Source organism: Amycolatopsis dongchuanensis, from assembly GCF_039542405.1.
GTDB lineage: Bacteria > Actinomycetota > Actinomycetes > Mycobacteriales > Pseudonocardiaceae > Amycolatopsis_E > Amycolatopsis_E sacchari.
This window is the reverse complement of record NZ_BAABIB010000128.1, coordinates 1-54,221: the sequence shown is the minus strand read 5'-3', so window position 1 is coordinate 54,221 and position 54,221 is coordinate 1. Positions and strand designations below refer to the sequence as shown.

Annotated in this window: 63 protein-coding genes and 1 tRNA gene; 21 read left to right on the top strand and 43 right to left on the bottom strand. The window is 72.0% G+C overall.

Annotation, left to right across the window (positions count from 1 at the left end; genetic code table 11):
* Positions 1-51 precede the first annotated feature (51 nt).
* Positions 52-318: a hypothetical protein gene (locus ABFX51_RS32375; RefSeq protein WP_143249931.1), complete on the bottom strand. Its 267-nt coding sequence runs from the start codon at positions 316-318 to the stop codon at positions 52-54.
* A gap of 170 nt (positions 319-488) precedes the next feature.
* Positions 489-932, bottom strand: a complete 444-nt coding sequence (locus tag ABFX51_RS32370) for an ATP-binding protein (protein WP_091511466.1) — start codon at positions 930-932, stop codon at positions 489-491.
* Positions 933-1,257: 325 nt separating this feature from the next.
* Here ABFX51_RS32370 and ABFX51_RS32365 point away from each other — a divergent pair, with 325 nt between their 5' ends.
* Together ABFX51_RS32365 and ABFX51_RS32360 are read left to right on the top strand one after the other, a co-directional pair.
* Complete coding sequence (locus ABFX51_RS32365; protein ID WP_091511468.1) at positions 1,258-1,623, top strand: STAS domain-containing protein; 366 nt, start codon at positions 1,258-1,260, stop codon at positions 1,621-1,623.
* A gap of 126 nt (positions 1,624-1,749) precedes the next feature.
* Entirely contained in the window at positions 1,750-1,947 is a 198-nt protein-coding gene (locus tag ABFX51_RS32360; RefSeq protein ID WP_091511470.1) for a hypothetical protein, read from the top strand.
* Positions 1,948-1,983: 36 nt separating this feature from the next.
* Here the strand turns inward: ABFX51_RS32360 and ABFX51_RS32355 are convergent, their stop codons facing one another.
* Positions 1,984-2,943, bottom strand: coding sequence for an anti-sigma factor RsbA family regulatory protein (locus ABFX51_RS32355; protein ID WP_091511472.1), 960 nt, complete (start codon positions 2,941-2,943; stop codon positions 1,984-1,986).
* Positions 2,940-3,743 (bottom strand): MEDS domain-containing protein, encoded by an 804-nt coding sequence (locus tag ABFX51_RS32350; protein WP_091511474.1) that lies wholly within the window; start codon positions 3,741-3,743, stop codon positions 2,940-2,942. The genes ABFX51_RS32355 and ABFX51_RS32350 overlap by 4 nt, the downstream gene beginning before the upstream one ends.
* Positions 3,744-3,795: 52 nt before the next feature.
* On the opposite strand from ABFX51_RS32350, the gene ABFX51_RS32345 reads away from it, so the two are divergent.
* On the top strand, positions 3,796-4,581 hold the full coding sequence (locus ABFX51_RS32345) for a DUF1295 domain-containing protein (RefSeq protein WP_091511476.1): 786 nt from the start codon (positions 3,796-3,798) through the stop codon (positions 4,579-4,581).
* Here ABFX51_RS32345 and ABFX51_RS32340 read toward each other — a convergent pair.
* The 5 genes from ABFX51_RS32340 to ABFX51_RS32320 are packed head-to-tail and all read right to left on the bottom strand — an operon-like array spanning position 4,566 to position 10,827.
* The gene (locus tag ABFX51_RS32340) at positions 4,566-6,164 is read right to left on the bottom strand and encodes an amidohydrolase (protein ID WP_091511477.1); all 1,599 of its coding nucleotides are present in this window, start codon (positions 6,162-6,164) and stop codon (positions 4,566-4,568) included. The two genes, ABFX51_RS32345 and ABFX51_RS32340, sit on opposite strands and share 16 nt — an antisense overlap.
* Before the next feature lie 17 nt (positions 6,165-6,181).
* Positions 6,182-7,000 carry an ABC transporter permease gene (locus ABFX51_RS32335; RefSeq protein WP_218153538.1) on the bottom strand — a complete coding sequence of 273 codons (819 nt, stop codon included), beginning with the start codon at positions 6,998-7,000 and terminating at the stop codon, positions 6,182-6,184.
* Positions 6,993-7,919 carry an ABC transporter permease gene (locus ABFX51_RS32330; protein WP_091511480.1) on the bottom strand — a complete coding sequence of 309 codons (927 nt, stop codon included), beginning with the start codon at positions 7,917-7,919 and terminating at the stop codon, positions 6,993-6,995. The genes ABFX51_RS32335 and ABFX51_RS32330 overlap by 8 nt, the downstream gene beginning before the upstream one ends.
* Entirely contained in the window at positions 7,916-9,259 is a 1,344-nt protein-coding gene (locus tag ABFX51_RS32325; RefSeq protein ID WP_177228841.1) for a M14 family zinc carboxypeptidase, read from the bottom strand. Before ABFX51_RS32325 ends, ABFX51_RS32330 begins: the two co-directional genes overlap by 4 nt.
* A 17-nt stretch (positions 9,260-9,276) precedes the next feature.
* Positions 9,277-10,827, bottom strand: coding sequence for a peptide ABC transporter substrate-binding protein (locus tag ABFX51_RS32320; RefSeq protein ID WP_346055963.1), 1,551 nt, complete (start codon positions 10,825-10,827; stop codon positions 9,277-9,279).
* Positions 10,828-10,978: 151 nt separating this feature from the next.
* Here ABFX51_RS32320 and ABFX51_RS32315 point away from each other — a divergent pair, with 151 nt between their 5' ends.
* Complete coding sequence (locus ABFX51_RS32315) at positions 10,979-11,488, top strand: GbsR/MarR family transcriptional regulator (RefSeq protein WP_346055961.1); 510 nt, start codon at positions 10,979-10,981, stop codon at positions 11,486-11,488.
* A 32-nt stretch (positions 11,489-11,520) separates the two neighbouring features.
* On the opposite strand, the gene ABFX51_RS32310 is transcribed toward ABFX51_RS32315, so the two are convergent.
* Positions 11,521-12,249 (bottom strand): TetR family transcriptional regulator, encoded by a 729-nt coding sequence (locus ABFX51_RS32310; protein ID WP_346055960.1) that lies wholly within the window; start codon positions 12,247-12,249, stop codon positions 11,521-11,523.
* Positions 12,250-12,339: 90 nt separating this feature from the next.
* On the opposite strand from ABFX51_RS32310, the gene ABFX51_RS32305 reads away from it, so the two are divergent.
* Genes ABFX51_RS32305 through ABFX51_RS32295 form a run of 3 tightly spaced genes read left to right on the top strand, consistent with a single transcriptional unit; the run spans position 12,340 to position 14,013 of the window.
* Positions 12,340-12,795 (top strand): hypothetical protein, encoded by a 456-nt coding sequence (locus tag ABFX51_RS32305; protein WP_091511491.1) that lies wholly within the window; start codon positions 12,340-12,342, stop codon positions 12,793-12,795.
* A gap of 22 nt (positions 12,796-12,817) precedes the next feature.
* Entirely contained in the window at positions 12,818-13,600 is a 783-nt protein-coding gene (locus ABFX51_RS32300) for a class I SAM-dependent methyltransferase (RefSeq protein WP_091511493.1), read from the top strand.
* Between the two features lie 53 nt (positions 13,601-13,653).
* Positions 13,654-14,013, top strand: a complete 360-nt coding sequence (locus ABFX51_RS32295) for a winged helix-turn-helix transcriptional regulator (protein WP_091511495.1) — start codon at positions 13,654-13,656, stop codon at positions 14,011-14,013.
* Between the two features lie 389 nt (positions 14,014-14,402).
* On the opposite strand, the gene ABFX51_RS32290 is transcribed toward ABFX51_RS32295, so the two are convergent.
* On the bottom strand, positions 14,403-14,549 hold the full coding sequence (locus ABFX51_RS32290) for a hypothetical protein (protein ID WP_177228842.1): 147 nt from the start codon (positions 14,547-14,549) through the stop codon (positions 14,403-14,405).
* Between the two features lie 150 nt (positions 14,550-14,699).
* Here ABFX51_RS32290 and ABFX51_RS32285 point away from each other — a divergent pair, with 150 nt between their 5' ends.
* Entirely contained in the window at positions 14,700-15,113 is a 414-nt protein-coding gene (locus tag ABFX51_RS32285) for a hypothetical protein (RefSeq protein WP_091511500.1), read from the top strand.
* A gap of 23 nt (positions 15,114-15,136) precedes the next feature.
* Positions 15,137-16,009 carry an NAD-dependent protein deacetylase gene (locus ABFX51_RS32280; protein ID WP_091511503.1) on the top strand — a complete coding sequence of 291 codons (873 nt, stop codon included), beginning with the start codon at positions 15,137-15,139 and terminating at the stop codon, positions 16,007-16,009.
* A gap of 221 nt (positions 16,010-16,230) precedes the next feature.
* Here the strand turns inward: ABFX51_RS32280 and ABFX51_RS32275 are convergent, their stop codons facing one another.
* Both ABFX51_RS32275 and ABFX51_RS32270 read right to left on the bottom strand, forming a co-directional pair.
* On the bottom strand, positions 16,231-17,232 hold the full coding sequence (locus ABFX51_RS32275; protein WP_346055959.1) for a zinc-binding alcohol dehydrogenase family protein: 1,002 nt from the start codon (positions 17,230-17,232) through the stop codon (positions 16,231-16,233).
* A gap of 71 nt (positions 17,233-17,303) precedes the next feature.
* Positions 17,304-17,930, bottom strand: coding sequence for a TetR/AcrR family transcriptional regulator (locus ABFX51_RS32270; RefSeq protein ID WP_346055958.1), 627 nt, complete (start codon positions 17,928-17,930; stop codon positions 17,304-17,306).
* A gap of 50 nt (positions 17,931-17,980) precedes the next feature.
* On the opposite strand from ABFX51_RS32270, the gene ABFX51_RS32265 reads away from it, so the two are divergent.
* The gene (locus ABFX51_RS32265) at positions 17,981-18,487 is read left to right on the top strand and encodes a 2'-5' RNA ligase family protein (protein ID WP_346055957.1); all 507 of its coding nucleotides are present in this window, start codon (positions 17,981-17,983) and stop codon (positions 18,485-18,487) included.
* 6 nt (positions 18,488-18,493) lie between these two features.
* The gene (locus ABFX51_RS32260; protein WP_346055956.1) at positions 18,494-18,913 is read left to right on the top strand and encodes an SRPBCC family protein; all 420 of its coding nucleotides are present in this window, start codon (positions 18,494-18,496) and stop codon (positions 18,911-18,913) included.
* On the opposite strand, the gene ABFX51_RS32255 is transcribed toward ABFX51_RS32260, so the two are convergent.
* From ABFX51_RS32255 to ABFX51_RS32230, 6 genes are all read right to left on the bottom strand, one after another.
* Positions 18,910-19,659 (bottom strand): enoyl-CoA hydratase-related protein, encoded by a 750-nt coding sequence (locus tag ABFX51_RS32255; RefSeq protein WP_346055955.1) that lies wholly within the window; start codon positions 19,657-19,659, stop codon positions 18,910-18,912. The two genes, ABFX51_RS32260 and ABFX51_RS32255, sit on opposite strands and share 4 nt — an antisense overlap.
* A 2-nt stretch (positions 19,660-19,661) precedes the next feature.
* A complete protein-coding gene (locus ABFX51_RS32250) occupies positions 19,662-20,666 on the bottom strand; it encodes a DUF2235 domain-containing protein (protein WP_346055954.1) in 1,005 nt (334 codons plus the stop codon).
* Positions 20,667-21,773: a Gfo/Idh/MocA family protein gene (locus tag ABFX51_RS32245; protein ID WP_346055953.1), complete on the bottom strand. Its 1,107-nt coding sequence runs from the start codon at positions 21,771-21,773 to the stop codon at positions 20,667-20,669.
* Positions 21,774-22,781 carry a zinc-dependent alcohol dehydrogenase gene (locus tag ABFX51_RS32240; protein WP_346055952.1) on the bottom strand — a complete coding sequence of 336 codons (1,008 nt, stop codon included), beginning with the start codon at positions 22,779-22,781 and terminating at the stop codon, positions 21,774-21,776. It lies immediately after the preceding gene.
* Entirely contained in the window at positions 22,778-23,746 is a 969-nt protein-coding gene (locus ABFX51_RS32235) for a Gfo/Idh/MocA family protein (RefSeq protein ID WP_346055951.1), read from the bottom strand. The genes ABFX51_RS32240 and ABFX51_RS32235 overlap by 4 nt, the downstream gene beginning before the upstream one ends.
* Positions 23,747-23,943: 197 nt before the next feature.
* The gene (locus tag ABFX51_RS32230; RefSeq protein WP_346055950.1) at positions 23,944-25,119 is read right to left on the bottom strand and encodes a 4-hydroxybenzoate 3-monooxygenase; all 1,176 of its coding nucleotides are present in this window, start codon (positions 25,117-25,119) and stop codon (positions 23,944-23,946) included.
* Positions 25,120-25,249: 130 nt separating this feature from the next.
* Between ABFX51_RS32230 and ABFX51_RS32225 the strand changes: the two genes are divergently transcribed.
* Positions 25,250-26,179, top strand: coding sequence for a TAXI family TRAP transporter solute-binding subunit (locus tag ABFX51_RS32225; RefSeq protein ID WP_346055949.1), 930 nt, complete (start codon positions 25,250-25,252; stop codon positions 26,177-26,179).
* Here ABFX51_RS32225 and ABFX51_RS32220 read toward each other — a convergent pair.
* Positions 26,167-27,555: a sensor histidine kinase gene (locus ABFX51_RS32220; protein ID WP_346055948.1), complete on the bottom strand. Its 1,389-nt coding sequence runs from the start codon at positions 27,553-27,555 to the stop codon at positions 26,167-26,169. The genes ABFX51_RS32225 and ABFX51_RS32220 overlap by 13 nt on opposite strands.
* Before the next feature lie 3 nt (positions 27,556-27,558).
* Positions 27,559-28,230 (bottom strand): response regulator transcription factor, encoded by a 672-nt coding sequence (locus ABFX51_RS32215; RefSeq protein WP_091511531.1) that lies wholly within the window; start codon positions 28,228-28,230, stop codon positions 27,559-27,561.
* Positions 28,231-28,354: 124 nt separating this feature from the next.
* Here ABFX51_RS32215 and ABFX51_RS32210 point away from each other — a divergent pair, with 124 nt between their 5' ends.
* Entirely contained in the window at positions 28,355-29,764 is a 1,410-nt protein-coding gene (locus ABFX51_RS32210) for an amino acid permease (protein ID WP_346055946.1), read from the top strand.
* Between the two features lie 4 nt (positions 29,765-29,768).
* On the opposite strand, the gene ABFX51_RS32205 is transcribed toward ABFX51_RS32210, so the two are convergent.
* Positions 29,769-30,326 (bottom strand): TetR/AcrR family transcriptional regulator, encoded by a 558-nt coding sequence (locus tag ABFX51_RS32205; protein ID WP_346055945.1) that lies wholly within the window; start codon positions 30,324-30,326, stop codon positions 29,769-29,771.
* A gap of 61 nt (positions 30,327-30,387) precedes the next feature.
* Here ABFX51_RS32205 and ABFX51_RS32200 point away from each other — a divergent pair, with 61 nt between their 5' ends.
* Entirely contained in the window at positions 30,388-31,287 is a 900-nt protein-coding gene (locus tag ABFX51_RS32200) for an NADP-dependent oxidoreductase (protein ID WP_346055944.1), read from the top strand.
* Here ABFX51_RS32200 and ABFX51_RS32195 read toward each other — a convergent pair.
* From ABFX51_RS32195 to ABFX51_RS32180, 4 genes are all read right to left on the bottom strand, one after another.
* Positions 31,284-32,114 (bottom strand): class I SAM-dependent methyltransferase, encoded by an 831-nt coding sequence (locus ABFX51_RS32195; protein ID WP_346055943.1) that lies wholly within the window; start codon positions 32,112-32,114, stop codon positions 31,284-31,286. The two genes, ABFX51_RS32200 and ABFX51_RS32195, sit on opposite strands and share 4 nt — an antisense overlap.
* A gap of 1 nt (position 32,115) precedes the next feature.
* Positions 32,116-32,448: a VOC family protein gene (locus ABFX51_RS32190; protein WP_091511543.1), complete on the bottom strand. Its 333-nt coding sequence runs from the start codon at positions 32,446-32,448 to the stop codon at positions 32,116-32,118.
* A gap of 1 nt (position 32,449) precedes the next feature.
* Positions 32,450-32,623, bottom strand: coding sequence for a ribbon-helix-helix domain-containing protein (locus tag ABFX51_RS32185; protein WP_091511545.1), 174 nt, complete (start codon positions 32,621-32,623; stop codon positions 32,450-32,452).
* Between the two features lie 265 nt (positions 32,624-32,888).
* On the bottom strand, positions 32,889-33,128 hold the full coding sequence (locus ABFX51_RS32180) for a hypothetical protein (RefSeq protein WP_091511547.1): 240 nt from the start codon (positions 33,126-33,128) through the stop codon (positions 32,889-32,891).
* Between the two features lie 148 nt (positions 33,129-33,276).
* On the opposite strand from ABFX51_RS32180, the gene ABFX51_RS32175 reads away from it, so the two are divergent.
* Positions 33,277-33,349, top strand: a tRNA-Asn gene (locus ABFX51_RS32175).
* An 81-nt stretch (positions 33,350-33,430) separates the two neighbouring features.
* On the opposite strand, the gene ABFX51_RS32170 is transcribed toward ABFX51_RS32175, so the two are convergent.
* Positions 33,431-33,736, bottom strand: a complete 306-nt coding sequence (locus ABFX51_RS32170; RefSeq protein ID WP_346055942.1) for a hypothetical protein — start codon at positions 33,734-33,736, stop codon at positions 33,431-33,433.
* Between the two features lie 67 nt (positions 33,737-33,803).
* Between ABFX51_RS32170 and ABFX51_RS32165 the strand changes: the two genes are divergently transcribed.
* Positions 33,804-34,340 (top strand): barstar family protein, encoded by a 537-nt coding sequence (locus tag ABFX51_RS32165; protein ID WP_091511551.1) that lies wholly within the window; start codon positions 33,804-33,806, stop codon positions 34,338-34,340.
* A 115-nt stretch (positions 34,341-34,455) separates the two neighbouring features.
* Positions 34,456-35,261 (top strand): IS5 family transposase gene (locus tag ABFX51_RS32160; protein WP_346055941.1). Its coding sequence is split into 2 segments (ribosomal slippage): positions 34,456-34,795 and positions 34,795-35,261, totalling 807 coding nucleotides; the frame shifts between segments, so codons are not numbered across the junction.
* 8 nt (positions 35,262-35,269) lie between these two features.
* Here ABFX51_RS32160 and ABFX51_RS32155 read toward each other — a convergent pair.
* The 3 genes from ABFX51_RS32155 to dnaG are packed head-to-tail and all read right to left on the bottom strand — an operon-like array spanning position 35,270 to position 38,426.
* On the bottom strand, positions 35,270-36,010 hold the full coding sequence (locus tag ABFX51_RS32155) for a trans-aconitate 2-methyltransferase (RefSeq protein ID WP_091511553.1): 741 nt from the start codon (positions 36,008-36,010) through the stop codon (positions 35,270-35,272).
* Positions 36,011-36,025: 15 nt separating this feature from the next.
* The gene (locus ABFX51_RS32150) at positions 36,026-36,541 is read right to left on the bottom strand and encodes a hypothetical protein (protein ID WP_346055939.1); all 516 of its coding nucleotides are present in this window, start codon (positions 36,539-36,541) and stop codon (positions 36,026-36,028) included.
* A gap of 1 nt (position 36,542) precedes the next feature.
* Positions 36,543-38,426, bottom strand: coding sequence for a DNA primase (gene dnaG / locus ABFX51_RS32145; protein WP_346055938.1), 1,884 nt, complete (start codon positions 38,424-38,426; stop codon positions 36,543-36,545).
* 23 nt (positions 38,427-38,449) lie between these two features.
* Between dnaG and ABFX51_RS32140 the strand changes: the two genes are divergently transcribed.
* A complete protein-coding gene (locus ABFX51_RS32140) occupies positions 38,450-39,385 on the top strand; it encodes a sigma-70 family RNA polymerase sigma factor (RefSeq protein ID WP_346055937.1) in 936 nt (311 codons plus the stop codon).
* Here ABFX51_RS32140 and ABFX51_RS32135 read toward each other — a convergent pair.
* Complete coding sequence (locus ABFX51_RS32135; protein ID WP_346055935.1) at positions 39,339-39,914, bottom strand: carboxymuconolactone decarboxylase family protein; 576 nt, start codon at positions 39,912-39,914, stop codon at positions 39,339-39,341. The genes ABFX51_RS32140 and ABFX51_RS32135 overlap by 47 nt on opposite strands.
* A 44-nt stretch (positions 39,915-39,958) precedes the next feature.
* Between ABFX51_RS32135 and ABFX51_RS32130 the strand changes: the two genes are divergently transcribed.
* Positions 39,959-40,705: an alpha/beta fold hydrolase gene (locus ABFX51_RS32130; RefSeq protein WP_346055934.1), complete on the top strand. Its 747-nt coding sequence runs from the start codon at positions 39,959-39,961 to the stop codon at positions 40,703-40,705.
* On the opposite strand, the gene ABFX51_RS32125 is transcribed toward ABFX51_RS32130, so the two are convergent.
* The 9 genes from ABFX51_RS32125 to ABFX51_RS32085 all read right to left on the bottom strand — a co-directional run bounded on the left by ABFX51_RS32125 (position 40,692) and on the right by ABFX51_RS32085 (position 50,408).
* Entirely contained in the window at positions 40,692-42,476 is a 1,785-nt protein-coding gene (locus ABFX51_RS32125) for a glycosyl transferase (protein WP_346055933.1), read from the bottom strand. The genes ABFX51_RS32130 and ABFX51_RS32125 overlap by 14 nt on opposite strands.
* Before the next feature lie 8 nt (positions 42,477-42,484).
* A complete protein-coding gene (locus ABFX51_RS32120; protein ID WP_346055932.1) occupies positions 42,485-43,594 on the bottom strand; it encodes a serpin family protein in 1,110 nt (369 codons plus the stop codon).
* Between the two features lie 21 nt (positions 43,595-43,615).
* On the bottom strand, positions 43,616-44,863 hold the full coding sequence (locus ABFX51_RS32115) for a deoxyguanosinetriphosphate triphosphohydrolase (RefSeq protein WP_346055931.1): 1,248 nt from the start codon (positions 44,861-44,863) through the stop codon (positions 43,616-43,618).
* A 31-nt stretch (positions 44,864-44,894) separates the two neighbouring features.
* Positions 44,895-45,527, bottom strand: a complete 633-nt coding sequence (locus tag ABFX51_RS32110; RefSeq protein ID WP_091511571.1) for a YdcF family protein — start codon at positions 45,525-45,527, stop codon at positions 44,895-44,897.
* Positions 45,528-45,537: 10 nt separating this feature from the next.
* A complete protein-coding gene (locus tag ABFX51_RS32105; RefSeq protein WP_091511573.1) occupies positions 45,538-46,143 on the bottom strand; it encodes a response regulator transcription factor in 606 nt (201 codons plus the stop codon).
* Positions 46,140-47,279: a sensor histidine kinase gene (locus ABFX51_RS32100; RefSeq protein WP_091511575.1), complete on the bottom strand. Its 1,140-nt coding sequence runs from the start codon at positions 47,277-47,279 to the stop codon at positions 46,140-46,142. Before ABFX51_RS32100 ends, ABFX51_RS32105 begins: the two co-directional genes overlap by 4 nt.
* Positions 47,279-48,007, bottom strand: coding sequence for an ABC transporter permease (locus tag ABFX51_RS32095; protein WP_091511578.1), 729 nt, complete (start codon positions 48,005-48,007; stop codon positions 47,279-47,281). Before ABFX51_RS32095 ends, ABFX51_RS32100 begins: the two co-directional genes overlap by 1 nt.
* Complete coding sequence (locus tag ABFX51_RS32090; protein WP_091511580.1) at positions 48,004-48,939, bottom strand: ABC transporter ATP-binding protein; 936 nt, start codon at positions 48,937-48,939, stop codon at positions 48,004-48,006. Before ABFX51_RS32090 ends, ABFX51_RS32095 begins: the two co-directional genes overlap by 4 nt.
* Before the next feature lie 80 nt (positions 48,940-49,019).
* Complete coding sequence (locus tag ABFX51_RS32085) at positions 49,020-50,408, bottom strand: glycine--tRNA ligase (protein WP_091511583.1); 1,389 nt, start codon at positions 50,406-50,408, stop codon at positions 49,020-49,022.
* Positions 50,409-50,557: 149 nt separating this feature from the next.
* Here ABFX51_RS32085 and ABFX51_RS32080 point away from each other — a divergent pair, with 149 nt between their 5' ends.
* Together ABFX51_RS32080 and ABFX51_RS32075 are read left to right on the top strand one after the other, a co-directional pair.
* On the top strand, positions 50,558-50,914 hold the full coding sequence (locus tag ABFX51_RS32080; RefSeq protein ID WP_091511585.1) for an ArsR/SmtB family transcription factor: 357 nt from the start codon (positions 50,558-50,560) through the stop codon (positions 50,912-50,914).
* Positions 50,915-50,960: 46 nt separating this feature from the next.
* Positions 50,961-51,380 (top strand): Fur family transcriptional regulator, encoded by a 420-nt coding sequence (locus tag ABFX51_RS32075; protein WP_091511588.1) that lies wholly within the window; start codon positions 50,961-50,963, stop codon positions 51,378-51,380.
* A 639-nt stretch (positions 51,381-52,019) separates the two neighbouring features.
* On the opposite strand, the gene ABFX51_RS32070 is transcribed toward ABFX51_RS32075, so the two are convergent.
* The 3 genes from ABFX51_RS32070 to ABFX51_RS32060 are packed head-to-tail and all read right to left on the bottom strand — an operon-like array spanning position 52,020 to position 54,072.
* Positions 52,020-52,715 (bottom strand): TIGR03943 family putative permease subunit, encoded by a 696-nt coding sequence (locus ABFX51_RS32070; protein ID WP_091511676.1) that lies wholly within the window; start codon positions 52,713-52,715, stop codon positions 52,020-52,022.
* A complete protein-coding gene (locus ABFX51_RS32065) occupies positions 52,715-53,059 on the bottom strand; it encodes a hypothetical protein (RefSeq protein ID WP_091511589.1) in 345 nt (114 codons plus the stop codon). The genes ABFX51_RS32070 and ABFX51_RS32065 overlap by 1 nt, the downstream gene beginning before the upstream one ends.
* A complete protein-coding gene (locus ABFX51_RS32060) occupies positions 53,056-54,072 on the bottom strand; it encodes a permease (protein ID WP_177228844.1) in 1,017 nt (338 codons plus the stop codon). The genes ABFX51_RS32065 and ABFX51_RS32060 overlap by 4 nt, the downstream gene beginning before the upstream one ends.
* Positions 54,073-54,221 lie beyond the last annotated feature (149 nt).

Sequence of the window (54,221 nt, the reverse complement as noted above, 5' to 3'; positions counted from 1 at the left end):
CAGCAGTCACAACTCCACGCGCCGCACCAGCCGAAGCCCGCGCCCCGGCGGTCACAACTCCGTCGGCCGCACGAAGCGGATGTCGGCCGCGAGGTCGGTCGCCCGGACGGCCGCGGTGTCCCCTGCCGAGGGCGATTTGGGCGTCAGTTCCGTGATCAGGTCCCGCAGCGCCGCGCCGAGACGTTCGACCGCCGCGCCGACCCCCCGTCGGCACGGCGCGTAGTCCAGTGGCGCGTCGTCGGGCCGCAGTGCCGCGGCCACGGCGGCGGCGAGTTCGTCCGCCGCGGTGGCCGCAAGACACGGGCGATCCGCTGTCATGCTCATGGTCTCCCTCCCCACCTTCCGGAAATTCGCGATGTTCTTCAGCTGCCCGGAAACGGGAACGGTGAAACCTTTGCCCCCCATCGCCACGAGATACGGTGACGCAGCCGCTACTCACAGGCACAGCAACGCTGCGCGGACCGTCCTATCGGGACAGTCGCATCGGTTCAGCGGACGGGCAGCCGCTGCTCGGGGAACCCGTCGCGCTCGGCGTCCTGCCACGCGGCGGCGCTCGGCAGCGCGACGCAAGCCCACAGGGTCATGCCGCCCTCCTCCGCGCCGATGCCCCAGGCGGCCGTGCACGCCTCCAGCACGTGCCTGCTGGTGCGCGCCCGGCTCGGGGACATCGGCAGCGCGAGGTGCGGGGCGGAAACCGAGATCCGCAGGGACGGGCGCTGGTAGGACCGCGCCACCCGGACCGTCGCGGGGAGGTCGCCGTACTCACAGGCGAGGGTGCCCAGTTCGTCGGCCACCAGGACGGCGTCGATCACGTCGTCCTGCCCGCAGTCGAACAACAGGGCGCGGACCAGTTCCCGCATCCCGCCCAGCTCCGCGAGCCCGTTCAGGGTGAGCTGTTCGAGCCGCTCGCCGTACTGCCGCGCCACGGACATGGGGCCACCACCTCCGCTGACCTCGCCCGTCCTCCTGCGCTCCGGATACCCGCGGTCGCGACGCGGAAACGCGCGGCGACCTGGGGACGGCCCGCCGACAGGCCCGGAATCCGGGAGGTTAATGTAGGCCCGTCGTGGAAGTGCGAGCGCGTTTGCCGATCGCAAGATCACGACTGCACGGTTGAGCCCACAGCCGTCTTCGCACGCCTTCCCCGCACGGGAAGGCGTGTCAGGGGTGTGGGTTCGGCGCTGTCGTTCCCCTGCCTCGACCCGGTCCGCACATCCGATCCGCGCCGTCGAGGCGCCGGCACAGGGAGGTCTCCGCGTGACGCAGCCGCCCGTTCCCCACCCCGGCTCGCTGAGCCTGTCGACCCGCCGGGCCGACCCCGGCGTCGTGGTGCTCTCGGTGGCCGGAGACCTGGACATGCTCACCTCCCCGCAGCTGGCGGACTCCCTGCGGGAACTGCTGGACCAGCACCCGCGCACCGTCGTGGTCGACCTCAGCAAGGTGGACTTCCTCGGTTCGGCGGGTCTGGCGGCACTGGTCGGCGCCCACGAGCAGGCCGGGTCGCAGGGCAGCCTGCGCATCGTCGCCTCCGCGCGGGAGACCCAGCGCGCGTTCCGCATGACCGGACTCGACGAGCTGCTCGCGATCTACCCCACGGCCGAGGAAGCGCTCGCCGCGGACTGAAGGACGTAACGGCCGGGGTCCTGTGCCGATAACCGTGCAAGGACCCCGCCGGTGGCCCGGGCTCACCGGCCCGCCTCGCCGCGGTGGGGGTGCCCCTGCCCCAGACCCTGGCCGAGGTGATGCGTCGTGCACGTCCATTCCGGCGCCGCCGGTGCGCGGAACCGCCGCTGGTGGTGGCTGCTGTGCGCGCTGATCTTCGCCGCCACCGCCGGGATGCAGTTCTACCTGGCCGTCAGCATGGCGGCGTGGTGGGCCTGGACCGCGGCGGTGTCCTTCGTGGTGATCGCGGCCGCTTGTTTGTACGCCGCACAACGGCGGGTTTAGCGCCCGCTCCCGCTTCTCCGCGCGTGCCTAGGCGTCTCAGCCCGGGAGCCGCCCGGCGGTGAGCCGGACGACGAACTCCCCGTCCCGGCCGCGGCCGAACGTGACGTGGTCGCACAGCTGGTGCGCCAGCCACAACCCGAGCCCACCGTGGGGCGCCTTCGCCGCGGGCAGCAGGCCCGCGAACGGGTCCTCCGGCCCGTGGCCGCCGTCGGCCACCGTCACCACGCAGCGTTCGCGGGTGGACCAGCACCGCAGGCGCACCGGCGGCAGCCCGTGTTCGAGCGAGTTCGTGACGACCTCGCTCACGGCGACCAGGAAGTCCTCCAGGTCGTCGGCGCTCAGGTCGGTGCGGTTCGCCGCGAGCAGCGCGCGCCGCGCCTCGGCGGGCATCGGATCGCGCAGGTCGACGACCGGCGCCCCCGCCTCCAGCGGATCGGCTTCGACGAGGCGCGCCTCGCGCAGGAACGCCTCCGCCCCCGCGTAGGCGGGGCTGGGCCGGTGGGTGCCGCCGGGTTCCGCGCTGCGCGGGTGCGTCCTCGCGACGTCGGCGAGCACCGGCGCCGGCGTGCTCCGCGTGTCGTAGGCGCACATGCTCCACAGTGGATAGTCGTCGTAGGCCACGTTGATCGCGGCCTCGTACCGCGCCCACCAGTCCCACGTCGCGCCGAGGCCCTCGGGCGGGATCTCACCGATGATCCGGATCTGGCCGGCGCCCTGCGCCACGTAGTCGCGCAGCAACCGCTGGTACGACCGGATCGCCGCCGCCGGGCGCGCGTACACCGCGCCGCCGGACTGGTACACGATCCCGTCCACGTCTCCCAGCGCCTCCCGCAGCAGCCCGGCGTTGCGCGCGCCGAGCGAGACCACCGTCGGCTCCCCCGCCTCGACCCCGCCGAGCAGGAACGGGACCACGACGGCGAGCAGTTCCTCGTCGGAGGAGTAGTACACCGCCTCGTGGTAGTAGCCCTCGTACCCGGCCGCCGCTCCTGTCCTCATCGGGCCACCTCGACGCGGATGCCCTCGAGGCCGAGCAGCTCGACCAGCCTGGCGGGGCAACGCGACCGGCTGCGCAGCACGACCTCCGCGAACCCGCGCTCGCGCGCGTGCTCGGCGAGCGCGACGAGCGCCCGGTGGTCGACGAACTCGACCGCGCGGGCTTCGACGTACAGGCAGCGGCGCTCCGGCCGCAGGTCGGCGTGGGTGAGCGCGAGGGGCAGCAGCGCCCGTCCGGTCAGGTCCAGTTCCCCGGCGAGCGCGACCCCGTCGGACCCGGACGCGTACAGCCGGAACGGTGGCTCGGAGTTGCTCAGCGGGTGCAGTGCCGCGAGCTGGGTGAGGACGTCGTCCGGCACCGCGCCGCGGTCGTAGCCGCACAGCCCGGTGAACGGCCGCGCGGAGATCATCCGGTCGACGAGGTGCTCGTACCGGGCGAAGGCCGCGAAACCCTCGGGGGTGCGCACCAGCTCCGTCACGTCCGCCGCCACGCGGAACCCGGTGTAGCCGTCCCGCAGCGCCGCGTCGGCCGCGGCCGCGTAGCCCCGGACCTGCACGGCGGGATCGAGCACACGGGCGGCGTCATAGCTCTCGTGCACGAGCGAGACCTGGACCCCTTCCAAACCCCGGGTGAAGTCGTCGTGTTCGGTCGTCACGTACTGGACCCGCTGCCCCGCCGCGAGCCCGTCCGCGAGGAACTCCCGCACGACCGACCGGAACCCGGCGCGGTCGGAGTAGGACCAGCAGACGTGGTCGTGTGCCGCCAGGCCCCGCGCGGAGGTGACCGCGCCGACTCGTCTCACCGGAAGAGGGTAACCGGACGGCCGGGCGGGCGCACGTCAGTAGAGTGACGACGTGCTGGTCTGCGTGGGAATCTTCGCCGGGGTCGTGCTCGTGACCTGGCTGCTCTCGCTCGTGACGCGGGAACACTCCTGGGTGGACCGGATCTGGTCGCTGGTGCCGATCGTCTACGTCGCGGTGTTCGCGGGCCAGGCCGGGTTCGCCGACGCGCGGCTGGACGTCATGCTCGCGCTCGTCGCGCTGTGGGGCGCGAGGCTGACGTTCAACTTCGCGCGCAAGGGCGGGTACGCGCCGGGCGGGGAGGACTACCGGTGGGCGTTCCTGCGTGAGCGGATGAAGCCGTGGCAGTTCCAGCTGTTCAACTTCTTCTTCATTTCGCTGTACCAGAACGTGATCCTGCTGCTGATCACGCTGCCCGCGTACACGGCGCTTCAGCACCGCACACCGTTCGGCGCGTGGGACGCCGTCGTGGCCGTGCTGTTCCTGGCCTTCCTCGCCGGGGAAACGATCGCCGACCAGCAGCAGTGGAACTTCCAGCAGCGCAAGCGGGCGGGCCGTGAGCGGCGGCGGTTCGTGCAGACCGGGCTGTTCCGCTACTCGCGGCACCCCAACTTCTTCTTCGAGCAGGCGCAGTGGTGGGCGGTGTTCGCGTTCGGCGCGCTGGCCGCGGGCTCGCCCTGGCAGTGGACGGTCATCGGGGCCGTGCTGCTCACCTTGCTGTTCCTCGGGTCCACCCGGTTCACCGAGAGCATCAGCCGCAGCCGGTACCCGGAGTACGCCGAGTACCAGCGCACCACGTCCGCGCAGATCCCCTGGCGGCCGCGTCACAGCTCGCCGTAGACCGCCTCCCCGCCCAGCACCGTCGCCCGCACGCCGGCCCCCGCCAGCTCCCCGGGGGGCACGTCGAGCGGATTCCGTTCCAGCACGGTGAAATCAGCGAGCTTGCCCGGTTCCACGCTGCCGCACAGGTGCTCCCGGCGGCACGCACGCGCCGCGCCGATCGTCGCCGCCGCGAGGGCCTCGGCGACCGTCAGCTCCTCCCCCGGCCCGACGACGCGCCCGGTGTTCGAGCGCCGTTCCACCATGAACTGGATCGCCCGCAACGGCGCGCCCGCCACCACCGGGCGGTCCGAACTGGACGCGATCGCGACCCCGGCGTCGAGCAGCGCGCTGCCCCGGTACAGCCAGCCCGCGCGGTCCGGCCCGAGCACGTCGGAGTAGTCGTCCCCGTTGTCCCACAGGAACTCCGGCTGCAGGACGGCGGTCAGGCCGAGTTCGGCGAGGCGGGGCAGCTGGTCGTCGCGGACGAGCCCGCAGTGCTCGATGCGGTGCCGCGCGTCCGGTCGCGGCACCTTCGCCTGCGCCTCGGCGATCGCGTCGAGCGCGAGGTCCAGCGCGCGGTCGCCGATCGCGTGCACGGCGAGCTGCCAGCCCGCGGTGTGCCCGTCGAGGATCACCTGCCGCAGCGCGGCCGGGTCCTCCTGCAGCTGGCCGGCGTCGGTGCTGCCCACGTACGGTGCGGTGAGCGCGGCTGTGCGGGCCATGATCCCGCCGTCCAGCCACAGTTTGAGCGCGCCGATGCCCAGCGTCTCGTCGCCGAACCCGGTCCGCAGGCCGAGGTCGATTCCGCGCGTGATGCCGTCGTCCGCGTGCGCGGCCAGCTCACGCAGCCCGTCGGACGCGACCATCAGCTGCATCCGGACCGGCAGCCGCCCGGTCTCCCGTGCGGTCTGGTACGCCGCCACCTCCACCGGCGGCGTCGCGATGAGCCCGCCGCCGATCCCGGCCTCCGCGCAGGTGGTGATGCCCTGCGCCAGGCACGCCCGCCCGGCGCGTTCGATGGCCCCGACCAGTTCGCTCACCCGGTACGGCAGGCGCGCGCGGCGCACCGCGATCTGCGCGCGTTCGAGCATCAGCCCGTTGGGCTCGCCGTCGTCGTAGCCGACGTCCGCGCCCAACGGCCCCAGGTCGATGCCGTCCAGCACCACGCTGTTGACCACTCCCGCGTGCCCGGACGTGTGCTGCAGCCACAGCCGCCGCCCGTCCGCGACCGCGTCGAGTTCCGCGCGCGTCAAGTGCCCGCCGATGGGCCGCTGGTCGTAGCCGGTCACCTCCACCCAGTCCCCCGGCGCGGCCTGCGCGCACGCGCGCCTCAGCACCTCCAGCACCTCTCCGCGGTCACGCAGGCCCGTGATGTCGGTGCCACCCAGGCTCATCCCGGACCACACCATGTGGGTGTGCGCGTCGACGAACCCGGGCAGCACGGTCGCGCCGCCGAGCCGCACGGTGCGGCGCGCGGACAGGCCGGCCACGTCGTCGTCCAGCCCGAGGATCCGCCCGCGCCACACGCCGATCCGCGACGCCACCGGCCGCGCGGGGTCCATCGTGAGCACGTTCGCGTCCTCGATGAGCAGGTCGAGCACGAGGAAGGTCCTTTCCGTCAGGTCCGCCGGTCCAGCACGTCCCGCACCGCGTCGCCGAGCAGCATGAAGCCCAGCACCGCGACGCTCAGGAACGCCGACGGGAACAGCAGCAGGTGGGGTGCGGCCGCGAAGTCGTTGCGGGCCGCGGAAAGCTGGAGCCCCCACGAGATCGCGGGCGAGGTCAGCCCGATCCCGAGGTAGGTCAGCGAGGCTTCCGCGGCGATCACGCCTCCGACTGTAGTGGTCGCGAGGACGAGCACGGGCCCGATCGCGTTCGGCACCACGTGCTTCCGCATCAGGTCCAGGTCCCGCGCCCCGAGCGCCCGCGCGGCGTCGACGTACTCGAGGTCCCGCACCGCGAGCACGGTGGACCGCGTGACCCGCGTCAGCGTGGGCCAGCCGAAGACGATCAACACCAGCGAGACCGTCCACACGGAACGGTCGCGCAGCACGCCGAGCAGCACGAGCGCGCCCAGCAGCAGCGGCACGCCGAGGAACACCTCGGACAGCCGCGAGATCACGGCGTCGGCGAACCCGCCGTAGTACCCGGCGAGCGTGCCCAGCACGAGCGCGAGCACGAGGCAGCCGAGCGTGACCAGGACACCGACCGTGATCGACGCGCGGGCACCGTAGATGACGTTGGCGTAGACGTCGCAGCCCTGCTTGTCGAAGCCGAACGGGTGCCCGGCGCTCGGCCCGAGGTTGCTGACCGCGAGGTCGCACACCCGCGGGTCACCGTGCCCGAACCAGCCCGCGAACAACCCCGGGAACGCGGCGATCGCCGCCATCAGCACCACGATGACGGCGGCCACCACCAGCCGCGGCCGCCTAAGCACGGCGGATCCTCGGGTCGAGCACGCCGTACAGCAGGTCCACGACGAGGTTGAGCAGCAGGAACACCAGCACGAGCGCGGTCGCGACGCCGACCACGACGGCCCCCTGCCTGGCCCCGATCGACTGGAACAGCAGCTGCCCCACCCCCGGCAGGTTGAAGATGCTCTCGATGATCACCGTGCCGCCCAGCAGGAAACCGAGGTCCACGGCCAGGTACGTGACGGCGGCGGGCAGCGAGTTGCGCAGCACGTGCCGGGTCACGACACGCCGCCACGGCAGTCCTTTCGCGACGGCCGTGCGGACGTGGTCGGCGCCCAGGTTCTCCAGCACACCGGCCCGCACGAGCCGCGTCACCGACGCCGACGCGATCACCGCCAGCACCAGCGCGGGCAGCAGGTACCCCATCGGCCAGCCGTGCCCGGTCCCGGCGACGGGGAACAACCCGAGCCGCACGCCGAACACCAGCTGCGCGGTGTAGCCGAGCACGAACACCGGCACCGAGATCGCCAGCACCGACAGCAGCAGGATCACGCGGTCCAGCGTCCGGCCGCGATGCAGCGCCGCGAAGGTCCCGGCGACCAGGCCCAGCACCACCTCCAGCGCCCACGCGGTGAGCGCGAGCGTCGCCGTCACCGGCCAGCGCTGCGCCATCAGCGTCGCGACCGGCCGCCCGGTGAAGTCCGTGCCGAGGTCACCGGTGAGCAGTCCGCCGAGGTACCGGAAGTACCGCAGGAACACCGGGTCGTCGAGGTGGTAGCGGGCGCGCAGGGTGTGCACCACGCTGTCCGGCAGCGGCCGGTCCCCCGCCATCGCGCGGATCGGGTCGCCGGGCAGCACGTACACGGCGAGGTAGATGAGCAGCGTCACGCCGAAGAACACGAGCACCAGCTGGGCCAGGCGCGACGCGACGTACCGGGTCATCCGCTCAGCGCCACGGTCGTGGACAGGATCGCGCCGAGCTGCACCCCGACCAGCTTCGCGAGCGGGATCGGTTGCGGCATCTCGGCTTCCGCGAGCCAGCCGCGGTAGATCTCGTCGAGCCGGGCGAAGCCGCCGCGGATCGCCGGCGTGCCGTTGCCGATGCCGATCTCCGCGGCGAGCGCCCGCAGCAGCATGCCCCCGAACCGGATCCGCGCGGACTGCAGCCCCGACGTGGAGGCGAACTGCTCGGCGACGACGGCGGGCCGGTCGTTCTCCGGCAGCCGCGCCCGCGCGAGCTCGGATTCGGCGGCGTCCGCGAGGTAGGGCACGAAGGCCTCGGTCGCCCGCAGGAACGGCGAGCGCACGGTGAGGTCCGGTCGCACCGACTCCAGGACGCCCGACAACAGTTTCGCGGTCTCCTCCGTCCGCTTCCCCCGCTCGGCGAGCAGGGCGGCGTAGGAGATGTCCAACGGCGTGTGGTCGTCGGCCCTGGCGTCCGCCCAGTACGGCACTTCCGTTGCCAGATAAGCGGTTCCGTACCGGGCGGCGTAGGCACCGCTGGACGCGCCGCCCGTTCTCCGCGACGGGTCGAGGCCCAGTTCGAGCATGAAGTCGCACTCCTCCTCGGCGGTGAAGCCGCGGAAGACGCCGGGCGCGATCTGCTCGATGAACCCCGCCTCGCCCTCGCCGGTGTGCAACGGCAGGCCGAGGCTTTCCGGCAGCGCGGCGAGCTGCCGGTTGAGCTCGTCGGTCGTGTCGCTCAGGTAGTAGAACACCCCGCCGTACTCGCCGTTGTGCAGCGCGCACAACAACATCGGCTTGGTCTCGTCGAGAAGGCGCATCAACGCGACCGTCTCCGGCATCACCTTGTCGAAGAAGTTCCCCTTGTACGCGAAGGGGAACGTCCACTCGACCTGCTCGTCGGGCGCGGGCCGGTAGAACGCGCGGCCGTAGGAGTCGAACGTCAGCGGCGGGGCGAACCACGGTTCGTTGAGCCGCGTGCCGTCGGGGTCCACGCACGGCACGATGTGCCACGTGCACCCCAGGTCCGCACGCAGCGCGTCGTCCTCGGTGAGCAGCTTCGCCAGGTGCACCGACGTCAGCCCGCCGACCGGTTCGTTGGGGTGCACCGCGGCGACCACCACGACGTGCTCCGGTCCACCGTGGACGGTCAGGCACCACAGCGGTTCGCCCAGCCGCGAGCTGCCGATGCGGCGCAGCTCGGTGTGCTCAGGGTGGTCGCGCGCGATCTCCTCGATCGCGGTGCGCAACGCGTCGGCCCCGGCGAACCCGGCGATGGGCGGCACCTCGGCGGCGAGCCGGGAAATGCGGTCGAACAAGGGTTTCGCGTCCTTCCTCAGGAGACGGTGATGCCGGTGAGGTCGAGCTCGGCCGAGCCGACCTTGACGCCGGAGACCCGCGGGCCGTACGCGTACACGTAGGCGTCGCTGAACAGCGGGATCACCGGGAAGTCCCGCATGATCCGCGCCTCGGCCTGGTGGTAGATCGCGGCCGCGGCCTCGGGCGTCGCAGCGTTGCCCTGTTCGATGAGCGCGCTCACCTCGGGGTTGGAGTAGTAGGACGCGGAGTACCCGACACCGGTCTCGGTGAACACGGAGGTGAGCACGTTCTGCGCGCTCGGGTACAGCGAACCCCAGTGCGCGCGGTACGGCCCGGTGATCGTGTGGTTGTCCAGCGCCGCGAGGAACTGCGCGAAGTCCGGCTGGGTGCGCACCGCGACCTGCAGCCCCAGGTTCTGCCGCAGCTGGTTGGCGATGGCCTCGAAGGTCTGCTCGTAGCCCACCCCCGCGGGCAGCCACAGCTCCAGCGTGCCGGAGAAGCCCCCGGCCTCGGTGAGCAGCTGCTTCGCCGCCGCCGGGTCGAAGGTGCAGTAACGCCCGCACGAGTCGGTGCCGCCGCCGATCGTGGTGTCCGGCAGCAGCGAGTCCAATGGCCGGTACATGCCCGCGAAGATCGCCTTGTTGATCGCGTCGCGGTCGATCGCCATGGACAGCGCCTGCCGCACGCGGATGTCGGCGAACCGCCGGTCCTGCGGGGGCAGCCCGAGGAAGTCGATCGCGACGGCGTCGTAGGTCACCACGCGGTCCGGGAAGTCGGCGCGCACCTGCTGGTACTTGTCCTGCGGGACCATGAACACGTCGACGTTGCCCGCCTGCGCGTCGGTGTAGGCGGTCGCGGTGTCGCTGTAGATCACGAAGGTGACGCCGGCGGACTTGGGTTTCTCACCCTGGTAGGCGTCGTAGCGGGTGGTGGTGATGCGCCCGCCGGTCTCCCACTTGCCCTCCATCTTGAAGGGACCGTCGCCGACGGGCGCCCGGTCGAAGGCCCCGGGATCGGTGAACGCGGCCTTCGGCAGCGGGTAGAAGCCCAGCATCGCGGGCGTGAGCTGGTACGGGAACTGGCTGTCCGGTTTGGACAGCGTGACGGTGAAGGTGAGGTCGTCGACCACCTTGAGCCCGGAGAGCTCCTTCGTGGCGGGCTGCGCGGTGTTGAGTTCGGCGTACCCGGCGATGCCGGCGAGCTGGCCGTTGTTGGCCCAGCCGTTGGGCCCGTAGGCCGTGGCGTTCCAGGCGTCGACGTAGCTGTGCGCGGTGACGGGCTCGCCGTTGTGGAACGTCCAGCCTGGACGGAGCTTGATCGTCCAGGTGGTGTTGTCCTGGCTGGTCACCGATTCGGCCTGGACGTAACGGAGCGAGCCGTCGTCGCCGAGGTCGGTCAGCGGGGCGAACAACGCCTCCACGATGTCCAGCCCGCCCGAGGCCCGGCCGGGCGTCAGGTGGTCGGGCTCGATCACGGCGACCGAGAACGTGCCGTCACCGGTGGCGGCGGTGCCGCCTCCGGCGCACGCGCTCGCTCCCAGAGCGACCGCCGTCAGTGCCGCTGCCATCCAACGCCAAGAAGGCCGCATGCCTTCCTCCTCCGTGCCGGGAGTGGTGGGGAATGGGAAGCAGTTCACACGAGCTTCAGCGACTGGTCAACACTGAACTGTGTTAACGTTCAGATACATTTGAACGTTCAGCTGGACTATCCTGTCCCGCATGCCTTCCGAAGACACCCTGGGCGAGGACCGCCGGCTGGCCTTCGTCGAGGAGATGGGCCTGCTGTGGGAGGCCGAGGCGCTGTCCCCGATGCAGGGCCGGGTGCTGGCCTACCTCATGCTGAGCAACGAGCCGTACTGCTCCTCCGCCGAACTCGCCGAGGCGTTGCGCGCCAGCAAAGGCTCCATCTCGACCGCGACGCGCGTGCTGGCCGACGCCGGTCTCATCCGCCGCGTGCCCGTGCCGGGTCAGCGCGGCCACTTCTTCCGCACCGAGGACGACGTCTGGGGCGCCTTCCTCGCCGGCGAACGGCTGCACCTGCGGCGCCAGCGCGCCTACGCCGAGGCCGTGATCGCCGAGCTGGGCGAGTCCGACGTGCGCCCCCGGCGGCGGCTGATCAACATGCGGGACTACATGCGCTGGCTGGAGGAGCAGCACCACCGCACGATGCGCGAGTGGCAGGAGTACAAGCGCAAGCGGGACGAGGGCGGCGAGGGCACCGAGAGCTAAGGGCACTCAGTGCCACTCGGTTTCAGTCGGTGTCAGTCGGTAGGGCGGAGCGCCGCCGAGATCTGCCGCACGACCTCCGACACCGGCGCCGAGGCCTCCAGCACCGCGACCACCGTCTGCCCGCCGGGCTTGACCGGCGGCGAGAACGCGTCCACCACGAGCTGGAAGGCCTCCTTCGCGGCGGCGTGCACGTCGTCCTTCCCGCCGCTGCGCAGCCACCGGCGCAGGACGTGGTTGTTCGCGGCGGCGACGGCGGCTGCCGCGACCGAGGCCCGCAGGTCCGCGGCCGGGTCGCCGGCGGACTGGAAGCGCTCGCGCAGGTAGCGGGCGAACACGCGCTGGTACCGGTCGACGGTGGCGACCTCGCGGTCCCGCAGTGACGGTACGGATCTGGTGAGGGCGAAGCGTTTCAGCGACACGTCGGGGTCGGCGAGGTAGTGCTCCAGCACCAGCCCGACCGCCGTGCACGCGACCGCCACCGGGTCCTGGGTGGGCAGTGCCGTGGCCAGCGAGCGCTCGATGTCGCGGAGGACCTCCTCGTGGTCGGGGAAGATCGCGTCCTCCTTCGAGCGGAAGTACCGGAAGAAGGTGCGGCGGCCCACGCCCGCGGCGGCGGCGATCTCGTCGACCGTGGTGGCGTCGTAGCCCTGCGCGAGGAACAGGTCGATGGCCGCGACGGTCAGCGCGTGCCGGAGGCGGCGGCGGCCTGCCGTGGTGCGGCCGGCACGGGTGCGCGGCGGCTGCCGGGACTCGACGGACATGCCCCGAAGCTAGCAGGCGTAGTTGCTAAGGGCACTCAGTGCCGTTACGATGAGGACCAGTCCAGCGTCGGGGCACCGGGAGGTAGGCACATGAGCGTTCAGCAGGATCTCGCTTCCCCTCCGGGTTCCGGTGACGAGTACCGGCGCGTGTTCGGCTGGCCCGTGCGCCTGCACGACAACGGCCTCGAACTCGTGACGGGCTCGGGCATCGCGGCGGTCGTCGTCCCCCGGGCGCTGTCGGACCGCGTGCTCGCGGCGGTGGCGCGCCAGGGGTGTGAAGGCCCGGCGGTGTGCGTCCCGACGAAGCGCGGCGCCGTCGTGGTGCTGCTCGCGGAAGCCGACATGCTCGCCCCCTCCGGTGACGCGCTGCCGGAGGGCGTCCGCGTGCTGACGGCGGGCACGCCGGTCCGGCTGCCGTCCGGCCAGGGCCACGACCTGACGCACTGGCTCGTCGCGCCGGATCCGCGGCAGCGGTGGCTGCCGAGCCTGAACGCGGTGCTGGCGAGCATCCGCTCGGTCGCGCCGGTACGCCTGCCGCAGCCCTGAGGCACGCCACTACGGTGGCGGCGTGGGCGAGGACATCTGGGCCGGGCTGGCCGAGCAGTTCGTCGACGGGGCTTACGCCTCGGTGAAGGGCAGGGTGCGCACGTACGTGCTGCACCGGCACCTGCTGGACCACCTGCCGCCCCCGCCGGCCGCGGTCCTCGACGTCGGCGGCGGCGCCGGTCACCAGTCCTTCCCGTTGGCGCGGGCCGGTTACGACGTCACCTTGCTCGACTCCTCACCGGCGATGCTGGACCGTGCCAAGGAGCGGCTCCCGGAGGAAGCCCGGCAGCGGGTGACGTTCGTGCAGGCCGACGGTGAGCACGCCGACGAAGCGGTGGAGGGCAGGCGTTTCGACGCCGTGTTGTGCCACGGCGTGCTCGGCTACCTCGACCGGCCGGAACCGGTGGTCGAGCAGCTGTGCCGGTGCGCCGCCGAAGGTGGCATCGTCTCGATCATGACGGGCAACGCCGCCGCGACGGCCGTGCAGCCCGCGTTGGAGCGGCGGTGGGAGGACGCACTGGCCGCGTTCGACACGAGGACCGGCACCGGGGTGCTGGGCGTGCGGGCCCGGGCCGACACGGTCGACGAAGTGAGCGCGTTGTTGCGAGGTCACGGCGTCGAGCCGGTGCGCTGGTACGGGGTGTGGCTGTTCGTCGACTGGCTCGAATTCAGCGGGGTCGAGCCGGATCCCGCTGAGGCGGAGCGGATCGCGGCGGTCGAACTCGAGGCCAGCAGGCGGGACCCGTACCGGCAGCTGAGCCGCGTCTTCCACCTCGTCGGCCGCAAGGGCGCCGTACAACGCTGAGGGGCGGCTACTATCGATCGGGAAGTACTGGCCCCACGGAAAGGACCGCGGCGATGCAGACGTGCCCGACCGCCCGGCACGACCACCACGACGTCTACTCCGCGCAGTGCCCGTGCCGCGAGGTGCTGGACCTGCTGGCGAACAAGTGGTCCGCCCTCGCGATCGGCGCGCTGGAGGAGGGGCCGCTCCGGTTCGGGGAGCTGCAGCGCAGGCTGCAGGGCGTGAGCCCGAAGGTGCTCACGCAGACGCTGCGCCGCCTCGAGGAGCACGGGTTCGTGGAGCGGACGGTCTATCCGGCGGTGCCGCTGCACGTCGAGTACTCGCTGACCGAGCCGGGCCAGAGCGTCGCCGAACCCCTCGCCGCGCTGCGCTCGTGGGTGGAGTCGAACCTCGACAAGCTGCGCACGGCCTGAGGCGCGGGGGCATCGGGGCGCACCTCACCGACAAGCGGCGCCTCCGCCAGCACCGCCGGAACGCGCCCGCAACTCGCGCGCACCCACCGGCGCCCCTGATCACGGGCGGCCACCGCCGGAAATCCGCGCAACGCCAGCCGCCCCCGGCGAACCAGACCACCGCCCGGCACCGCCCTGCGCCCGCCACCGCCGTGCACGTCGCCACCCGCCCGGCACCGCCGTGCGCCACCGCCCGCGCTCGCCGCTCGGCACCACCGCTCGGCACCGCCGTGCGCCGTGCGCCATCCGCCCGCCCCCACAGCGCGCAGCCGGCCGCCGTGCCGCGCAGCCCGCCGCCGTGCCGCGCAGCCCGCCGCCGTGCCGTGCCGCCAGGCCGCAGCCCCGAGGCGTCAGACCGCGGCGGCCATCTCGGCCTGTCCCGCGGCTTCCCCCTCGTTCCCGGGCCGCTCCTGCGCCTCGGCGGCCGCCTGCACGCTCGCCAGCACCGCGTCGAAGACGGGCGTCGGCTCCTGCGCTGACCTCTCCCCTACTGCCATACCCCGGATTGTGACCTCCCCGGCTCTCCCGCGCACGGCGAACAAGATCCACAGTGGACGCCGGGTGACGGGACTCACCGCCGGGTTTCACCGGTACGGGTAGCGGGTAGCCGCTGCTGTCCTACGTTGAGCAGCCAGCGGAGGTGTTCCATGGTCGCGCGCATTTCCCGCCCACCGGAAGAGATCAGGTTCGTACTGGACGGGCCGGCCGCGCTGGCGGTGTTGCGCAGACGAGTCCGGGACCTGCTGTCCGGCGTCGCCGAAAAGGACCTGATCGACGCGCTGCTCGTGGTGAACGAGGTGGCGACACTGGCCTGGATTTCGGCAGGCGGCCCCTGTGCCGTGCGGGTGCTGAAGCTGCGTGACGGGACGGCGCGCACCGAGGTGGCGTGCCCGGCCGAAGCCGCGTGGACGGACAGTGCCCGCCTCCTCCTCGACGGTCTCGCCGCCCGCTGGGGCATCGACGGCACCACGCTGTGGGCGGAGGTCGTCCTGGCCCCGCCCTGGCCGCGTGCCGCGCTCGAGGGTGACTTCCCCGCCGTGCCCGAACCGGATCCGAGCTGATCGCCGCGGCCTAAGCTGGTCGCGTGCGCACGAAACCGACGCTGACCTGGATCCCGACCGGCGAGCCCGCACCGAGGACCACGGACCTGACCGAGGTCGTGCGCGTCGTCGGGGACGGCGGCGTCGTGGTGCTCAGCGGCGCCGGCCTGTCCACGGAATCGGGCATTCCCGACTACCGGGGCGCCGAGGGCACCCTCCGGCGGCACACGCCGATGACGTACCAGGAGTTCGTCGCGAGCGAGGACGGCAGGCGCCGCTACTGGGCGCGCAGTCACGCGGGCTGGCGGACGATCGCCGGTGCCCGGCCCAACGCCGGGCACCACGCGGTCGCCGACCTGCTCGGACGCGGTTACCTGGCTGGGATCATCACGCAGAACGTCGACGGGCTGCACCAGGCGGCGGGCGCGAGGGACGTCGTCGAGCTGCACGGCAGCCTCGACCGCGTGGTGTGCCTCGGCTGCCGCCGCACCAGCTCGCGCGAGGCCCTCGACCGGCGCCTCGTCGAAGCGAACCCGTCGTTCCGGGCCGACGTCACGCGCGTGAACCCGGACGGCGACGCCGACCTCCCCGACGACGTCGTCCGCGGGTTCCGGCTCGTCTCGTGCGTCGCGTGCGAAGGCGTGCTCAAGCCCGACGTGGTGTTCTTCGGCGAGAACGTGCCGCGCGCCCGCGTGGACGAGTGCTACCGCCTGGTCGACGAAGCGAACGCCTTGCTGGTCCTGGGTTCCTCGCTGACGGTCATGTCGGGCCTGCGGTTCGTCCGGCACGCGGCGAAGGCGGGCAAACCCGTGCTGATCGTCAACCGCGGCCGCACCCGCGGCGACGAGCACGCCGCGGTCCGCGTGGACCTGCCGCTGGGACAGGCCCTCACGACGCTCGCGGAACGCCTGGCCTAGGTTTTCGCAAGGCGCGGAGCCGCTTCCACCACCCGAGCAGCTGGCACCGCCGCGGGCTCGGCTCAGCCGCGCGAAGCGCGCCCGCTGTCAGTCGGCGATCCCGGAGCGAAGGCCCGCCTTGAATCGGCTCACCCGCGCGGAGCGCGCCCGTTGAGGGGGTGGCGGGAGACGGGTGGGGCCGCTACCCGCACCGGCCCGCAAGCCCGTCCCAATCCCCTGACCTACCGCTCGATCACGACCTTGCCGATCATGCTTCCCCGCTCCACCATCCGGTGCGCCTCCCGCACGTTCTCCGCCGTCAGCCCGCTCAGGCGGGTCGTCAGCGTCGTGCGCAGCTCTCCGGCGTCGACGAGCCGCGCGACCTCGTCCAGGAGCTCCCGCTGCGCCGTGCTCTCCGGCTCGTACAGCGGCCGCGTGAACATCAGCTCCCAGTGCCACGTCAGGCTCTTCGACTTGAGCGGCAACAGGTCCATCCCTTCGGGCTCGTCGATGGCCACGACCTCGCCCCGCGGCGTCAGCAGCTCGGCGTAGGCCTCGACGTTCTGCCCGGAGACCGGCGAGAAGACGTACTGGACACCGCCCGGCGCCACCTTGCGGACCTCACGCACGAGGTCGTGGTGGTCGGCGATGTGGTGGGCGCCCAGTTCCCGCGCCCACTCGGCGGACTCCGGCCGCGACGCGGTGCCCACGATCTCCAGCCGGGTCAGCTTGCGCGCCAGCTGGAGGACCATCGAGCCGACCCCGCCCGCCGCCGAGACGACGAGCAGCGTGCCCGTGGCGTCCCGCCCGAGGCGGAACCGGTCGAACAGGCCCTCCCACGCGGTGATCGTGGTCAGCGGCAACGCGGCGGCCTCGGCGAAGTCGAGGCTCGCGGGCTTGTGCCCGGCGATGCGCGAGTCGACGAGCTGCAGCCCCGCGTTGCTGCCCGTGCGGTTGATCGAACCGGCGTAGTACACCTCGTCGCCGGGCGCGAACGCGCGCACCTCGGTCCCGACCGCGCGCACCACCCCGGCGGCGTCGAAACCGAGGACCTTCGGCTCGTCCGCGCTGCCGAACCCGGCCCGCACCTTGACGTCGACGGGGTTCACCGACACGGCGCGGACTTCGACCAGCAGGTCGTGCGGTCCCGGCTCGCCGACCTCGATCTCGACGTCGACGAGCGCGTCCGGGTCGTCCACCGGGAGGCTGCGGAAGGAACCCACAGCGGAAGTACGTGTGCTCATGGCCCCGACGCTACGTCCGCACCGGTGGTTACCCGCAAGGCCAGCTGGTTACCGCGGGGAAAGCATGCAGGTCAGCGCGGCGCCGTCGCGCGCACGAACGTGGTCACGAGCTCCGCCGCGTACGCGTCGAGGTCCAGAGACTCCTCCGCCGCGTACGCCTCGGCCGCGCCGTCGATCGCGCTGGTGATCGTCCTGGCCATCACCGCGGGGGCGAACTCGCCGAACGCGCCCTCCCGCTGCCCCTGCCGCAGGAGCCGTTCGAACTGCCCGGTCTGGAAGTCCCTGAGCATCGGCCCGGCCATCCGCCAGCCGTCCGGGTCGTCGGCGTTGGCCACGACCTCGCGCAGCACCCGCACGCATTCCGGGAAGTCACGCAGGAACGCGACCTCGGTCTCGATGTGCGCGCGCAGCATTTCGGCCCTGTCGGTGGTCCCGCCCGCCTTCTCCTGGAGGAACTTCTCCTTCATGCCCAGCACGGTGGTGACGACGGCCTGCATCAGCCCGGCCTTGTTGCCGAAGTGGTAGCCGATGATCCGGGTGCTGCTCAGCCCGGCGCGTTCCTTGATGCGCGCGAAGGTGGTCTTCCGGTACCCGAGGCCGGCGATCGCCGAGATGGTGGCCGACACCAGCTGCGCGCGCCGGGCCGCTTCGGTGACGCTGAGCCCGAGTTCGGGCTGGAGGTCCACTTCTACTTGCATGAGTACAAATTAACTTAGCTGAGTAACTCTGGCAAACCGATACTGATCTGGTGCCGCCTCTCGTGCTCACCCTCGCCGTCGACGATCCGACCCAGGCGGCGTGGGACGCGCTGCGGGAACGCTGGTGCCGCCCGGGGCGGCTCGTCGTCGGGGCACACCTGGTCCTGTTCGGCGCCGTGCCCGGCGAGCACGGGGAAACCGTGCTGGCGGACCTGCGCAAGGCGGCGGCCATCCCGCCGTTTTCGCTGCGGGTGGACGGGGTGCGCCCGCTGAGCACGGGTGTCGCACTGCGGATCCGCGCGCCCCGGCTCGACCGGCTGCACGAGCGGTTGCGGCAGCGGTGGCGCCCGTGGCTCAGCGCCGAGGAAGACCGCCCGCTGCGACCGCACGTACGCATCCTCGACGACGGCTCCCCCGAGGAAGCGCGGCACGCGCTGGCCGTGCTGACGGAGCTCTTCGAGCCGTGGGACGCGATCGGCACCGGGGTGGACGTGTGGGAGTGCGCGGGCGGGCCGTGGTCGTTCCGCACCGCAATCCCGTTCCGGCCGCTGGCGTGACCGGGCATGCGGATCCTCGACACGGCGATCACGATCGGTGCACCACCGGAAGCCATCTGGGCGGTGCTCACCGACTTCGCCCGCTACGAGGAGTGGAACCCGTTCATCCGGCGAGGTGAGGGAGAGGCGGTCAACGGCAGCACGCTCACGCTGGACATCGAGCCGCCCGGTGAGCTCCGGCGCACGCACCGCCCGGTCGTGCTGGCCGCCGAACCGGGACGGCGCCTGGTGTGGCTCGGCCGGATCCCGGTCCTGCTCGCGGGACGGCACGAGTTCGTGCTGGAGCCGGACGGCGCGGGCACGCGGCTGCGCCAGCGGGAGGAGATGCGCGGTCTGCTGGTGCCGTTCCTGCGCCGGGTGCTGGACCACACCGAGGACGGTTTCGTCGCGATGAACCACGCCCTGAAACGGCGCGTCGAGGGTTAGCGCCCCGACCACCGGGGCGGGCGCCGCTCGAAGAACGCGGCGATGCCCTCCTGCCGGTCCGCCGAGCCACGGATCGACTCGACCGCGCGCTCGGTTTCCGCCCAGCCGCGGCGGTCCTCGTCCGCCAGCTGGGCGGCCACCGCGCCGAGCACCGCCCGCACGGCCACGGGCGACGACGCGCAGATCTCCTCGGCGACGGCGAGTGCGCCCTCCAGCGCGTGCCCGGGTTCGGTGAGGCGGTTGACGAGCCCGAAGTGGTGCGCCCGCTTCCCGCTCAGCTCCGTACCCGTGATCAACAGCTCCTTCGCCACGTGCGGCGGCAGCGCCCGGATGGCCCGGAACAGCGCACCACTCGTCGGCACCAGACCACGCAGGGTTTCCGGCAGCGCGAAGCGGGCCGCAGTCGACGCGACGACGACGTCACAGGCGAGCGCGATCTCGAACCCACCGCCGAACGCGATGCCCTCGACCGCGGCCACGAGCGGTTTCTCCCGCTGCCGCCGGATCACGCCGTACTCGCCGCCACGCTCGGTGCGGAAGTCCAGGCCCGCCTTGAGATCCGTGCCCGCCGAGAACACCGTCCGCGTGCCGGTGAGCACGCCGACCCACAGTTCCGGCTCGTCGTCGAGGCGGTTGAGCGCTTCGTCGATGCCGACCGCGGTGTCCACGTCTATCGCGTTGCGTTTCTCCTCGCGTTCGATGTGCACGACCAGGACCCGGCCGCGCACCTCCTGCCGCACCGCCACGCTCAGTCCCTCCGCCGCAGGAAGTCCACCAGGTTCTCCGGCCGGTACGCGGGGTCGGATTCCATCCGCACCACCGCCTCCGCCGCCACGTCCTCCTTCGCCGGGTCGGTCACGCCGAGCTGCCGCACGTAGGGCCGCAGCAGTTTGTAGAAGAACGTCCGCGAGTCGTGCGCGGGGGCTTCCCGCGCCTCGGGCCGCGTGGGGATCGCGCCTGGCGTGAAGACCAGCCCGCAGCTCTCCGCGCGCTCGACCATCCACAGTAGACTCAACTGCGCGAGGCACGGCTCCGGGTAGCCACCGCCGACGTCGGAATGGCAGCCCGGGAACCACGTCTGCTCCCGCCGCTGCCGCGGCGCCCCGTCCGGTGCCCAGATCGCCGGGCGGAACGGGCCGCGCCGCTCGTCGATCGCCAGTGCCTGGAACGCGGCCGCGACGGTGCTCGTCAGCTTCGTGTCGTGGAACTGCCAGCGCCGGTTGACGAGGTTGACCAGCCGGAACCCGCTGATCGGGATGCCCAGCGCGCCGACGGTGTCCCAGACGCCGATGAAGCGCACGGGTGTCACGTCCTCGCACGCGTAGGCCCGCCGGAACTCCCTCGCCTGGTCACCCGCCGGGTGGGTGCTCGGACTCCGGTCCCGGTAGAGCCGGTACGCCTCGTCGATGCGGCCGATCTCCTCGCGGCGCAGGATGCCGCAGTTGCGCACGAACCCCACGGTGCTGCGGGCGGTGTACGCACCGCGGCTGAACCCGAAGAAGAACAGCTCGTCGCCCGGCTCGTAGTGCTCGACGAGGAACCGGTACGCCGCACGGACGTTGCGCGAGAGCCCGAACCCGAACGCGCCGCCGAGCACGCGCTCGAACGGCCGCGTGCCGACGCCCTCGTGGTAGAAGACGAGCTGGTCGTCCCGCTGCGCGACGGCCTGCGCGACCTTCACGACGTTCGTCGGCGCCGGCTGCTGCCGCGTGTTCCACGTGCCGTCGCAGCAGATGACGATGCGCTTGCCCATCTACACCGTCTCCCACCGGCGGCTTTCGGCCGAGGCGAGCACGGCCTCCACGATCCGGGCCGACCGCAGCCCGTCGGCGAACGTCGGCAGCCCCTCCGGCTTCTCGCCGCGGATCGCCGCATACGTGTCCGCGACAAAGCTCTCGAAGCACTGGGCGTACCCCTGCGCGTGCCCGGCCGGCAGGGACGACAGCCGCGCCGAGTCCGGGTACGGCGCCGCCGGGTCACGCACGATGATCTGCGCCCCGCGCTCACCGCCGAGCCACGCCTGCTCCGGCTGCTCCTGGTCGAAGGCCGCGCTGCCGAGCGACCCGTCCAGCTCGAACCACAGCCGGTTCTTGCGGCCCGCGGCGACCTGCGAAATCGTGGCGCTGCCGAGGACCCCGCGTTCCGTGCGGAACAGCAGCAGCGCGCTGTCCTCGGTGCTGACCGGTGCGAGCGGGAGGTCCGTCGCGCTCCGGTCGAACGCGGGCACCGAACCGCTGGGCCGCTCGGGGTAGGCGATGGACGTGGCGGCGGTCAGCTCGGCCAGCCGCTCGCCGCTCACCCACTCCACGAGGTCGCACCAGTGCGAACCGACGTCGGCGAACGCGCGCGACCGGCCGCCCGCGACGGGGTCCACGCGCCAGTTCGCGGCGCCGGGCGACAGCAGCCAGTCCTGCAGGTAGCTGCCGTGCAGCAGGTTCCACTCGCCGAACTCGCCCGCGATGCGGCGCGCCCTGATCTCCCGGACGACGGGGTGGAACCGGTACACGAACGGCACCGTGGCCACGAGCCCGGACTCGCGTGCCTTGTCCGCCATGCGCTCGGCTTCCGCGACGCTCATGCCCAGCGGCTTCTCGCACACGACGTGCTTGCCGGCCTCCAGCGCCGCGATGGCGTAGTCGTGGTGGGTCCCGTTGGGGGAGCAGATGTGCACGACGTCCACATCGGACTCGAGCACCTCCTCGTAGGAGCGGAAAGCGCTTGCTCCCCATTCCGCCGCGACCGCCTCCGACCGCTCCGGCCGCGAGCCGAGCACCCCGGCGACGGTGCCGCCGTTCAGGAGCACCGCCCGCCGGTGCACCCCCGCGATCATGCCCGTGCCCACGATGGCCGCTGTGGTCATTCAGTCCCCCTCGTGTGGGTCGACGTGGATCTTCGGACCGGGGCCGATATGGGCCCCGGCCAGTACTTCCGCCACCCGGTCGAGCCCGACCGTCCCGGCGACCAGCGGACGCGGGTCGACCGCGCCCGAAGCGTAGTGTTCGATCGCCCCGGCCAGGCCCGGCGAACCGCTGAGCACGCCGACGGCCGTGACGTCCTTGAGCGCCAGCGCCCGCGTGTCCAGCAGGCTGGGCCGCCCGGCGAGTCCGATGTAGACGACGCGTTTCCCGGGTTCGACCAGTTCCACGGCCTTCGCGGGCAGTTCCGGCGAGTTGGACGTGTCGATCACGGCGTCGAACGGCAGCGAGGGCACGGTTTCCGCCGTCCAGACGTGCTCGAACCCCAGTGAGCGCGGGAATTCCTCGGTACCGGGCAGCGCGAGCAGGTGCACCTCGGCACCGGCGGCCCGCGCGAACATCGCGGCCAGCAGGCCGATCGTGCCGGGACCGAGGATCAGCACGCGGTCGCCGGGCGCGAGCGCCGCCCCGCGCACGGCACGCAGCGCGTTGCCACCGGGTTCGACGAGCGCGCCCTGCACGAAGTCGACCGCGTCCGGCAGGGCGTGCAACGCGGTGACCGGCACGGCGAGCTGTTCGGCCAGCGCACCCGCCCGCCCGCCGCGGATGCCGATCTCCTCGCGGAACTCGCAGACGTGCTGTGCGCCGGTGCGGCAGCGGCGGCACTGGCCGCAGCCGAGCATCGTGTCACCGGTAACCCGTCGGCCGAGCCACTCCGAAGACACGCCGTCGCCGACCGCGACTACCGTGCCGGACCACTCGTGCCCGATCCGCAGGGGGAAGCGGGCGTGCCCGTCGTGGAGGTACTGCATCTCGCCGGTGAAGAACTCGACGTCGGTGCCGCACACACCGACGCGCGCGACATCGACGACGACCTCGCCCGGCGCGGCGACGGGCGGGTCCACCTCCGCCACGCCCGCTTCGCCGGGCGCGGTGACGACAAAGGCCTTCATCGCGTGGTCGGCTCCCGGCGGGGAAGCCCGGCCGCGGCGTAACAGGCGTCGATGACCCGCATGTTCGCGACCGCGTCGTCGAGCCCAGTCGGGAAGGGCTCGCCGCGCAGCACAGCACCGGCGAACGCGCGCAGCTGCGCCTCGTACGTGCCGGGCTGCCGTGGCACGCGCACCCTGCGTCCGCGGACCTTGAGGCGGTAGGCGAACTGCGGCATGAACGGGTTGAACACGCGCATCTCGCCGAGAGAGCCGGTCACGCGGGCACCAAGGCTGACACGCGAAAGCAGGGAGACGGCGATCGAGCCCGTCCGGCCGTCCGGGAAGGCGAACTCGGCGCGCATCGACCGGTCGACGCCGGGGAACCGCAGCTTCGCCTGGGCGCTGAGCACCTCGGGTTCCGCCCCGGCGAGCGTGCGCAGGAGGTGGATCGCGTAGCAGCCGGCGTCCATGGTCGCGCCGCCCGCGAGGCCGAGGTTCCAGCGGATGTCGCCGCGGGGCAGCAGCGGGAAGGACATCCAGGTGTCGATGCGGCGGATGTCGCCGAGTTCGGGCAGGAGCTCGAGCATGCGCCGGATCAGCGCGTGGTGGCGGTAGTGGAAGGCCTCCACCACGACGAGCCCGCTGGCTCGGGCGGCCGCCGCGACGGCCTCCGCCTCCTCGGCGTTGGCGGTGAACGGCTTCTCGCACAGGACGTGCTTGCCGGCCTCGATCGCGGCGAGTGTCCAGCGGCCGTGCAGGCCGTTGGGCAGGGGCAGGTAGACGGCGTCGATCTCGGGGTCGGCGAGCAGGCTCTCGTAGTCGCGGTGCACGTGGCGGATGCCGTGCTTCCCGGCGAACCGCCGCGCCCGCGCGACGTCCCGGGCGGCTATCGCGGTGACCTCGACGTCGGCCACGTGCCGCGCCGGCCGCACGACGGCCGCGGGCGCGATCGCGGCCGCGCCGAGGATGCCGATGCGCAGGACCATGCCCCTCCTCCCGTTCCGGAAGGGAGACTACCGCCCACAACGGCGAACGCGGATCTTCCGATCCCAGCGGACCCGAGTTGGCGGGGTTTGCGGGGCGGCCTCGACACCGTCTTGCCACGGCTCCCGCTCCACGACAGCACCCTCAGAAGCCCACGGCCGGACGCGGAGTATCGCGGCCCGCGCCCCAGGGAACCGCCTCAGAAATCCGCCGCCTTGCCCAGGTAGATCTCGGCGAACGCCGCGGCCGCCGCGCGCGAACCCAGCAGGCGCCGCAGCCGGGCCTGGGCGAGGCGGGCGCGGAACGGGTCCGGCGGCGGGTCGGTCGTGGAGCTGTGGAAGATGTCCGACAGCCACTGCGAAAACTCCTGGTACTGCCACACCCGCCCCAGGCAGGTCTCCGTGTACCGCGCCAGCGGACCGTCGTCCCCGGAGTAGTGCGCCTCGATCGCGTCGGTCAGGTGGAACGCGTCGTGCAGTGCGAGGTTCAGACCTTTCGCCGCGATCGGCGCGACGAGGTGCGCCGACTCCCCCGCCAGGAACAGCCTGCCCCGCGCCATCGGCTCGGTGACGTAGTTGTGCATGTCCAGCACGCGTTTCTCGATCAGCGGCCCCTCCGCGATCGCCCCGCCCGGCACGCCAAGGCGCTCGTGCAGCTCGGCCCACACGCGCTCGTGCGGCCAGTTGTCCTCGTCGTCGCCGGGCGGGCACTGCAGGTAGAACCGCGTGACCGTCGGGGTGCGCGCCATGTGTGCCGCGAAACCGCGCGGGTGGATGCCGAACAGCACCCCGTCCGCGCTCGGCGGCGCCTCCGCGAGCAGCGCCAGCCAGCCGATGCCGTAGTCGTGCCGCAGCACCCGGCCGCCCACGTACGTCCTCGTCACCCCCTGCGCCCCGTCACAACCGGCGACGAAATCGCACTCCAGACGCCGCTCGCCCGTCCCGTCGCGGTACTCGACGGCAGGCCGCTCGGACTCGATCCCGTGCAGGGTCACGTCCTGCACGCCGAACACCACCTCACCACCCCCATCGACGTACTGGGCGACGAGATCGGTCACCAGTAGTTGCTGCGGGTACACGAAGTGGTGCTGACCGGTCAGCTCCGCGTAGTCGAACGGGTGGCGCGCGCCCTCGAACCGGAACTCGAACCCGCCGTGCCGGGGAGCGCTGCCCAGCAGCCGGTCGGCGAGCCCGTGCTTCTCCAGCCCGCGCACCGCCCACTCCTCGATGAACCCCGCGCGCGGCCGCTGCTCGATGTAGCCGCGGCTCTGCTCCTCCAGCAGGACGCAGTCGATCCCCTTGCGGGACAGGATGTTCGCCACCGCCAGCCCGGCGGGCCCGGCCCCGACGACGGCGACGCGCGTGCTCGTGGCCACTGCTACCTCCCCCCAGGTCGGTGCGCCGCCCATCTTCCCGGACCGGCAACCGGAAATCAAAGACAATCCGCCCACCTATCGCGACATCCTTTATGCTCGCGGGAAATTCGACGAAGGAGCCGGAGGCCGGGTGGACCGTCACGTGACCCGCCGTCTCGTGCTGGGCGGCCTGCTCGCGGGCGCGCTGACCGGCTGCGGCGCCGACTTCCCGCCCGTCGCGCTCACCCTGACCACGGGCAGCGCGGGCGCCGTCTACCACCAGCTCGGCGTCGCACTGTCCCGCGCCTGGGCCACGAAACTGGGCATCCCCGCGCCGACCGTGCTCACCAGCGCCGGGTCCGTGGAGAACCTCGACCGCCTGCTGGCCGGCCGCGCCGACATCGGCTTCTCCGCGGCGGACGCCGCCTCCGACCGCGTGCGGCAACCAGGCGGTGACCGGTTGCGGGCGCTGGCGCGGATGCACGACGACTACATCCAGGTCGTCGTCCCCGCCGCCGGCCCGGTCACGCGCCTGGCAGACCTCCGCGGACGCCGGGTGTCCGTGGGCCCACCGGACTCCGGCGTGCAGCTGGTCGCCGACCGGCTGCTCGACGCCGCCGGGCTCGACGTCCAGCGCGCCCGCCTGCCAGTGGGCGACGCGGCGGCGGCGCTGGCGCGCGGCGAGATCGACGCGTTCTTCTGGTCCGGCGGCGTGCCGACCGAGCAGGTGGCCGACCTGGCGAAGCACACGCCGATCCGGCTGCTCGACCTGTCCGGCGTCTTCCCCGCGCTGACCGCGCGCCACCCGGAGTACGGCCTGGTCACGCTGCCCGCGTCCAGCTACGGTCTGCCCGCGCCCGTCACCACCGTGCTGCTGCCGAACTTCCTCCTCGTCACCGACCGGATGCCCGACGAGGTCGCCCACGGCCTGGCGCAGGGCATCTTCGACGCGCAGGCCCAACTGGCCGCGGCGAACCCGTCCGCCCGCTCACTCGACCTCCGCTCCGCGATCGAGACCGTGCCCGTTCCCCTGCACCCCGGCGCGCTCGCCTACTACCGTTCGGCGCACTACGCGGGCTGAGCGGGGAACTCGACGGTCACGCGCAGCCCGCCGCCCGACGGCAGGTCGAGCCGCACGTGCCCGCCGGACTTCGCGACGACGCGGTGCACGATCGCCAGCCCGAGCCCGGAACCCGTCACGTTCTGGTGCCGCGGACTGCGCCAGAACCGGTCCGTGGCACGCGCGAGTTCCTCCGGCGCCAGCCCCGGCCCGGTGTCCCGCACCGCCAGCACGACCCGCTCCCCCTCGCGACGAGCCGTCAATTCCACAGTGGACCCATGCCCCGCGGTGAACTTGACCGCGTTGTCCAGCAAGGCATCCAGCACGGTTTCGATCGCCCGCGGCACCGCGACCGCCACCAGGGCCGGCTCGATCTCGGCGAGCAACTCGATGTCCCGCGACGCCGCGACGGCGTGCCATGCGTCGACGCGGTCTTCAAGCGCGGCGCTGACGTCCGTCGGCACCGGAGTCGCGGCACTCGCCTCCGTCTTCGCGAGGGTGAGCAGTTCTTCCAGCACGTCGTTCAGACGCCGGGCTTCCTCCACGCTCGCGGCGTAGTCGTCGGCGGCGTCTTCACTGACGGCACCGTCCAAACTGGTCAGTCGCACATACAGCGCGGTGAGCGGGTTCCGCAGCTGGTGGGAGGCGTCCGCGACGAAAGCACGTTGTGCCGCAAGCACTTCACTGACCGTCGTCGCCATCTCGTCGAACGACCGCGCCAACCTCCGCAACTCGGGCGGCCCGCTCTCCTCCGCCACGGGTACGTACGGCGCACCTGCGGTAGCGGTCGCCACCATCTGTTCCGCCGAACGTTCGAGCCGGTCGACGGGCCGCAGGATCCAGCGCACGACCGGCAGGGACAACAACACCGCCAGCGCGAGCGCGGCCAGCCCGCCCGCCGCGACCAGCGCCCACAGGAACAGCACGTGCCCGCGCAGCCCGTCCACCGGCGACACGGTGACCACCGCGCCCCGCACCTCACCGTCGACCAGCACGGGTTCGGCGAGCACAAGTGGTCCGGTCTGCCACGGCCAGAAAGTGCCCGAGGGCAACGGTTCCCGGCCGGACAACGCGGCGTTCACCCCCTCCCGCACCGGCGGTTCGGTCAGCGCCACCGGGTCGGCCGTCTGCGCGCGAGGCCGGCCGTCCTGGTCGACGAGCGCGGCGGTGAAGCCGTATACCTCGCGGTACCGGTCGAGCGTCGCGGCCAGCTCACCTTCCGTGCCGTCGAGCAACGCGCGCTGCCCCAACGACGCCAGCCGCGCGGTGAGCGTGAGGCGGTCGAGAGACAGCTGCTGGTAAGCGCTTCCCGACAGGCTCAGCGCGAGCGGCACCCCGAGCCCCAGCAGCACGAGCACCACGAGGACTCCGACGACGGGCAGCAACCGGGAACGCACGGCTCACCCGGCGGGCCGGCCGAGGCGGTACCCCACGCCACGCACCGTCTCGATGAGCCCGGGGCGGTCCAGTTTGGTCCGCAGCGTCGCGACGTGCACGTCGAGCGTCCGGTTCGCGCCGGGCCACGGCTCACCCCAGATCTCGGTGATCAGCGACTGCCGCGTGCACACGTCGCCCGCCGCGGCCGCGATCGTGTAGAGCAGCAGGAACTCCTTGCGGGACAAGGCGATCGGCTTGCCCTGCGCACTCACCTCGAAGCGGGCCGGGTCGATGCGGAGATCCCCGGCGTGCAGCGGACGCGGCCGCGGCGCCGGCGGGGGCGCGGCACGGCGGCGCAGCACCGCCTGCGCCCGCGCGAGCAGTTCGTCCACGTGGAACGGTTTGACGAGGTAGTCGTCGGCGCCGGCACGCAGGCCGGTGATCCGGTCGTCCACCTGACCCCGCGCGGAAACCACGATGATCGCCGCGTCGCTGCCGCGGCGGATCGCCTCGCACAGCTCGATCCCGTCCATGTCCGGCAGCCCGAGGTCGAGCAGCACGACGTCGGCCTGCGGGTACTTCGCCTTGGCCTCCAGCCCCGTCGCGGCCCACTCGACGTCGACGCCGCGCCTGTGCAGCGCCGACCGGACGGCGGTGGCCACCCGCCCGTCGTCCTCCACCAGCAGAAAGCGCACCGACCGGCCCTCCTCGTCCGCCGGACTCCACTATGGCGTGCCGCTCAAGCGGCGATCAACTCGACCTCAAGTCCTGCTCAAGGGCGTTGTAACACGGGTGACGGCGCGCACAGCATGGCTGTCCATGGTCACTCAACTCACCACCGGCGCCCCGGACCGGCTCGCCGCCGAGGACGTCGGATACCACCAGGGCCTCAAGAGCCGCCAGGTGCAGATGATCGCGATCGGCGGCGCCATCGGCACCGGCCTGTTCCTCGGCGCCGGGTCGCGGCTGCACAGCTCCGGCCCGGCGCTCGCCGTCGTGTACGCGGTGGCCGGCGTCTTCGCGTTCTTCGTGGTGCGCGCCATGGGGGAGCTGGTCATGCACCGGCCTTCGTCGGGTTCGTTCGTCTCGTACTCGCGGGAGTTCCTCGGCGAGAAGGCGGCGTTCTTCGCGGGCTGGATGTACTTCCTGAACTGGGCGACCGCGGGTGTCGCGGACGTCACCGCCGTCGCGAAGTACACCCAGTTCTTCTGGCCGGACCTGCAGCAGTGGATCCCCGCGCTCATCGCGTTGTGCCTGATCCTCGCGGTGAACCTGGTGTCGGTGAAGCTGTTCGGGGAGCTGGAGTTCTGGTTCGCCGCGATCAAGGTGCTCGCGCTCGTGGTGTTCATGGTGGTGGGCATCGTGGTGCTGGTGAGCAGGCACCCCGTGGACGGCGTCGTGACGGGGCCGAGCCTGGTGTTCGACCACGGCGGGGTCTTCCCGACCGGGCTGCTGCCCGCGCTGCTGATCCTGCAGGGCGTCGTGTTCGCCTACTCCGGGGTGGAGATGGTCGGCGTGACCGCGGGCGAGACCGCCGAGCCGCGCAAGATCATCCCGAAGGCGGTCAACTCGGTGGCGTGGCGGATCGCCGTGTTCTACGTGGGTTCGGTGGTGCTGCTGGTGATGCTGCTGCCGTGGACCGCCTACAAGAGCGGCGAAAGCCCGTTCGTGACGTTCTTCGGCAAGCTCGGCGTGCCCGCGGCGGGCGCGATCATGGACCTGATCGTGCTGACGGCGGCACTGTCCAGTGTGAACTCCGGCCTGTACTCGACGGGCCGGATCCTGCGCTCGCTCGCGGTCGCCGGGTCCGCGCCGAAGTTCACCGCGCGGATGAGCCGCAGCGGGGTCCCGTACGGCGGGGTGCTGCTGACCGCGGTGGTCTACGCGCTGGGTGTGGTGCTGAACCTGGTCGTGCCGGAGTCGGCGTTCGAGGTGGCGCTGGAGTTCTCCGCGCTGGGCATCATCGGTATGTGGTCGATGATCGTGATCTGCCACCTGGCCCTCACGCGCAAGGCGAAGCGCGGCGAGCTGGAACGGCCGTCCTACCGCCTGCCCGGCGCGCCGTACACGAACTACGTCACGCTCGGCTTCCTGCTGCTGGTGCTGGCGATGAGCTGGTTCAACGGGGCGACGGGCCGGATCCTCATCTACAGCCTGCCGGTGCTGGCGCTCGTGCTGGTCGGCGGGTGGTTCGGCGTCCGCCGCCGGGTGCGGCAGCTGGCGGGCTGAGGGTTCACGCGGTGATCCCGGCCAGCACCAGGTTCGCCAGCCGCGTCACGGCGGGCCTGGCCTGGCGGGCCGGGAGGGTGCGGAACGAGGCGATCGCGAGCAGTCCGGTCCGGACGTCCTCGACCGAGACGTGCTCGCGGATCGCCCCGGCCCGGCGGGCGCGCTCGACCAGCCGGTACAGGCTCCGGCTCTGCGCTGGCCGGTACGACGCGAACGCCGCACCGGCCGGGTGGCCGCCCAGCAGCGCCTCGGTGAGCCCGCGGTCGCTGAGCTGGTGCTCGGCGAACCGCAGGACCGTCCGCCGCAAGGCCCGTCCGGGGTCGGGATCGGCCACCGCGGCCGCCATCTCCGCCACGCACCGGTCCACCTGCCCGGTGAGCACGGCGGTCACGAGGTCGGTGCGCGAGGGGAAGTGCCGGTGCACCGTGGCGGCGGCCAGGCCCGCCCGGCGGGCGATCTCCCGCACCGGCAGGTCCAGGCCTTCCTCGGCGAACGCCTTCCGCGCCACCTCGACGATGTGCTCGCGGTTGTAGGCCGCGTCCGCCCGCGCTTTCCGAGTCACCGTGCCCCTGCCGCTCTCTCACTTCCCCGCTGTGCGTGCTGTCCGCTCCTACGGTACGGGCATGTTCGCTGTTCAGTTCGACCGATTCGGCCCGCCCGGGGTGCTCACCTTCGGTCCCTTCCCCGAACCCCACGCCGGTCCCGGCCAGGTGCGGATCCGCGTCGAGGCCGCCGGGGTTTCCCCTGTGGACACGGCTTTGCGTGCCGGACGCTCCCAGGCGCGGCCACCGTTGCCCCACGTTCCCGGTGTGGACGCCGCGGGCACGGTCGATGAAGTCGGCCCGGGTGTGACCGGCGTGTCCGTGGGCGACGAGGTTTTCGGCGCCGTGGATCTCTCCCGTCTCGGGGGCGCGAACGCGGAGTTCGCGGTGCTGCGTTTCTGGACTGCGAAGCCGCGGGCGCTGTCCTGGCCGGAGGCGGGCGGCGCGGCTACGAGCGTCGAGACCGCGACGCGGGCGTTCGACGTGCTCGACGTGCGGCCGGGGATGGTCGTGCTCGTCGACGGCGCGGCAGGCGGGGTCGGCAGCACGGCGGTGCAACTCGCGCGCGCCCGCGGTGCCCGGGTGATCGGCGCCGCCCGCCCTGACCACGCCGATTTCGTCACGTCTCTGGGCGCCGAGTTCGTGCCCTACGGTCCGGGTCTGCCCGAACGCGTTGCTATGGCTGACCGCGCATTGCACATCGGAGGTTCACTGGCGGAACTGGTCGCGCTGACGGGTGATCCAGCCGCCGTCGTCACGATCACGGACCTGGGCGGCGCGGATCGCGGTGTCCACGTCACCCTCGGCGCGCTCGCCGGCCAGCCTTCGGGAGAGCACGGTCTCACGGCGGCGGCCGCGTTGGCGGAGGAAGGCCGGTTCCGGCTCCCGGTGGCCGACGCGGTCCCGATGCCGGAGGCCGCGAAGGCGCACTCCCTCGTGGAACAGGGCGGGCTGCGGGGGAAGGTCGTGCTGGTGCGCTAGTCGACCGTGGCGACCAGCACGTCCTCGCCCGCGGACGGGCGCAGGCCGTCGGTCCGGTCCGCGAAGTAGCGGTCAGCGAGGGAGCTGCCCGGTACGTGCCGTACCGTCCGGAACCCCGCTTCCCCGGCCAGCGCAAGGATTTCCTCGGGACGGTAGAAGCTCAGGAACGGTGTGCCCGCCGCTCGTGCCCCGCGCGCGGACCTCTCCAGTCCGGCGCGGGAGGCCTCGTCGAGCAGGTCGGGGGGCAGCAGGAACGTCATGACCAGCGTGGTGCCCGGCGCGAAGGTGGCGATGCGGCGGAGGGTGGCCGCGGTGGCGTCTCTGGTGAGGTACATGCTGACGCCGTTGGAGGCGATGACCGCCGGGCGGCCGGGGTCGAAGCCGGCCGCGATCAGCCTGTCCTCCCACGGGTCGGCCTCGAAGTCGACCGGGACGAGCGTGGGGATGCGGTAGCCGAGTTCGGTGAGCCGCCGGCGTTTCCACTCCTGCGGGCCGGGCTGGTCGACCTCGAAGACCCGCACGCGGCCGGCGAGGTCGGGCCTGCGCTGGGCGAAGGTGTCGAGGCCCGCGCCGAGGACGACGTACTGGTCCACGCCGCGATCGGCCTGCTCGGCCACGAGGTCCTCGACGAACCGCGCCCGCGCGACGATGGCTGCGCGGAAACCGCTGGTGGTGACAGGATCCATGTCGGGCCGCTCGCGCCAGCCGTCGCCGGGCGCGAGCAACCGCAGCCCGACGACGTCCTCGAGGACGTGCGGCGGTTCGTCGAGGAGCACGTGCAGCGCCCGCCACAGGGCGACGCGGGCGGCGGTGTTCTCGGCGGTCACGTCAGGCCTGCAGGGTCCAGAGCCGCCCGTCAGGATCGCGGACGACGGCTTCGCGGGTGCCGTAGTGGGTGCCGGCGAAGGGTTCCACGACCTCGACGCCCGGCCCGGGCTGGAATTCCGCCTCGTCGGCCACCTTCAGCACCAGGCGCGTGCGGGTCTCCTGGGTTTCCGGCACCTCGGCGATGAAGACGGCGGGCCCAGTGCCGTTCCGGAGCTGCCCCGAGTTGTGGTCCGTGGCGAACTCGAGCTCGTAACCCAGTGACTGGAAGAACTTCGCGGCCTTGCCCCAGTTGTGGGTCTCGAGGAACACCGCGTGGATCCCCTCAGTGGACATGTCAACTCCCATCGTCGGCCGATCGCTGCCCGGATGCACCGTCGAGGTAGGCGCGCAACGCGTCCGCCACCAGCGCGGAGAGGGAAAGCCCCTCCTCGATCGCGTGGTGCTTGACCTGCTTGATCAGGCTGAGCGGCAGGTAGACGTTGAACTGCTTCACTTCCTCGGCGGCCACACTAGGAGGTTAGCATGCTAGCAAGGTAGTGTCGAGAAACCCCGGCTCGCCCTGGTGGGCGGCCGGGGTTCGGGGATGTTCGATTAGGTCCTTCCGCGGGTTCCGGCGCCGGCGTCGAGTGGGTCTAGCCATCACCCCGCGCCACGGCTCAGGTTCGGGTTGTCAGCCCCGCATCACAAGCGCTCCGGGCCGGTTTTTCGCTGCCCGAGGGGTTTCGGACCGAATCCCGTCAGCCCCGCGTCACGAAGCCGCGGACCAGATCCCATCAGCCCCGCGCGACGGAGGAGTCGTTCACCCGATGCCCGTCGCGCCCTGCGGCCCGGAAGAACGGCACCTTGTCCCCCACCTTCTCGCCGACCTTCGCCCGCGCGACACCCGCCGCGCCCTGCACCATCGGGTGGTCGGCGACCTTACGGTACGTGCGCACGATCTGGTCGTAACGGGCGCGGCCCGCCTTCGCGCCGAGCACGTACCCGACGGCCGCCCCGAGCAGGAAAACCTTCACGTCTCCGCCTCCTCACCGTTGTCCGGGTCGTTCCCGCCATTGTCCCCCAGCCCGCCACCCCATGCCGGGGGTGCTTGCAGAGCGCGATCGGGGGTGCGCTAAAGTTTGTCCCCGTTGGCCCGGAGCGATCCGGACCGGCGGTGAGCGTTCCCCTGTAGCTCAATTGGCAGAGCATTCGGCTGTTAACCGAAGGGTTGTTGGTTCGAGTCCAACCGGGGGAGCAAAAGCCCAGGTCAAGCACCTGGGCTTCTTTCGTTTCCGGAACTCAGCAGGGCGGAACCGCCAGAAAACCGCCACTTTCGTCATTCGGCGGGCTCGTCGCCGAACATCCGCTCCAGGGCATCCGCCGAAGCATCGTTGGCTACCCTGCGCTTGCGGTAGTGCTTGTCAGCCACCTTCTGGGTGTTGCCGAGGTGGTCGGCGATCGCGCTCAGCGGCAGGTCCGCTTCGTCCAGGACCAAGCCAACTGTCTTACGGAAGACGTGTGACGTAACCCACCAGTAGCCGACCTCCGCGAAAGCTTCCTGGATGCGGTGGATGACATCGCTCGGGTCCAGCCACTCCCCGTTCCACGCCTGGAACAACGGCTCGAAGCCGCGATGCGCCACGAGTAGGCCGGCATCCCGGAGCAGACCAGCTTCATCCCCCACAACACCCGACAGCTACTTTCCTGCCATGGCGCCATTCGACCCGCAGGCGGACCTGAACCAGGAAGTCGACTTCCGGCTGCTGATCAACACTCCGATCACGCTGTTCTGGCGCCGGGAGGTCCTCGACGAGGCGATCGCTTGGCTCCAAGCCCACGGCTACCAGGTCACCCGCCTCGACGCCGCCCGCTGGACGACCGAAGCAGATTTCCACCGAGCCATCGCGCAGACACCCGCGTTCCCGGACTACTACGGGCACAACCTGGCTGCTCTGCACGACGCCATGCAGGACGTGGTCGCCCAGGACTACGGCTGGGCTCCGGAAACCACCGGCCTCGCGCTCGTGTTCGCCGGTTATGACAAATTCACAGACCATTGCGGCCAGACAGCCCAGGCCGTGCTCGATATCATCGCCACGCATTCGCGCGTCGCGGCATTGTTCGGCCGACGTCTGATGGGGCTCGTGCAGAGCGACGATCCGGCTATCCGATTCGAGCCGGTCGGCGCCTCGCCGGTGAGCTGGAACGACGCCGAGTGGCCCGACTCCCGACGCCGCATCCCGTAACGCACCGCCGGCTCTCGATCTTCGCCGCCTCAGCCGGCGCCTTTCGCGAACGCCCCCGCTAAGAGCGTGTCTCACTTGGATGTTGGTTGAGGTGCGGGCACGATCATGAGCTGTGATGGACGAGTTGTCGCGACGTCTGGTGCCCGACGAGTTGTGGGCGCTGGTCGAATCGTTGATCCCGCCGGGAAAGACGCGCCCGCAGGGTGGCGGCATGTCGAGAGTGGACGATCGGGCGGTGTTCACCGCGATCGTGTTCGTGCTGACCAGCGGCTGTGCCTGGCGGCATCTGCCGCCCAGCTTCGGGGTCACTGTGCCGACGGCGCATCGACGGTTCACCGAGTGGTCCGAGGCCGGGCTGTGGAGACAGCTGCACCAGGCGGTGCTGGACGAACTGGGTGGCCAGGGGCTGATCGACTGGTCGCGCGCGGTCCTGGACGGAGCATCCGTCAGGGCCAAAAGGGGGGCGGTCTGACCGGTCCGAGCCCGGTCGATCGCGGCAAGCCCGGCTCGAAGATCCACGTGCTGTCCGACCGGGCCGGGCTGCCGTTGATGGTCGGGATCTCCGCGGCCAACACCCACGACAGTCACGCGCTCAGGCCCCTGGTCAACGCGCTGCCGCCGATTCGGTCGCGCCGCGGACCGCGGCGCGGGAAGCCGGCCAAGCTACACGCGGATAAGGCCTACGACATCCCCGCGCTGCGCGACTGGCTCCGCCAGCGTGGGATCATCCCGCGTATCGCTCGCAAGGGCATCGAATCCGTCGAGAAACTCGGCAAACACCGGTGGGTGATCGAACGGTCGATCGCCTGGCTGACCGGCTACCGGCGCCTGACCATCCGCTACGAACGCAAAGCCAGCCACTACCTCGCCTTCCTCACCCTCGCCGCCACCATCACCTGCTACAAGAAACTCACCAAATGAGACACGCTCTAAACCCGCGCCACGGCGAACACCCGGCGGAACGGGAACCACACCGAGCCGTCCTCCCGGACCGGGTACGCCGACGCCAAGCGGGGCGCCAAATCCGCGCGGAACTGCTGCCAGTCGGCTTCCGACAACGCCGCCTTCACCGGGCGCAGGGCCGTCCCGGTGATCCACTCCAGCACCGCGTTCTCCCCCGCCAGGCGCTGGACATACGTCGTCTCCCAGACGTCCACCTGGCAACCCGCGTCGGCGAACAGGGTGGCGTACTCGACGGGCGTGGCGACCGCTTCGAGGCCACGCAACGACACGCCCCGCTCCGCCGCCAGCTCGCGCGCCAGCACGTGTGACGGGGAGTCGAAGTTGCCCGGCACCTGCATCGCCAGCCAGGCACCCGACGGCAGCTCCTCCACCCACCGTCGCAGCAACCCCTGATGCCCCGGCACCCACTGCAGCACCGCGTTCGTCACCACGACATCCGTGTCCGGCGCCGGTTTCCAGTCGTGCACGTCCAGCACCTCGGCCGCGACACCCGCCGAGCGCGCCGCCGCCACCATTTCCGGCGAGCTGTCCACGGCTTCGACCACCGCCGAAGGCCAGCGCGACGACAGCGCGAGCGTCAGGTTCCCCGGGCCGCATCCGAGGTCGACCACCCGGCGTGGCGACTCAGCGCCCACCCGGGACAGCAGGTCGAAGAACGGGCGTCCGCGCAGGTCAGCGTAGTCGAGGTACTTCGCGGGATCCCACACAGTACGAGCGTACTGCTAAGCCTCCGGCCGCGCCAGCCTCTCCGCGGCCTCCCGGGCGATCGCGGCGACGACCTCCGCGTCCACCCCCGGATCCGGCCTCGCCTGCAGCACACTCCCGTCGCGCCCCGGCACCTTCCGTTGCACGAACCACACCCCGCCGCCGGACAGCTCCTGCCGGTGCCGCCCGCGGATGGAACCGTCGACCCGCTGCCGCACCATCGCGGGCACGCGACCGGGCCGCGGCAACGGAAAACGCACCGGAGGACGGTCGGCCAGGAGCACCGCCGCGCCCGCCGTGCCGACCTCCGACGCCTCGACGAGCGTCAGCACGCCCTCGGCCCAGCCCGCCTTGCTGATCAGGTGCCAGCCGACACGCCGCCCTTCCGGCAGCCACAGGCCCAGCTCGGTCACGACGAGGTGCCCGCCCGAAGCGACCGCCGCGGACGCCAGCGCGTTCTCCGCGGGTTCGAGCTCACCCGCGAACCCCTCCGGCAACCGGTCGCCGAACAGCCGGCGCAGCCAGGCCGTCACCTCAGTCCATCCCGCCGATCGCCTGCTGGCGCAACGCTTTCCGGTACTCCTCCAGCGCCACGAGGTCCCCGAACAACGCCCGGTACTCCTCCTCGGCGTCCACAGGGGACAGTCGCTGCAGACGCGACTTGATCTCCGCGATCTGCCTGCCGACCAGGTTCTCCTGCACGGCCGCGATCATGCTGCCGATGTAGCGCACATCGGCCTCGCTCTTGGCGTGCAACGGTTCCACGGCCAGCTCCGACAACAGCGTGCGCACCGTGCCCGGCGGCAGGTTCGCGCTCGCCGCGTCGAGCAGCGCCGGGCCGGCGAGCCCGCAGCTCGCGCCGCCCGCCTTCAGCACCGCCCGGTGCACCGCGACGTACGCCGGGTGCGTGAACGCCTCCTCGGGCAGCGCGTCGTACTCCGGCCCGGCCAGCGCGGGCTCCTGCAACGCCGCCTTCAGCACCTCGCGCTGGGCCATCAGCCGCGGGTCCTTCGGGTCCGGCCGCGGCACGTCCTCCGGAGCGGGCGTGGCCGCCTGGACCCGGCGCGCCGTCTTCGCCGGAGCACCGGCCCCGGCCGCACCACGTACGCGCCGCACGACCATGTCCGCGTCCTGCCAGCCGACCCACCACGCGAGCTTGGTGGCGTACCCGTCCCGCTTCGCGCGGTCCTTGATCTGCGCGACCAGCGGCACGGTGCGCTGCAACGCGGCGACCTGCCCGTCGACCGAATCGAGGTCGTACTCGGCGAGCATGCTGCGGATCGCGAACTCGAACAGCGGGATCCGCCGCGCCACCAGGTCGCGCACCGCCGCGTCGCCCTTCGCCAGGCGCAGCTCACACGGGTCCATGCCGTCCGGCGCGACCGCGATGTACGTCTGGCCCGCGAACGTCTGGTCCCCCTCGAACGCCTTCAGCGCGGCCTTCTGCCCCGCCTCGTCGCCGTCGAAGGTGAAGATCACCTCGCCGCGGAACGCGTCGTCGTCCATCAGCAGGCGCCGCAGCACCTTCATGTGGTCCTCGCCGAACGCCGTGCCCGACGACGCCACCGCCGTCGGCACGCCCGCCGCGTGCATCGCCATCACGTCGGTGTAGCCCTCGACGACGACCACCTGGTGCCGCTTGGCGATCTCGCGCTTGGCCAGGTCGAGCCCGAACAGCACCTGCGACTTCTTGTAGATCGGGCTCTCGCTGGTGTTGAGGTACTTCGCTTGTATCGGGTCGTCGTCGAACAGCCGCCGCGCGCCGAACCCGACGACGTCGCCGGAGAGGTCCTTGATCGGCCACACCAGCCGCCGGTGGAAGCGGTCGATCGGGCCCTGCCTGCCCTCGCGCACGAGCTGCGCCTTGAGCAGCTCCGACAGCTCGAAACCGCGGTTGAGCAGGAACTTCGTCAGCTTGTCCCAGCCGGACGGCGCGAACCCGCAGCCGAACCGCTGCGCCGCGGCCTCGTCGAACCCGCGCTCCCGCAGGTACTGGCGCGCGAGCTCGGCCTCGGGGGTGCGCAGCTGCTCGGCGTAGAACTCCGCCGCGGCCTTGTGCGCCTCCACCATCCGGGTGCGCGTGCCGCGGTCGCGCTGGACGCTGGCGCCGCCGCCCTCGTAGGTGAGCCGGAAGCCGACGCGGTCGGCCAGCCGCTCGACCGCCTCGACGAACGGGAGGTGGTCGATCTTCATCAGGAACTTGATGACGTCGCCGCCCTCACCGCAGCCGAAGCAGTGGAACGTGCCGTGCGTCGGGCGGACGTTGAACGACGGGGTCTTCTCGTCGTGGAACGGGCACAGCCCCTTGAGCGCGCCGCCGCCGGCGTTGCGCAGGGCCACGTAGTCACCCACGACCTCGTCGATCCGGTTGCGGTCGCGCACCTCCGCGATGTCGGATTCCCGGATTCGCCCTGCCACGGGTCGAGGATACTGTCTCTGTCATGGGGCTGGCCGAGGAGTTCACCGCGCACCGCGCCCACCTGGTCGCCGTCGCCTACCGGCTCACCGGATCGGTGGCGGACGCCGAGGACGCCGTGCAGGAGACCTGGCTGCGGCTCGCGGGCCTCGACGAGGAGAAGCGGGCCGCGATCCGGGACCTCAGGGGCTGGCTGACCACGGTGGTCGGCCGCCTCTGCCTCGACCGGCTGCGCTCGGCCGCGGTGCGGCGCGAGCGGTACGTGGGCCAGTGGCTGCCCGAGCCGATCGTCACCCCGTTGAGTGGACGCGACCCCGAGGACCCGCTGGACGTCGCCGTCCGCGACGAGGGCGTGCGCATGGCGGCGATGGTCGTGCTGGACAAGCTGACGCCGGAGCAGCGCGTCGCGTTCGTGCTGCACGACGCGTTCTCCGTGCCCTTCGACGAGATCGCCGGCATCCTCGGGGTCAGCCAGGACGCCGCGCGCCAGCACGCCTCGCGGGGGCGGCGTGCGCTGAAGGACGCCGAACCGCCCCCGCGGGCGAGCCTGGCCGAGCAGCAGCAGGTGCTCGACCGGTTCCTCAACGCCCTGTTCACGGGGAACGTGCGGGAGGTCGCCGAGATCCTGCACCCCGACGTGACCTTCATCGGCGACTCGGACGGCAAGGCCCGCACGGCCAAGCAGGTCATCACCGGGGCGGACAAGCTCGTCCGCTTCTTCCGCGGCCTGGTCGAGATGTACTCGCTGGAGGCGTTCCGCGGCGGCCGTCCGGTGCTGGTCAACGGGGACCTCGGCGTCTACCTGCCGCCCGCCGAGGTCCCCGGGAAGCGACCGCTCGACGCGCACCTGCAGACGATGGTGATCCGCGACGGCCGGATCCTGACGATCTACGACGTGGCGAACCCGGACAAGCTCACGCGAGTCCCGGCAGCGGAACCCGGCACGCCTCCCCTGACGTGAAGCCCTGGTCGGTGATCTCCAGCGCGCTGTTCATCCGGCCACGCAGGTTCTCCACGGCCGCGAGGTAGGTCAGCTCCAGCACGCCCTTGCGGCCGAACTCGCGCTCCAGCTCGGCGACCTGCTCGTCGGTGACCGCGACGGGGGTGGCCGTCACGGCGTCGGCGTAGGCGATGGCGAGCCGCTCCTGCCTGCTGTACAGCGGGGAGGTCGCGTAGTCGTCGATGTGCTTGAGGCGCTCGACGTCCAGGCCCTCGTGCTTCTGCAGCATCGTGCCGAAGTCGACGCACCACGAGCAGCCGAGGCGCACCGCGACGCGGTAGCCCACGATCTCGCGGACGTTGGCGGGCAGTGTCCTGGCGGCCTTCTCGACGGCCAGCTCGTGCAGCGCACCCGCGGCCAGCAGTCCGGTGTGGTGCGCGATGACCGCGAAGGGTTCGGGCACCGCGCCGTAGCGGCGGCGGGCGATGCGGTAGATGAGCCGGGCGAACAGGTTGGCGTCCTTTGTAGACACCACAGGCATGCGTGACATGGTTCTCCTCCTTCTGCACTGGGGACGAGATAGCGTCGGAACCCGTGACAGGGACCTTTGCGGGACGCGACGGCACCGAACTCGCCTACCGCGAGCTGGGCGAGGGCCGTCCGGTGGTGCTCTTCCACGGCTACCTCTCCACCGCGCGGGTCAACTGGCTCGCCTACGGCCACGCGGCCCGGCTCGCCGAACGCGGGCGGCGCGTGATCCTGCCGGACCTGCGGGCGCACGGCGACAGCGCGAAGCCGCACGACCCGGCCGCGTACCCGCCGGACGTGCTCGCCGACGACGGGTTCGCGCTGCTGGAGCACCTGGGGCTGACCGACTACGACCTCGGCGGCTACTCCCTCGGCGCCCGCACGGTGCTGCGGATGCTGGTGCGCGGGGCGAAACCGGGGCGTGCGGTGGTGGCAGGCACCGGGTTGGAGGGTGTCGTCGAGCCCAGCGGCAGTGTCGAGCACTTCCGCCGCGTCCTGGACGGGCTAGGCACGTTCGACCGCGGGTCCGCCGAGTGGAAGGCCGAACGGTTCCTGCGCTCGACCGGCGGTGATCCGGTAGCGCTGCGGCACCTGCTCGACACCTTCGTCGGCACCCCGCCCGAGGAGCTGAGCCGTGTCGAGACGCCCGTGCTCGTGCTGGTCGGCGACCGGGACGACGGCCAGCGCGGCGCGGACCGGCTCGCGGCCCTGCTACCGCACGGCGAGTTCCGCGAGATCCCGGGCGACCACATGAGCGCCGTCGCCGATCCCGTACTGGGAACGGCGATCGCCGACTACCTCACGACTTCGTGAGCGCCCGCACATCCCACAACCACACGCCGTCCACGTAACGCGCGGGCGTGTTCAGCAGCTGCTCGACCGTGGTCTGCAGCGCCTGCTGGTTCGTGCCCGGCGCCAAGACCACCACGTCCACGTGCCAGTAGCGCAGGTCGGTCAGCGCCTCGGCGCGGTCGGTGTCCGTGATCTCCGGGACGTCACCCGTCTCCTGCACCTTGTACAACGTCGTGGCGGTAGGGCGGTCCGGGGCGCCGTACCGGCCACGCTTGTCGTCCGGCCCGTTCGGGCCCACGAAGTACCCACCCGCCAGCGGGAACCCGCTGTCCGCGCGGACCTGCCAGTGCAGCGCCCGCGCGTCCCCCGTGCCGGGCGGTGGCACGGTCAGCACCGAGCCGCCCGTCACGTACTGCCGCCACGTGCCGTCGGAGAAGAACGCCGGCGTCGGCGGCCGGGTGCTGGCCTGCAGCGGGGTCGGCGTGATCGGCAGCAGCACCGCCACGAGCACGCCGAGCCACAGCCAGCGCAGCGGCAGCTCCCGGTCCCGGAACGACGGCGCCGCGCGGAAGATCTTCTCGGTCGCGATCGCCAGCAGCGCGCCGACCGCGGGGATGCACCCCATCGCCAGCCGCGACTCCAGCAGCGAGTCGAACAGCGGCAGGTTCGCCAGCAGCTTCCACGGCCCCGGGATGCCGGTGTTGTCGTGGTCGACGACGATCTCCTGCCCCAGCGACAGCCACGCCATGACGAACATCGAGATCGCGATCGAGCGGGCGAGGACGTTGCGCCACAGCCACACCGTCAGCACCACCATGAACACGATGAGCGGCCAGCCGAAGAACGCGTTCTCCTCGGTGCGGTTCATCGACACGTCCGCCGCGGCCTCCGCCTGCCCGGCGATCGACTCGGTCGCGAAGCGGGTGAACGCCGCGGTGTCGTTGCCGACCGGGCCGTGTTCGAGCGTGCGGTAGCTCTGCGGGCCGAGGAACTGCCACCACAGCGGGAAGATCACCAGCGCCACCGACAGCACCGCGGCGACGGCGAGCCCGATGACCATGGGCCGGACCATCGCGGCCGCCTCGCGCCGCCGCGACACGGCGTAGGCGATCGCGAAGACCACGAACGCCATCATCGTGATGAGCAGCGGCTCCTCGCCGAGGAAGATCTGGTAGGCCAGCAGCAGGCCCAGGACGATCCCGTCCCGCACCGGCCGCGCGCCCTGCGCGAGGCGGATCAGCCGCAGCACGATGAACGGCAGCAGGAACAACACGACGAAGTTCGGGTGCGCGTTGCCGTGCGAGATCATCGGCGGCGCGAACCCGCAGAACACCCCGCCGATCGCCGCCGCGACCCGCGAGCTCACCAGGTGCCGCGAGAACACCCAGTACCAGGCGAACGACGTGCCGGCGAGGCCGCCGGTGAGCGCGATCGCCCACGTGACGGTCGGCCCGAACAGCAGCGTGATCGGCGACAGCGGGATGCTCAGCCCGAGCATCGCCGTGTTGGCCATCATGTTCACGCCGTCGGGGTAGTTCTGCAGCACCGACTCCAGCGGGTTCCGCAGATCCCACACCGAGTGGGCGGTGGTCGCGAAGAACCACTCCCACATGTTCTGGTCCTGCGCGCTGTTGTACAGGTAGCCACTGCCCAGGTTGACCCACAACCCGGCGTAGATGATGAACGCGGCGGCCAGGTAGCACAGCCCCGTGATCGTGTCGGCGCGGTTCCACCGCCGCCGTCCGGGCTCATCCACCTGCACCGCCCCGGGCGCCTCCAGCAACGCGGTCACTTTCTACCTCAGGGTTCGACAACGCGGGCGAAAAAGTAGACCACACCCGTCGCGGCGTGCCGCACGAGGAGCAGGAAAGGCCGGTCCACGACGACCTCGACCGGGTCGGCGGGCATGACCATGGACAGCGTGCGGACCATCACGGCGGTGGCCGCCGCGCCCTCCAGCCCCTGCTCGTCGAGCCGCAGCACGGCTTCGTGCAGCACGTCGTCGACGTAGAGGTCCGGGTGCGGCGACAGTGGCGTGAAGTCGGCGCCGGTGCTGAACATCGTGCGCACGCCGAGGTCCGCGAGGGCGGGCTTGAGCGCGGCGCGCGCCCGCAGGGAGAGCTTCGGCAGCGTGAGCCGGACCTGCCTGCGGCGAGGCGCGGCGAGCAGCCCCGCCAGCAGCTGAGCATCCACAGTGGACTCGGCGGCGGCGAGTTCCCCTTCCGGCAGCAGGATCGTGGCGCCGACCCCGCCTGCGCCCGGGAGGTCGACCACCTGCCAGCCGTCTCGCGCGGCGTAACCGAGCGACTCCGAAAGGTGCATCATCTGCACCCGGCGGACACCGGACGGGCTGTGGAAATCACCGTCCTCGGTGCCGCCGCGCTGGAACGGGTGCACCCACGCGACCTTGAGGTACAGCGCGTTGACCAGGCTGGCCACTGTGTCCCCCTTGACGGCACCGGGCGGGAGCAGCTCCGGGATCAGCTGGTGCGTCGTCTGGGCCACGTCGCCGTTGATCGCCCTGCGCACGGCCTCGGGGTCGACCACGAACGGCGCCGTGCGCACCCGACCGTTGGGCCAGGACGCGAGCTCGCCCACGAAGTCCTCGTTGAGCGGGAAGTCCTCCCCCGTCCACAGGGTGTTGGCGACTTCGAGCACGGGGGCCTCACGCCGCCCGGGATCGTCGAGGGTCGCGGCGCCACGCAGCAGCTCGGCCTGCTTGGCGATGTCCGCGTCGGACTCCGCGAGCAGCCGCACCAGCTCTTCGGACGCCGGTCCCCGCGTCGCCTGGCTCGCCAGGCCGAGCGCGCTGGCCACGGAGTAGGGCGAGAAGCAGGAATCGCCCTGCCCGGCCGCCGCCCGGTGCAGCGCGAGGCAGAAGCGCAGGTGGTCCAGTTCCGGGTTCGCCATCGCTCCGACGCTACCGGATTCTCAGTGCCGTCCGGTGTGCCAGGCGTGCCACGCGTGCGCCTGCGCGTCTGTGAGCGAGGCCACCTGGTCGACCACCACGCGCAGGCGCGCCGCGTCGTCCGGTGCCGCGTGCCACGCGGGGTGGAACACGCTGTCCAGCGACTCGGGCGCGCGGCGGAGGAGCAGCTCCACCAGCTCGGCGAGCATCTGGCGCTGCCCGTCCTGCATCGCCAGCCGCCGCGGGTCGCTCATCACGTACCGCAGCCCGAGCGCCTTGAGCAGCGCCACCTCGGCACGGACCTGCTCGGGCACCTCCAGATCCGCGGCGTACCGGGTCAGCGGCCCGTCGCCGTACCGGGCGCGGGTGGTGGTGACGGCCGCTGTCGCGAAGCGACCCACCAGCTCGCTCGTGACGCGCTTCAGCGCGACGTGTGCGGCGAAGGACGAACCGGCGCCCTTCGCCAGCTCCGCGACCACCGGCAACGTCAACAGCTCGCGTGCCGCGCTCTCCAGCGCGGACACCGACAACGTCGAGAAGTGCTTCGCCGCCAGCTCCGCGACCGCCGACCGCTCCTCCGCGTCGGCGAGCACGGGTAACGAGATGCGGCCGGCGAGCACACCGTCCTCCACGTCGTGGACCGAGTACGCCACGTCATCGGCCCAGTCCATGATCTGCGCTTCCAGGCACTGCCTGCCCTCGGGCGCCCCCTCCCGCAGCCACGTGAAGACCTCGAGATCGTCCGCGTAAACCCCGAACTTGGCTTGCCCCGCACGGCGCGGCCACGGGTACTTCGTCGCGGCGTCGAGGCACGCCCGCGTGAGGTTCAGCCCCGCAGGCTCCAGCTTCGGTTCCAGCCGCGTCAGGATCCGCAGCGTCTGCGCGTTGCCCTCGAACCCGCCACAGGACTCGGCCACGGCGTCGAGCGCCTGCTCCCCGTTGTGCCCGAACGGCGGGTGCCCGATGTCGTGCGCCAGCCCCGCGGTGTCCACGAGGTCGGGGTCGGCGCCCAGCTCCTCGGCGATGCCGCGGCCGATCTGCGCGACCTCCAGCGAGTGCGTCAGCCGGGTGCGCGGCACCCCGCTGATCTCGGTGCCCTCCCCCGGCCCGACCACCTGCGTCTTGCCCGCCAGCCGCCGCAGCGCCGCCGAGTGCAGCACGCGGGCGCGGTCGCGGGCGAACTCGCTGCGCCCGTCCGGCCGCGCGCCCGGCAGCGCCGCGCTCTTGGGCGGTTCCGGGACGCGGCGTTCGCGGTCGTGTTCGGTGTACACGCCCTCACCATAGGAGCGACCACCGACAGTTTCAGCCGAGCCCGGTGCCCCCTATGTCGTCAGCGGGAGTCTTGGTGATCAGGTAGAACAGCAGCGCGCCGGTCTCCCGGAAGATGTACATCGCCTGCGTCTGGCGCGTCTGCACGATCGGCCCGGTGTGGGTGGGCGAGGTCCACGACTCGATGCCGACGTCCTCGGCCATCGTCCGCGCCCGCAGCGAATGCCACGGGTCGCTCACCAGCACCGCCGTGCGCCAGCCGTGCCGCGCGACCTCCGTCGCGACCGCCCGCAGGCTGCCGAGCGTGTCGCGCCCCTCCCCCACGGGCAGCGTCGCCGACTCCGGCACCCCCTGCTCGACCAGCCACCGCGCCCCGGCGGAGGCCTCGGTGTACTCGTCACCGGCGCGGTTGCCGCCCGCGGTGATGATCGTGCTCGCGACCCCGGCCTCGTACAGCTGCTTCGCGTGCCGCAGCCGGGCCTGGAAGATCGGCGACGGCTTGCCGTTGTACTGCGCCGCCCCGAGCACGATGATCACGTCGGCGTGGGACCGGTCGTCGACGCGCGCGACCTGCCACACGCGGATCGCGGTCCCGCCGATCGCGAGCACCACGACCAGCGCGGTCCCGAAGAGGGCGCGCCGCACCCAGTTCGCCGCCGTGGTCATGCCCGCATTCTCACAGCCACCCGTTCTCCTCCGCGAGGCGGACCGCCTCCGCGCGCGTGCGGGCACCCGTCTTGCCGATCGCCGCCGACAGGTGGTTGCGCACCGTGCCTTCCGACAGGTGCAGTCGCTTCGCCACGTCCGCCACCGTGCCCCCGTCACGGGCGGCGAGCAGCACGTCGTGCTCCCGCGCGGTCAACGGGCTCGGGCCGGTCGCCAGTGACTCCGCCGCGAGCGCCGGATCCACCACCCGCAACCCCGCGGAAACCCGGCGCACCGCCTCGACGAGCTGCTCGGGCGGCGAGTCCTTCACGACGAAACCCGCCGCGCCCGCCGCCATCGCCCGCGCGAGGTAACCCGGCCTGCCGAACGTCGTGCACACGATGATCCGGCACGCCGGCACCGCCGCGTGCAGCTCGGCCGCGGCCGTCAGCCCGTCCTTGCCGGGCATCTGCACGTCCAGCAACGCCACGTCCGGCGCCGTCTCCTTCGCCGCCGGCACCACTTCCTCGCCCGAGCCGACCTGCGCCACCACCTCGATGTCGCTTTCCAGGCCCAGCACGGTCGCCAGCGCGCCCCGCACCATCGCCTGGTCGTCGGCGAGCAGCACCCGGATCACGACCCCACCTCCGCCCGCAGCACGAACCCACCGTCCACACCGGACTCCGTGTGCAGCGTCCCGCCCAGCTCGGCGAGCCGCTCGCTCAGCCCCCGCAAACCGTTGCCCCGCACGCCTTCCGGTGCCCCCACCCCGTCGTCGGCGATGTCCAGCCAGTTCCGCCCGAACCGCACCTTCACGTGCTTCGCCCCCGAATGCCGCACCACGTTCGTCACCGCCTCCCGCAGCACGTACCCGAAGGCCTGCTGCAGGTCCGGCCGCACGTTGTCCACCGCGTGCGGCAGGTCCGCCTCGATCTCCGCCGCCCGCAACGCCGCGCGCGCCCCCACCAGCTCCGCCGACAGCGACACCTCGCGGTACTCCGACACCGTCGCCCGCACGTCGGCCAGCGCGCTGCGGGACAGCCCCTCCACCTCGCCGATCTCCGCGGCCGCGCGCTCGGGCTGCCCGCTTTCCAGCATCCGCCGCGCGAGCCCGGCCTTGACCGTGATCGTGGTGAGGCTGTGGCCGAGGATGTCGTGCAGGTCGCGGGCCAGCCGCTCCCGCTCGGCGGTGACCGCCAGCGTGGCGATCTCGGCCTGCGCCGCACGCAGCCGCCGGACCGTGCGCAGCAGGCGGCCGACGAAGAACATCGACGCGGTGATGCCCAGCAGGGCCCACACGTCGCTGAACGAGCCGTGTTCCCCCACCCGCTGCCACACCATGATCGCCAGCGCCGCGAGCGTGCCGCCGTTGAGCACCAGCACCCAGCCGGGCGCGAGGCCGAACGCGATCACGGCCATCGCGTAGAGCAGCAGGTACACCTGGCTGTCCGGGAGCAGCACCACGATGACCCAGCCCAGCGCCAGCATGGCGACGCAGAAGGCCACCTTCCGCCGCTGCGGGACCGGGGCGAACACCACCAGCTGGAACGCCAGGTACCCGGCGCAGTAGAGCGCGACGGCGACCAGCCCGGCCACCGCCGACGCGACCGGCGTGCCCGGCGCGAACGCCCACCGCAGCGCAGGGCTGACGACCGGGATCAGGAACACGGTGCCGACCACCACCCAGCGGGCGGTGAACCGCCACAGCCGGGCGGGGGTGGACGGGGTGTCCTCCCGCCACCAGCCGTCCCGGTCCACCCCGTTCCCCCTCATCACACCCGTGCCGAATCCCTACGGTAACGCCGCACCACGGCGATCCCGAGCACGACCGTCCAGATGCCCAGCACCAGCAAGTCCTGCCCGAGGCCCGTGCTGAGGGTGGGCGTCACCGCGCCCCGCCCGATCTGGCCCATCCAGTAGCTCGGCAGCACGTGCGCGACGTTCAGCAGCCAGTGCGGCATCGCGTCGACCGGGATGAAGATCCCGCCGAGCAGCGCCATCGGCAGCATCACCAGCTGCGTCATCGGCTGGACCGAGTCGCCGGACCCGAGCTGCCCGATCAGCAGCCCGATCAGGGTGAACGGGATCGCGGCGAGCCACACCCCCAGCGTGGCCCGCAGCCAGCCGGAGGCGTCGAGCGAGACGCCCTCACCCAGCGCGGCGACCAGCGGCACGAGCACCGCGGGCGCCAGCGCGAGCGTCATCCCGGTGGCGGCCTTCGCGGTCAGGTAGCCGGCACCCGACAGCGGCGTCAGCCGCAGCTGCCGCTGCCAGCCCGAAGCACGCTCCAGCGCGACGCGCGTGCCGGTGAACAGGGCGGCGGCCATCGCGCCGAAGGAGGTCATGCTGACCATCAGCACCGCCTTCGCGTCGGGCTGGCCCGAGGCGAAGATCCCCACGTACAACAGGTAGAGCACCACCGGGAAGCCCACGGTGAACAGCAGGAACCGGGGCGAACGCGTGGTGCGCCGGATCTCCAGCAGCAGGAACTTGAGGCTCATTTCTCCTCCTCGTCGGAAGTGAGCGACAGGAACGCGCCTTCCAGGCCGATCGCGGCGATCTCGATGTCCCGCGCGTCGGGGAAGGCGGTCAGCAGCGCCCGCAGGGTCGCGTCGGAATCGTTGCTGGACAAGGCGATCTGCTCGCCGCGCAGCTGGTACTCGGTGACGCCGGGCAGGTTCGCGAGCGTCGTCGCGGTGGCACCGGGCGCGACGGCCCGCAGCGTGCGGCCACCGGCGAGCGCACGCACCTGCGCGACCGAACCGTCCGCCACGATCCGCCCGCTGCGCATCAGCACCACGCGGTCGGCGAACTCCTCGGCCTCCTCCAGGTAGTGCGTCGCGAACACCACGGTGCGGCCGGAGTCGGTAAAGGCCTGCATCGAGCGCCAGAACTCGCGGCGGCTGCTCACGTCCATCGCCGCGGTCGGTTCGTCGAGCAGCAGCAGGTCCGGATCGGACACGAGCGCGACGGCGAAGCGCACGCGCTGCTTCTGCCCGCCGGAAAGCCGGTTGCCGCGCTGGTTCTTCAGGTCGTCGACCCCGGCGCGGGCGAGCGCCTCCCCGACCGGCATGGGCTTGCGGTGCAGCGAGGCGACCATGGCGACCATCTCACCGACAGTCGCGTCGGCGAGCAGGGCGCCGCCCTGCAGCATCGCGCCGATCACCCCGTCCCGCACGGCTTCCCCCGGTGCGGCACCGAACACCGACACCGTGCCGGAGTCCGGAGTGGACAGTCCGAGGATCATGTCCACGGTGGTGGACTTGCCCGCGCCGTTCGGGCCGAGCAACGCGACGACCTCGCCGGGCGCGATCGTGAGGTCGATGCCGTCGACCGCGCGCACCTCGCCGTAGGACTTGCGCAGGCCGGACAGCCGCACCGCGGCCCCGGCCGTGACCGCCGCTTCGCGCGGCGGCGAGCTGGTTTCGTTCATGTCCCCGACTCTGCCGCCGGGGACGCCTGTGCGGGCAGGCCGCTCGTCACGACCTGCCCGTGACAGGTGTCAGGGGTGCGTCAGCAGCCCAGCAGGCGCGCGGCCAGGTAGCCCTCGACCTGGTCCAGCGCCACGCGCTCCTGCGTCATCGAGTCGCGCTCGCGGACGGTGACGGCCTGGTCCTCGAGCGAGTCGAAGTCGACGGTGATGCAGAACGGCGTGCCGATCTCGTCCTGGCGGCGGTACCGGCGGCCGATCGCGCCCGCGTCGTCGAACTCGACGTTCCAGTTCTTGCGGAGCTGCGCGGCGAGGTCCTTGGCCTTCGGGGTGAGGTCCGCGTTGCGGGACAGCGGCAGCACCGCGGCCTTCACCGGGGCGAGCCTGCGGTCGAGGCGCAGCACCGTGCGCTTGTCCACCCCGCCCTTGGCGTTGGGCGCCTCGTCCTCGGCGTAGGCGTCGAGGAGGAAGGCCATCATCGGGCGGCCGACACCGGCGGCAGGCTCGATGACGAACGGCCGGTACCGCGCGCCGGTGGCCTGGTCGAAGAACGACAGGTCCACGCCGGAGTGGTTCGAGTGCGTGGTGAGGTCGAAGTCGGTGCGGTTCGCGATGCCCTCGAGCTCACCCCACTCCTGGCCGGAGGAGAACTGGAAGCGGTACTCGATGTCGACGGTCCGCTTCGAGTAGTGGGACAGCTTCTCCTTCGGGTGCTCGTAGTGGCGCAGGTTCTCGGACTTGATGCCGAGGTCGGTGTACCACTGCGTGCGCAGGTCGATCCAGTACTGGTGCCAGCGCTCGTCCTCGCCGGGCTCGACGAAGAACTCCATCTCCATCTGCTCGAACTCGCGGGTGCGGAAGATGAAGTTGCCCGGCGTGATCTCGTTGCGGAAGGACTTGCCGATCTGGCCGATGCCGAACGGCGGCTTCCTGCGCGAGGTCGTCTGGACGTTGAGGAAGTTGACGAAGATGCCCTGCGCGGTCTCCGGGCGGAGGTAGTGCAGGCCTTCCTCGCTCTCGACGGGGCCGAGGTAGGTCTTGAGCAGCCCGTTGAAGCTGCGGGGCTCGGTGTACTGGCCGCGGGTGCCGCAGTTGGGGCAGGGCACCTCGGACAGGTCGCCCTCGGCGAGCTCCTTGCCGGTGCGCTCGGTGAACTCCTCCTGCAGGTGGTCGGCGCGGAACCGGCGGTGGCAGGACAGGCACTCGACCAGCGGGTCGACGAACGCCTCGACGTGGCCGGAGGCCTCCCACACCTTGCGGGGCAGGATGACGGCCGAGTCGAGGCCGACGACGTCCTCGCGGCTCTGCACCATGGTCTTCCACCACTGGCGCTTGATGTTCTCCTTGAGCTCCACGCCGAGCGGTCCGTAGTCCCACGCCGACCGGGTACCGCCGTAGATCTCCCCGCTCGGGAAGACGAAGCCACGGCGCTTGCACAAGCTGACGACGGTCTCAATCGTGTTGGCGGGCACTTTCCACGCTCTCCAGGGCCTGCGGGACGGTTTCGTCCAGGGTATCCGGCCGGTCCGCGTGGGCGGCGGGGGGCTTGACAGACCGGCCGGGACCGGGATAGCGCCCACTAGGATGGAAGGACACCCCCCACGACAGGCTGGAGATCGACATGACGGCGGCGAGTCCCCTGCCCGGCGAGGTGCACTCCGAAGGGCCGGTCAAGCCGTCCACGCCGGTCCAGTCCCCGGCGACGCTGGCCGGGGCGGGGGAGCTGCTGCGTGCGCTGGCGGCGCCGGTGCGCATCGCGATCGTGCTGCAGCTGCGGGACGCCGACCGGTGCGTGCACGAGCTGGTGGACGCGCTCGACGTGGCGCAACCGTTGATCAGCCAGCACCTGCGGGTGCTCAAGGCGGCGGGGGTCGTGCACGGGGAGCGGCGGGGCCGCGAGGTCGTGTACCGGCTCGTGGACGATCATCTGGCCCACATCGTGGTGGATGCGGTGGCCCACGTGCAGGAGGGTTCATGAGCGAGGTTGTCCGGGTCGCGGTGGCCGGATCCGGGGAGGAGGTCGTATGAGCAGGGTGGCTCCGGTGCCGGGCCGCCGGTCCACGAAGCAGCGGGCCGCCGTGGTGGAGCTGCTGGCCGAGATCGACGACTTCCGCTCGGCCCAGGAACTGCACGACGAACTCCGCCGCCGCGGGGACGGGATCGGGCTGACCACGGTCTACCGGACGCTGCAGTCGCTGTCCGAGGCCGGGGAGATCGACGTCCTGCGCACGGGCACCGGCGAGGCGATCTACCGGCGGTGTTCCTCGCACCACCACCATCACCTGGTGTGCCGGCACTGCGGCAGGACCGTCGAGGTGGAGGGCCCCGCGGTCGAGCGCTGGGCGGAGAAGGTCGCGGCCGGGCACGGCTACTCGGAGATCGACCACACGATCGAGATCGTCGGCACCTGCGCCGACTGCGCCGCCCGGCGGGCTCAGTCGTAGGGTCCCCGTTCGGGTTGCCGCCGGACCCCGCGCGGTGCTGGGGCGGCTTGCCGCCAGACCCCGCGCGGTGCTGGGGCGGCGGCGGCTCTGGCATGGCGGGCGCGCCGTCGGGGTGGCCGCAGGACGGGGAACAGCTCGGGGGCACGCGGCCTGGGCCGGGCGACCCGCCCGCCCAAGGCGCACTCCCACATCCACCCCCAGCCCAGCCACCCACTAGCACCCAACAACAGCTCAGGCGGGCTCACCGCCGACGCCCGGCGGCCCCGCCTGAGGCGCACTCTTACGTCCACCATCCAGCCCGGCCACCTACCAGCACTCAGCAACGGCTCGACCGGGACCACCGCCGCCTGGCGACCCACTTGCCTGAGGCGCACTCTTACGTCCCCCACCGAGCCCCGGCCACTCACCAGCTCGAGCGGAAACGCCGCCGACGCCCGGCGACCCGCCTGCCCGAGGCGCACATCCGCCACTGAGCCCGGCCGCTCAACAGCTCGGGACCGCCGCAGCGCTGGGCGGGGTCGCGGCTGTAGCCGGGCGCCAGCGCCACTGAGGCGACCTGCCCCCTGGTTGGCCAGCGACCCCCTGGCCAACCAGAGACACGTTCCGTCCCATGGGCGCGAACCCAGTTGGCCTCCGGGATCAGTCCTCGTAAGGGTCCTGCGGCTGGTCGATACGGCGTGCCGAGTCGACGGTCAAGTCGGGCGTGTAGCGGTTGGCGCTCGTCGCTGTGCCGGGGACCACCCGGCCGGTCACCTCCATCCACGTGTCGTCGGGGTAGGTGGGTGCGGTGCCGGTGAGGCGGACCGTGAGCGGGTACGCGTCCGCCGCACAACACGTGATCACCATCCGCGCGAGCAGCACCGAACCGCGCGCGTGCGTGACGAAGCCGGTCAGCCGTACGAGACGGCCGTTCAGTGAACCGCCCGAATCCCAGCCCGCGCGGGTGACGAACTCGGTCATCGACAGCGGCACGACTGCCTCGGCGGGCAGCGGTGGGAACGCCAAAGCCGTTTGTGCGGGAGCTCGGGCCTCCGTGCGCGTGACCGAGTCCGAGCCCAGCGCCGGCGGGGCCACGAGGAACACCGCCAGCACCGGCAGGAGCAGCAGCCACGCCGAACGTGCGGGATGCGCGTGCCCATGTCCTTCGGCGGCGCGCCCCGCCCGCACGTCCCGCACGATCGCGACGGCGCCCAGCACGAGCATCACCGCTCCCCCGGCCAGCACCCACGGCTGCTGCGCGGGCTTGACGTAGCGCAGGTAGTCACCGGTTATGCCGATCTTGAGCAGCGCACCGCCGAGCAGCACGAGCAGGATGTTCTGGGTCTCCCGCCGCATCACAGCCCCCGGTTCACCGCGTGCACGGTGGTCCAGTCCATTGCCGCGACGACGAACGCGAGCGCTCCGCCGAGCGCGAGCAGCCCCGCCACGACACCGAGCGCGATCCCCGTCAGCGCGAGCCTGCCCGTGGTTCTCGCGAGGACGCCGAACAGGACGCTCAGCACCGCCGCACCCAGCACCAGCACCCACAGCGCCCCGAGCACCAGTCCGACCACCATCGACAACGGCGTCGGCAGGGCGCCACCGGGCTGGACGATGAACCAGGTGATCCACGTCGAGCCCGCGAAGACCACCCCGACCGCACCGAGCGCGACGGACGCGAGCGCCAGCCCCGGCCTCATCGCGCGCCTCCCAGCAGCGGCAGGCCCACCGCGAGCGCGCAGCAGACGGCCACCACGAACGTCACGGGTGCGAACCGGACCGCGAACGACCGGCCGAACGTGCCCGCCTGCAGGGCGAACAGCTTGACGTCCACAGCGGGGCCGACGACCAGGAACACCAGTTTCGGCAGCAGTGGCAACGCGGTGAGCGACGCCGCGACGAACGCGTCCGCCTCGCTGCACAACGCGAGCACGACGGCGAGCACCGCCATCACCAGCACCCCGAGCACCCACTGCCCGCCGAGCGCGTCGAACCAGGACTGCGGCGCCAGCACGTTCAGCGCCGCTGAGATCAACGCGCCCAGTACGAGGAACCCGCCCGCCTCGACGAGGTCCGCGCGGGCGATCTCGGCGAACGTGCGCCAGCGCGCGCCTCCCGGTCCGGACTCGGGTAGACGCCGCAGGGCGCGGTCCACGATCCACTCCAGCTTGCCCCAGCGGGCCCACAGCAGGCCCATCACCACGGCGGTCGCGAGCGAACCGAGGAAGCGGGCCAGCACCATCTCGGGCCGTCCGGGGAAGGCGACGGCCGTCGCGACCAGCACCACCGGGTTCACGGCCGGTGCGGCGAGCAGGAACGTGAGCGCGGCCGCGGGCGCCACCCCCTGCCCGAGCAACCGCCGTGCCACTGGCACCGAAGCGCATTCGCACCCGGGCAGGGCGACGCCGGCGAGCCCGGCGACACCCACCGCGGCGGCGGTGCGGCGCGGCAGCACCTTCCGGAGCACCCGCGCGGGCACGAACGCGGCGATCGCACCGCTGACCAGCACCCCGAGCACGAGGAACGGCAAGGCCTGCACGCACACCGCGACGAAGACGGTGGCGCCCGTACGCAGCGCGGGCACGTCCAGCGCGTCCCGCACCCAGCCCTGCACGAGGACCGCGACGAGCAGCACCGCGCACAACACCTCGACGGAGGTCACGCGGCGGCGGGCGCGCTCCTCGGGCGGCGGGCGGTCGGTCAGTGCGGTCATGAGGCGAATGATGCCAGGCCCCGCCGACAGTCCGGGGCGAATTCGTGCCGGTACTGACACGGGTGGGTGACGATGATGGAGATTTGGGACAAAAGCGCAGGTCAGGGGTGCCATTCGCGGGTTTGCGAATGGTCGGTCGGGGGTGGTCG

Coding starts and splice junctions, on each gene's coding strand:
- ABFX51_RS32375 (WP_143249931.1), bottom strand. CDS start 318: ATGACAGCGGATCGCCCGTGTCTTGCGGCCACCGCGGCGGACGAACTC.
- ABFX51_RS32370 (WP_091511466.1), bottom strand. CDS start 932: ATGTCCGTGGCGCGGCAGTACGGCGAGCGGCTCGAACAGCTCACCCTG.
- ABFX51_RS32355 (WP_091511472.1), bottom strand. CDS start 2,943: ATGAGGACAGGAGCGGCGGCCGGGTACGAGGGCTACTACCACGAGGCG.
- ABFX51_RS32330 (WP_091511480.1), bottom strand. CDS start 7,919: ATGACCCGGTACGTCGCGTCGCGCCTGGCCCAGCTGGTGCTCGTGTTC.
- ABFX51_RS32320 (WP_346055963.1), bottom strand. CDS start 10,827: ATGGCAGCGGCACTGACGGCGGTCGCTCTGGGAGCGAGCGCGTGCGCC.
- ABFX51_RS32315 (WP_346055961.1), top strand. CDS start 10,979: ATGCCTTCCGAAGACACCCTGGGCGAGGACCGCCGGCTGGCCTTCGTC.
- ABFX51_RS32310 (WP_346055960.1), bottom strand. CDS start 12,249: ATGTCCGTCGAGTCCCGGCAGCCGCCGCGCACCCGTGCCGGCCGCACC.
- ABFX51_RS32305 (WP_091511491.1), top strand. CDS start 12,340: ATGAGCGTTCAGCAGGATCTCGCTTCCCCTCCGGGTTCCGGTGACGAG.
- ABFX51_RS32295 (WP_091511495.1), top strand. CDS start 13,654: ATGCAGACGTGCCCGACCGCCCGGCACGACCACCACGACGTCTACTCC.
- ABFX51_RS32290 (WP_177228842.1), bottom strand. CDS start 14,549: ATGGCAGTAGGGGAGAGGTCAGCGCAGGAGCCGACGCCCGTCTTCGAC.
- ABFX51_RS32285 (WP_091511500.1), top strand. CDS start 14,700: ATGGTCGCGCGCATTTCCCGCCCACCGGAAGAGATCAGGTTCGTACTG.
- ABFX51_RS32275 (WP_346055959.1), bottom strand. CDS start 17,232: ATGAGCACACGTACTTCCGCTGTGGGTTCCTTCCGCAGCCTCCCGGTG.
- ABFX51_RS32270 (WP_346055958.1), bottom strand. CDS start 17,930: ATGCAAGTAGAAGTGGACCTCCAGCCCGAACTCGGGCTCAGCGTCACC.
- ABFX51_RS32260 (WP_346055956.1), top strand. CDS start 18,494: ATGCGGATCCTCGACACGGCGATCACGATCGGTGCACCACCGGAAGCC.
- ABFX51_RS32250 (WP_346055954.1), bottom strand. CDS start 20,666: ATGGGCAAGCGCATCGTCATCTGCTGCGACGGCACGTGGAACACGCGG.
- ABFX51_RS32245 (WP_346055953.1), bottom strand. CDS start 21,773: ATGACCACAGCGGCCATCGTGGGCACGGGCATGATCGCGGGGGTGCAC.
- ABFX51_RS32240 (WP_346055952.1), bottom strand. CDS start 22,781: ATGAAGGCCTTTGTCGTCACCGCGCCCGGCGAAGCGGGCGTGGCGGAG.
- ABFX51_RS32235 (WP_346055951.1), bottom strand. CDS start 23,746: ATGGTCCTGCGCATCGGCATCCTCGGCGCGGCCGCGATCGCGCCCGCG.
- ABFX51_RS32210 (WP_346055946.1), top strand. CDS start 28,355: ATGGTCACTCAACTCACCACCGGCGCCCCGGACCGGCTCGCCGCCGAG.
- ABFX51_RS32200 (WP_346055944.1), top strand. CDS start 30,388: ATGTTCGCTGTTCAGTTCGACCGATTCGGCCCGCCCGGGGTGCTCACC.
- ABFX51_RS32190 (WP_091511543.1), bottom strand. CDS start 32,448: ATGTCCACTGAGGGGATCCACGCGGTGTTCCTCGAGACCCACAACTGG.
- ABFX51_RS32165 (WP_091511551.1), top strand. CDS start 33,804: ATGGCGCCATTCGACCCGCAGGCGGACCTGAACCAGGAAGTCGACTTC.
- ABFX51_RS32140 (WP_346055937.1), top strand. CDS start 38,450: ATGGGGCTGGCCGAGGAGTTCACCGCGCACCGCGCCCACCTGGTCGCC.
- ABFX51_RS32135 (WP_346055935.1), bottom strand. CDS start 39,914: ATGTCACGCATGCCTGTGGTGTCTACAAAGGACGCCAACCTGTTCGCC.
- ABFX51_RS32120 (WP_346055932.1), bottom strand. CDS start 43,594: ATGGCGAACCCGGAACTGGACCACCTGCGCTTCTGCCTCGCGCTGCAC.
- ABFX51_RS32110 (WP_091511571.1), bottom strand. CDS start 45,527: ATGACCACGGCGGCGAACTGGGTGCGGCGCGCCCTCTTCGGGACCGCG.
- ABFX51_RS32100 (WP_091511575.1), bottom strand. CDS start 47,279: ATGAGGGGGAACGGGGTGGACCGGGACGGCTGGTGGCGGGAGGACACC.
- ABFX51_RS32095 (WP_091511578.1), bottom strand. CDS start 48,007: ATGAGCCTCAAGTTCCTGCTGCTGGAGATCCGGCGCACCACGCGTTCG.
- ABFX51_RS32090 (WP_091511580.1), bottom strand. CDS start 48,939: ATGAACGAAACCAGCTCGCCGCCGCGCGAAGCGGCGGTCACGGCCGGG.
- ABFX51_RS32080 (WP_091511585.1), top strand. CDS start 50,558: ATGACGGCGGCGAGTCCCCTGCCCGGCGAGGTGCACTCCGAAGGGCCG.
- ABFX51_RS32075 (WP_091511588.1), top strand. CDS start 50,961: ATGAGCAGGGTGGCTCCGGTGCCGGGCCGCCGGTCCACGAAGCAGCGG.
- ABFX51_RS32070 (WP_091511676.1), bottom strand. CDS start 52,715: ATGCGGCGGGAGACCCAGAACATCCTGCTCGTGCTGCTCGGCGGTGCG.
- ABFX51_RS32065 (WP_091511589.1), bottom strand. CDS start 53,059: ATGAGGCCGGGGCTGGCGCTCGCGTCCGTCGCGCTCGGTGCGGTCGGG.
- ABFX51_RS32060 (WP_177228844.1), bottom strand. CDS start 54,072: ATGACCGCACTGACCGACCGCCCGCCGCCCGAGGAGCGCGCCCGCCGC.